Here is a 57,671-nt window from a genome sequence, read left to right on the forward strand (position 1 = left end):
CTACCAAAAAAACCAAGAAGTTAATAACCCTTGCGCATTATATGAGTTTGAAGTAACAGACGAAATGATTAGATGTAATAATGTAAATTAAAAAATCCGAGTCCCCGGCGATAACTTCAAAGGGGTTCGGATTTTTCAATTAATAACTCACTTAATTTAAACATTACGGAAACTATCACAATAAAATTTATCGAAGAAAAATGTTCGAAGAAGGAGAGTCTTTAAATAATCTAAACGAAGAAATTTTTAAATAATTGGATATTCACGAAAAAACCGTTAAAATTATAAAAGATTTCGGCTTTACTGGCCGTGGGAAAATCCCTGAAGTTTTGGGAATAAGCTATTCATTGTTCAATAATAAATTAAGCGATAAATCTAGAAATAAATTTTCTGAGAAAAATTATAAAGACCTTGTAAACTGGCTGAAAGATGAAGTAAAAAAACTTTAATAACTCTCCCATTCAATAATCCAACCGAATGTCGGCAACTCTTCATTGTGCAGTACTAAAATAGTTTCGTAATCTCTCTTATTATTCTGCACCGAATAGCTGTAATTTAAAAACGCCCGATTATGATACCAGGTAACTTTAAATCGTTCCATTCTCTTTGGCATTTCTAAACCTTTCATTTTACAGGCTTCCGCTAAGCGCACTTTACCGACCTTAATTAAAGTTTCTTTAATCGCTTCTGGGTGCGTATTTACGAAGGTTGGTTTTTTCAATTATTCCTGTCCTTTTTAAAAATTGAGTATTGCGCCAATTTAGCAATATGAAAATTAATATCAAACTACCGCAAACTTGGAACGAGCTTTCAGAAAAGCAATTGCAACATATTGCTGAAGGCTTAGAACATTATCGAAAACTACCCGAAGAAAAACAAGCCCATCCAAAATTTATCCAGAGGTTATACTTGCATCTCATCAAAAATTTACTGCGCGAGAATAGTTGGTTCAAAGTAAGAATTGCTTTACGACAAATACCGCCTTCGACCTATTTAGATCATTTTCAGTTTTTATTGAGTGAAAATAAACGGCATCAATTCCCGAAAGCTTTCAAACTCAAAGGTAAAACCTACTTCCCTCCTGCCGTTCGATTGCAGAATGTAAAAATGAAGGAGTTTTCATTTGCCGATACGCTTTTTTATCATTGGCGAGAAACCGTAAAGATCGATTACCTCAATTTACTTTGCGCTACCCTCTACCGCAAAAAAGGCGGTGAAAGTGAAATCGATAAACGTAAACCTTTTGAAAAACTTCTGGTCCAAAAAGAAGTCAGTTTGTTTGCAAAAATGCCTTACCGACAAAAGTTGGCCATCGCTTACGCTTACGAAGGCTCTCGAAATTACATCATCGGTTTATATCCACACGTATTCCCAAAACCAGTTGAAGCAGAACAGGATCCCGAGCAACCAAAAACCAAACCGGTTAAAGCCACTTACACGCCATTTGGTAAGTTGATCCATCATAAAGTTGGCTTCGATACTTCAAAAATTAAAGAGACCGAAGATCTTACGATCAATGAGTTCTTAAGTGTCTACGAAAATGAATTAGTCGAAATCGAAAAACAAAAACACTAATGGAAAACCAAGCCTTTACCCACAAACCTATTGTCGATTATTTTGAAAGTCTAAACGAAAAGTTGATTGATTTTAATGAAAATTCATTCTTCCGTATGGATCTAGACGAATTATTCGGGGCTTTTAGATCGGGCATAACATTCCCTTGTATGACCACAGAATCACCAGAAGGTGATGCTGGCGAAAGCACGCTTTCAAATTCTGTAATTGGTCGGTTTTGGGCGTTTACCATCTACCAAAACCCCGAACGTAGTAATGCTCAAGAGCAAAACCAAATGCTTGATGAGTGCGAGCGCATTGGTTTAAAAATAGTTTCTCGTATGCGTTTTGATGCTCGAAACCCGGAGCATCTTCTTTACAATAAATTTAAAGCTGCCTCGGTAAAGTGGGTTAAAGTAGGTCCCGTCTTTACAGAAAATTTGTACGGCTATCGTTTCTCTGGAGAGTTCAAAGATAACGAAGCGCTAAAGATAAAAGCAGAAGATTGGAGCGACCTCGATACCGTGTGTTAATTGAGTCTGCATCGAGCGTAGTTAAGATGTCCTTTTTTTAAATAGGAGTACTCGCCAAATTGCTTAAAAATTGAGCAATGGCCAGAAACGCTGAGCAACAAAAAATATTCAATAAAGAACGCTACATTGGGCGTAAAGCTGCAAAAATGGCTCAGGACTATGTCTTGCAGTTGCTCAAGCAAAAATTACATATTCGCAACCAAGGAGATCCCAAGAACGATATCAAACCCATTTTAGAGGCAACAAAAGTAAAAGCTAAAATGGGCGATTTCCGTTTGTTAGGCTTAAACTTTACTTCTTCTAAAATAGGTTTTATTCAGCATTTTGGTTTTACAGGAACTCGCGGAGCTTCAACCGTAATTTTAGAAGCCGAGCGATATCATAAAAATGCCACGCAGCGTGATTCCTCGAGTGTTAATCTTCCTTCAAAAGATTTTTATGAAAACATCTACCAAAAAAGTGGCGCTATTGATTACCTGGTTAAAGCCTTGGCAGAAACAAGAATCGATGCCGTAAAAGCAACGGTTAATAGTCTGGTTGTTCAACTTAATACACAAGACGATGGCCGTAAATAATTCTCAATTCAATCTTACCATTCGTGTAAATGGTAAAGAGGTAAAAAACACCCTTAACGGAGTTGGTAAGGAACTTCGCTCACTACGTTCGCGTACCAAAAACTTAACCGAAGGCACAGAAGAATGGCATCGCGCGAATAAAGAACTCGCCAAGACAGAGAAGATTTACGATGATATGAAAAAAAATCAGCGTGAACTTCTTAATGAGACTAAAAAAAACATTACCGCTCAAGAAGATCACAATGCCACGCTTAACGAGTTTGGGGGTAATATCTCACAAGCTTTCCAAGCCTTAAAAGCAGGTGATCTCGTTGGTTTTCGTACAGCAATGTTTGGAGTAGCCGGTGGATTAAAAGCAGCTACAAGAGCCGGGCTTGCATTTTTAGCAACTCCTATCGGTATTGGAGCTGCTGCATTAACCTCAATAGTTTTAGGGGTTAAAAGATGGTTTGACTACAATAAAGAAATTGCAGAAACCATAAAGCTTACTGAGCAACTTACAGGTTTTGACGGTCGGCGTTTATCTCAATTTCGCGCTGCTGTTCAAGCAACTTCAGAAACTTTTGACAAGGAATATAACGAAGTTTTAAAAAGCGCTAATTCGCTCGCCAAACAAATGGGCATCACCCAAGAAGAAGCACTAGATTTAATTAATCAAGGCTTTGTAAGAGGCGCAGATGCTCAGGGAGATTTTTTAAGTAAGTTAGAAGAATATCCTGTGCAATTTAAAAATGCAGGTTATTCAGCACAAGACTTTATCGATATAGCTACTCAGGAAGCTACCGGTGGCATCTACAACGATAAGTTGATCGATGCTATCAAAGAAGCAGATCTTGCTTTAAAAGAAATGACCCAAACGCAAAAAGATGCTCTAGAAAACGCTTTCGGTAAAAAATTCGCAGAAGAATTAGCTAATGGATTACAAACAGGAAAATTAACTACTGAAGATGCTATTAATTCTATAATTTCTAAATCTAATGAACTCGGTTTAAATCTTCAGCAAAAACAACAACTGGTTGCAGATGTATTTAAAGGCGCAGGTGAAGATGCCGGTGGTTTTGAAGAAATTATTAAAAACATAAATGAAGCATTTGACGAAGAAAATAAAAAGCTTAATGAAAACGAAGAGGCTACTCAACGTTTAGTTGATGCTAATACAGAATACGAGCAGGCATTAGCAGATTTGTTTGATGCTTCGCAAAGTGGTTTTCCGGCAATGCTTTCAAACCTTGAAGCTATTACTACAGAAATAATGACTGGAGTTCTTGAAGGTTTTAGGTTGATGTTTACTTCAATTGAACAATTAAAAGAACAGGCAGGTTTAGACGGGCAAAGTGAAGCTGTAAAAAGAATCACAGAAAACGTAAAAGAGTTTGGCACTACTTACGATGAGGAGGCTAGAATTCAAATGGAAGCAACCGCTAAGAATATTGAGCGCTTAAAACAAAAAGTTACAGAAGAAGAAGATAAGTGGTTTGGCGATCCTGAAGAATACAAAGTGCAGCTTTCTAAAGCAGAAGCTTACTATGAAGAACTTAAAAAAATTGCACAAGGTACTAGTAAAGAGTTAGAAATATATTTAAAAGAAACAACTCCAGATAATTCTAACTCAAAAAATTTAGGTGCTAAAAAAACAGAAGATGAACTAAAAGCAGAAAAAGAACGAGCTAAGAAATTACTTGAGCTGAAGCTTGAGTATGATCAAATGGAAAAAGACCGGTTAGCGGTTCTCGAATCTGAAAAACTCAAATTAAAACGTGATGCCGCTCTAGCAGAAGCAAATGAATTACACGCTTCTAAAGAATTATTACAAAAAATTGAAGATGAATGGAAAGTCCGAATTGATGAAGCAGAAGAGAAAGAACGTGAAGAAAAACTTGAAAAAATTCGAGAATTTGAAGAGCGCAAACGTGAACTTTTAAACGAACTCGAATTAGCGAAAGCCGAAACAGATCAGGAAAAGGATGAGATAAAAAAAGAGCAAGAGCTTGAAAAAGAAGAACTAGCATACCAAAAAGCCGAAGAAGATTTTAAGGCAGAAATCGAACGGCTTCAGTTAAATGAAGAAGAGAAAAATGCAGTTTTGCAAGCCCTTAAAGAAAGTCACGAGGCAACCTTGGCAGGGATTCACGAAAAATGGAAAAATAAAGAAATCCAAAAAGAAGAAGAAATTCAGCAAGCTAAAAGAAAGCTTTGGAATGATTCTTTAAACGCAGCTATTTCTTTTGCAGGAGAAGAATCAAAAGTTGGGCAGATATTATTACTTGCTAAACAAGTAATGGCTGCTAGGGAGATGGTAATTGATTTTAATAAATTCAATCAAAAAATCGCTCTTCAAAAAGCAGAAGCAACAGGTAATATTGCCACAGGTTTTACCGAAACTGCTAAAGTTGGTTTTCCACAAAACATTCCATTAATTATTGGTTTTACAGCACAGGTTGCAGGTATTATTTCTACAATTAAACAAGCAGCATCTGCAGGAAAATCTGCAAAAAAAGGCTTTGCTAAAGGTGGCTTTACAGATATGTTCGGGCAGGGTTATAAAGACGGGTCCGGTCACGAAGTGGCGGGAGTGGTCCATACCAATGAATATGTGGTACCGGAGATTGTAAGAAGTGATCCCGAAGTTCCTCAAATTCTAGATTACCTGGAAACCAAACGTAAAAAGAAACTTGGTTTATATGCCACTGGTGGCGATACGGCAAACGAATATTCAAGTTCAGGATCTGCATCAGCTTCAAGTTCTTCATTTGGAAATTCGAAAATTGAAAGGTTGTTAGAAAATATTCTCTTAGCAACTTCAGAAAATAGAGATATTTTGTTTGGTTCCGAGGCTGAATTGAAACGCCAGGAGCTACAAAAGAAACTCGACAAATTAAAAGATAGCACTCAAATAAAAAATTAATATGGCTTTTAACCCTACCACTACTAATTTAAATTATCAAAAGTATTCAGGAGTTGTCCCTGTACAGCAGGTAGAACTCTCCTTTTCAAACCGTTTAAATTATTCTAATATAGCTAATTGGGAGTTTATTACCCCTAACTGGTTAACTGCTATTTTTCAAGATTCTGTTGTAGATGATGAGGGTGGTTTGGTTAGCTTTATTTTTACGCTTACTCTTAATTCTAATTTTGCTAATAATTTACCGATAGGTTTACACCAATCAAATTACAAGGTAAAATTTAATTTTTCAGGAATTGGTGCGGGTTTAAGTAATAGTGTTACCTATACAAGTTTAGTAACTGCTCAAATTACAACTTATATACCTTTAAGTATTTCTCAATCGGCATTTACTTTTCAGCATTACATAGATGAGCCTGTACCTGATGCAGAATATTTACAAATAACCACACAAAATAATTGGTCTTTGGTTACCAATAAGCCTTGGTTAGTTGTTAGTGAAACCACAGGTATTGGAAGCCAAATGATAAGCATAGGTGTTAATTCTGCAGGAATGTCTCCCGGTTTGTACACCGCTAATTTCTTAGTAGACGATGGTAACTCTTCAAAACAAGGTGCGGTAAACTATTTAATAAGGTCAGATGGTACAGAAGAAGATTATATATCTGTTACACCAGAGCAAATTTTATTTTCAGAAGCAGTTGGGGCTTCCTCTCAGAGTAATGCTAGCATTTCTGTAGATACAAGTGAAAATTTAACGCTAACTTCAACTGTTAATTGGTTGCAATTAGAAACTACCAATTTACCGTCAGGAGCCTCTACATTTCTTGTTCATGCTCAAAACACACAAATTTTACAAGCAGGAAGCTATCCTGCTGAAATAAATTTAGAAGGGCAAAATGTTAGTTTTTCAATTCAAGTTCTACTTTTAATTGTAGAAGAGAGTTCTTCTGGTTTATCTAATTTTAGCTTTTATTTTGCGCACGCCCGTAACCGATTAAATTTAACTAACGGCACACCTAATGCAGAAGTAATTTTAGATTTCACGACACAAGGCACTTTAAGCCAAAAAAAATACAAAAAGAAAATTCCTTATTTTCAAAACTCGCTTTCTACTGTAATTGGCTTAGAAACAGAAACATTATTAAAACCCCAAGAACTACCACCTCTTTTTACGCATTTTTTTAGACCCATAATACCTATACAAATGGATCTAAAGATTTACAATAAAACCATCGGGAGCCCCTCTAATAATTTGCTTGAAGAATATTTTGGTTTAAAATGGATTAACGGAAAGCATCCAAAAATTAGTCTATCTGAATTTTTTAATGAAAATGATATAGAACAAAATTCACCTAATGGCAATCATTTCTACAGATTAACATATTTGCCAAAAAAACAATATTTACCAAAAGATGCTGTCATCGCTTTTTCTGTATATAGCCAAGAGCCATTACCTAATGCAATTCTCTACGCTAATGGTATTAACTATGTGCTAAATGTAAATGTGCCACATACAAATATTTACACTTGTTTTGTGAATCTTTCAGATTACAATGTAAACGTAGGTGATAAGCTCTTTCTTAATTCCTGGGGCGTTTATTCTGACATTGTGATTAAAGAAGCCTCTTTACCTACAAATCAAATTATCTGGCTTAATGAGTGGGATTGTCCAGAAATATTTAACTGCACAGGTAAATTAGTTCTAACAACAGAAGATGGCAATGAAGAGGCTACTTTTCAACAAGAAGGTCGAGAATATACTAAAACTATAGGAGTAAAAGAACCACGTTCATTTAAAATTGATACCGGCGAGATTTACAACCAAGGAGAAATTAATTTTTTGTCTTCTATTATTCGCTCCAAAAAAATATGGCTTCAGCTAGAAGATAAACGCTATGAAGTAATTAAAAATTTTAGAAGTATAGACACGTTCGAGAGTAGAAAATTTGAAAATGACTTTAGTTTAAATTTTGATCTAGCAAAAAAATGATAGTATTTCAAACCAAAACTTTTCAATGGGATTTAAGTGCTTATGGTGTAAACTTAAAAGAAGAAAACTCATTATTTACAGACACTATTCATCAAAGCTATTCGCTTCCTTTTACGGCAAAAACAGACCAAGAGCTGAAAGAAAAATTAAATCTGGTTACCTCAGATAACATAATTAATCAGAAAACAAAAATTGAAGGAAAATTATTATTACACAATAAATATTTTGATGCAATTCTGTATTTAGAAGATTACAATGATGTAATGATAGAATGTGTTTTGAAATATGGTAGCGATATTCTGCCAATTTACGAAACACATCTTAAAAATTTAGGATGGCCAGTTATTATTGCTCAAAACCTTATCTATCATGCTAAAACTAAAGCTTCTCTAAATTGGCCGCAAACAGGTTATAACTTTCCTATGGTTTACCATCCAGAAATTACTAAAGGAGATAATTACGGTAGATATTTAGGTTTTGTAAATAATTTTAGCAACGGTAATTATTTATCTAACGAGGTGGTAACAGAAACTAATGATGACAATGAAAGCGAAGAGGTTTATGTAAATAGAAATGTCATGGTACCATTTCCTTACCTCTTAGAAATTCTAAAATTTGGTTATGCAAAAGCAGGAAAACAAGTAGTAGGAGAAATTTTCACCAATCAAGATTTAAGAAAAGCAATGTACATCCCTCAAAACTATTTAGAGCGTTTTGACAGCAATGAATATTTAAACTTTTCTTTTGGTCAAAGAACTTCTGCAGTACAACTTGAAGGACAGATGTACAACACTTATGAAACTATATTTAACCCTACCAAACCCGGGTCTTACAAACTTGATTTTAATATTAATCTGCCTCCAGGCTTAGCAGATGTTTTTGAATTAAAAATTTATAGAAAAGATATTCTTTCTCAAGAATTAACACTTTTAAATAGTTACATTTCTAATTATACGAGAGTACAATTAGAAGAGAAACTCACTATTAATGTAGATGCTGCAGATAATTACGACCCTATAGTTGTTCAGCTTCGTTTGCGTTATACACAACTCAATATTTCTGCTTACAACAATTTTGAATTTTCATTTAGTGGCGGCCAATTAAACGTATTCCCAAAAGTATTCTCTTTGTCAGATTTTATGCCCGACATGAAATTTGGTGAATATGTTAACCTTTTAAAAAATTGGCTAAATTTAGACATAAAGCCAAAAGGAAGATTAGTGCAAATTGATTTTGTAGAGAATAACATTCTTGAGAAACCAATAAAAGATCATGAACATTTAAAAACACCTGGTGCCAAATGGAGAAGCAATAATAATCGTTTTTATAAACTATCATACAAAAATGGAGAAACTATTTATTACGACAAGACTGGGCAGGTGTTTTCTGATCTTGAGCAAAATAAAGAAGATATTATCTCTCTAGAGATGGATTTACAGCCGGCTTTAGTAGAAAGTAATAGAAATGTAATCACCGCAGTCGCGCCTAAAGATAATGCTAAGTTAGATTTCTGTTTATACGGTGGTTTAGGTGTTAAGCCACTATGCGATGCTTCATTGTCACAAGCATTAAGTTTGCAGAATGTAAAAGATAATTTCTGGAATAAATGGCTCTATTTTAGAATAAACTCTAAAACATTAAAAGAAAACTTTAAATGTTCTGTGTTTGAAGATATTTCAATTAGTGAATATAGCAAGAAATACAATGAAATTCATATAATAAGAAAATTAAATAAAAAATTTATATCAGAAACATTGATGAAAGTAGATGTAGAGAGTGAAATTTTTTAAAGCTTTATTAAATATTACTAAATATCAATCGTATAAATATCTGAATGATCTGCAGGGATTGATTTTTTATGATGACGTAAATAATTCTTTATCCCGGCAACAGATTTATGGCCAGTAATTGGCATTAATTCAAATAGAATTTGTTGTTGGGGTAAACCGTCATCAACTTTAGAATTGTAAAGGTCTAATATTGCGGTATGCCGAAAAGAATACAACCCATATTCTCGACCAAAGCCTAGTTTGTCTTTTATTTTTCTGAAGCGTTTACCAAAATGATCAGTTCTACTTTTTAAAGTCGCATCGCTCCAATCTTTGGGTTGATCTAAATTTGTAAAAACGTGAAAATTTGGCGGTTCATTTTCAAGTTTCAATTCTTTTATAGAAGGCTCAAGCTTTTTGATGATCCTTCGGTAACTCAAAACTTCGGTTTTAGTTTTCACTTTCAACATCGAAAGTTCGCTATCAATATCTTTCACTTGTAAACGACAAATCTCTCTAACGCGAAGTAATGGGTACATCATAAACCGAATGATATGAATCAGGTAAGGATCCTCTTTGAGTACCGCTTTTTTGATTTGCTCTAATTCCTTTAATGTAAATGCTTTATTGTTGACTGGCTCCTGATCAACCTTCGGAATGTCTTTTACAAAGTTTTCAGCGATAATACGTTCTTTCTTTAAGGTCCCGAATAATGAAGAAAGCGATCGCTTGGTATTATTGATTGAAGTTCCGCTCAAACTGTCTCCTGTTTTCGGGTTTACATATTCAAATCTTAGGTAATCGAAAAACTGATAAAATTCATCGATCCCAAATTTTCGCACGTCCATTCCCAGGTAACCATTAATTTTGGCCCACTCCAAAAACTTATTCAAATGAAAATTATAACCGTTAAGTGTGGCGGTAGATTTGGAGCTTTCCAATATTTTATAAGAAAATTGGAGAGCTTCTTTCAATAACATCGAATCGCGAGAATTCCTTTCTTCGATGGTCGTATTTGTTAAGGGATTCCAACCCCGATCGAGTGCAACTTGCAAAGCTGATTGAAGTGACTTTGCTGCAGCATTTCTTTCTGCAGGAGTTTTTAAGCGGTTGATGTCTTTCCTAAAGGTAAATAATTTATCTAGCGGGCCATCTTTTTCGGTGCGCCAATAAAAATAAACGTGCCATCTGCTTTTTGCACTTACCGACGGCCTTCCATTCTTACGAGGAATATAAATTTTCGGATTAGAATATCGTTTTTTCTTCATAGAAAACTCAAAAAAACTATGGCCGTTTCTATTTCCATTTGTTTCGTTCTCGTCTTTTTTCATATTAAAAAAGTCGAGGCTAAAAACACGAAAACCCCTGTAAAAACAGAGGTTTTGCGCTTGGTACTCGGGACGGGACTTGAACCCGTACGAACTAATGTTCATTGGATTTTAAGTCCAACGTGTCTACCAATTCCACCACCCGAGCCTATATATTTTATATGATATTTAGACTTGTCTACTCAGAGCGAAAAACGGGATTCGAACCCGCGACCTCCACCTTGGCAAGGTGGCGCTCTACCAGCTGAGCTATTTTCGCGTTAAGCTATGTTTAAGAACGTTTGTCACTCAATTGCGGATGCAAATTTAATCTTTTTCTACATTCGCACAAACTTTTTCTAAAAAAAATTAAACTTTTTTTGCTGCTGGGTTTGCAGGCTTTAGCATTCGCTTAATTTCATTCAATTTCATCAGGGCCTCTACCGGTGTAAGTGTATCTATATCAACCCGTAAGATTTCTTCTTTAATTTCTTCTAATAAAGGATCGTCTAATTGAAAAAAACTGAGTTGTGGTTCTTGCTCTGCTGCTTCTTTTAAATTTCCGCTTAATTCTTCACTTCCGTGAGACTTTTCTAGCTTCTTTAAAATTTTATTTGCTCTGTATAAAACTTGCTGAGGCATTCCTGCCATTTTTGCTACGTGAATACCAAAGCTATGTTCACTTCCGCCAGGGATAAGTTTCCGTAGAAATAACACGTTATCTTTTAATTCTTTTACAGATACATTATAGTTCTTTATTCGCGGGAAGCTTTGCGTCATTTCATTCAATTCATGATAATGTGTTGCAAATAGAGTTTTTGGTTTTGCAGGGTGCTCATGCAAGTATTCACTAATTGCCCAAGCGATAGAAATACCATCGTAAGTACTGGTTCCTCGACCTATTTCGTCTAATAAAACTAAACTACGATCTGAGATGTTATTTAAGATATTAGCCGTTTCATTCATCTCTACCATAAAAGTAGATTCTCCCATACTAATATTATCACTCGCTCCTACTCGTGTAAATATTTTATCGACCAAACCAATTTCTGCGGCTTTGGCGGGAACAAAACTCCCCATTTGCGCTAATAATACGATTAAAGCAGTTTGGCGTAATATTGCAGACTTACCACTCATATTAGGGCCGGTAATCATAATCATTTGCTGCTCTTCTCGATCTAGCTGTACATCGTTGGTTACATAAGCTTCACCAACGGGTAATTGCTTTTCTATCACAGGGTGGCGACCTTCTTTAATTAGAAGACCGTAATTATCTGTGATCACTGGCATGCAATAATTGTCTTGTTGTGCTAATTGTGCAAAAGAGCATAAACAATCTAGTTTCCCTATTAAGATAGCATTTTGTTGAACGGCTTTGATGTAATCATTAATCCAACTAATTAATTTCTGAAAAATGTCTTGCTCTAGGGTATGTATTTTTTCTTCAGCTCCTAAAATTTTTGCTTCATATTCTTTTAATTCTTCCGTAATGTAACGTTCAGAACTCACTAAAGTTTGCTTTCTTACCCAAGATTCTGGTACTTTATCTTTATGTGTATTTCTTACTTCTATATAGTACCCAAAAACATTATTACTAGCTATTTTTAAGCTGGTAATCCCAGTAGCTTCTATTTCTCGAGCTACCATTTTATCTAAATAATCTTTACCTGAAAAAGCTATTTTTCTAAGTTCATCTAATTCTTCAGAAAATCCGTTAGCAATGGCATTTCCTTTTATAATATTTACAGGAGCTTCTTCGTGCAGACATTCTTCTATTTTTTGGCGAAGTAATTCGCACGACTGCAAATTCTCACCAATTACTTTTAGGGCTTCTTGGCTTGAAGTACTAGCTACTTCTTTTATAGGAACAATCGCGTCTAACGAATTTTTGAGTTGAACTACTTCTCGTGGATTAATTTTTTGTGTAGCAACTTTAGAAATTAAACGTTCTAAATCTCCAATTTTTTTAATTTGCTGTTGAATTTCTTGCTGTAATTCTGAATTTTGCAAGAAATGAGAAACCACCTGATGGCGTTGTTCTATTTTTTCGGTATTTTTTAAAGGAAGCGCTAACCAACGCTTTAACATTCTTCCTCCCATGGGAGAAATAGTTTTATCGATTACATCTAACAAAGTAACCGCATGTTGCGCATTAGCGTGATATAATTCTAGATTTCTGATGGTAAAACGATCCATCCAAACATATTCTTCTTCAGCAATTCTAACGACGGAAGTAATATGCTGAAGTCTATGATGCTGGGTTTCTCCCAAATAATACAACACTGCTCCAGAAGCAATTATACCTTCTTCTAAATGTTGAATCCCAAAACCTTTTAACGATTTGGTCTGAAAATGATTATGTAACGTTTCCTCTGCATAATCGGGTTTGAAAATCCAATCTTCTAGGTAAAAAGTATGAAAGTCATTTCCGAATTTTTCTGAAAATTCTTTTTTAAATTTCTTCGGAATTAAAACTTCACTAGGACTGAAATTCTGAAGTAATTTATCTACATATTCTGGTTGTCCTTGTGCGGTTAAGAATTCTCCCGTCGAAACATCTAAAAAAGAGACCCCCAAAGATTTTTTACCAAAATGAACGGCACACAAAAAATTATTGGTTTTGCTTTGTAAAACCTCATCGTTAAGTGCTACACCTGGAGTAACCAATTCTGTAACTCCACGTTTTACAATTTTTTTGGTTTGCTTAGGATCTTCTAATTGATCACAAATAGCTACTCGCTCTCCCGCTTTTACCAATTTTGGCAAATACGTATTTAATGAATGATGAGGAAAACCTGCTAACTCAGACCTTTCGCCTCCATTATTACGATTGGTGAGTACAATATTTAAAATTTTTGAAGCCTTGACGGCATCTTCTCCAAAGGTTTCGTAAAAATCTCCTACTCTAAATAACAATAAAGCATCAGGATACTTCGCTTTAATAGCGTTGTATTGCTTCATTAACGGGGTAACTTTAGTGACTTTTTTTGCAGACAAAATGCTTTCTTTTTAAGACCGCGATAAAAATAAGAATTCTGCCAACTTTTATAAACTTCCGCAGAAAATACTTATAGAAACTTCTTAACAACACTAGCCCGAAAGTTTCCTTTCGGACTAACATATAAACTAAGAAAAAATAAATTTAAATAACTGCAGCTTCTACAGCTTTTTCTAAAGCAGTTTCTTTTAATTCTGGGATAGCAACTCCCTCTACGCGATAGGTCGTAACATCTTCTATCCCTATAAAGTTAAATACTGTATTTAAATATGGCGCTACAAAATCTACTTCTTTCATCGCTCCTTCAGAATATACTCCTCCAGAACTCATAGCGATGTATGCCTTTTTCCCTTTCATTAAACCTTCAGGTCCATCTTCTGTGTATCTAAAAGTTACACCTGCTCTACACACATAATCTAACCAGTTTTTTTGTAAAGAATGAATTCCAAAATTATATAATGGAGCGCCAACAACAAGAATATCTGCTTCTTCTATTTTCTGAATAGCTTCTTGAGATAAAGCCAATGCCTTTTTTTGACGTTCATTTAACTCTTCTGGAGTAGCACTTGCAAAAGCTCCTAAAATCTCTCCGTCTAAGTGCTGAAATTCTTTTTGAATTAAGTTGTACTCCTCTACCTTTGCCTCTGGATATTTTGAAGTTAATTTCTCAACGATTTCATTTCCTAATTTTATGCTAAAAGAATTTTCTCCTAACGGACTTGCTAAAACGTGCAATATATTTTTCATAATTAACTATTTTATTTTCTTTATACAAAGTTAATTATCTTTACCGTCTAAACCTCGCTACTTTCAACAACAATAGCAGTATCATTAATGATAGTTTCCTAAAAAACAGCAAGATGAAAAAAGACCTCACTTCTAAAGTCTGTAAAAAAAATATACTAGCCGTTAGAGACAGCTTAGAAGTGTTGAACGGAAAATGGAAACTCCCCATCATAATTACCCTACAAGACGGCCCATTTGGTTTTAATGAATTAGAAAAAAGTATAGATGGTATTACTCCAAAACTACTTTCTAAAAGCCTAAAAGATTTAGAAATGAACGGATTTGTAAAACGAGAGGTGATAAAAGGCAGTCCTATTCAGGTTCATTACAGCTTAACAAATTACAGCGGTAGTTTAGATCAAATTATTGATGCATTAAGAGATTGGGGGTTGCAACATCGCAAACATATTATTGAACAATAAGACATTATGAAATATAATTTATTAGGAAAAACAGGTCTTTGGGTATCAGAAATTTGCTTAGGAACCATGACGTTTGGTGCCAAAGGGAAATTTGCTGCTGTTGGCGGCGTTAATCAAAAAGGCGCCGACGAATTGGTAACCCAAGCCATTGATGCTGGCGTAAATTTTATAGATACTGCCAATGTGTATTCAGAAGGAATTTCTGAAGAAATGACTGGTAAAGCCATTAAACATTTGGGAATTTCTCGAGATGAACTTATACTCGCAACTAAAGTACGTGGTACCATGGGCGACAAACCTAATCAAAAAGGATTGAGTCGTAAACACATTATCGATCAAGTAGAAGCTAGCTTAAAACGATTAGATACTGATTATATTGATTTATATCAAATTCACTCCAATGACCCTATTACTCCAATAGACGAAACACTGCGCGCATTAGATGATTTGGTAAGAAGCGGAAAAGTTAGGTATATTGGCGCTAGCAATGTAGCCGCTTGGCAACTTATGAAAGCATTAGATTACAGTTATTACAACAACCTAGAGCGTTTTAATTCTTTACAAGCTTATTACACTTTAGCAGGAAGAGATCTTGAACGCGAAATTATACCTTTATTAAACGATCAACAAGTAGGCTTAATGGTTTGGAGCCCGTTAGCAGGAGGTTTACTTAGCGGAAAATACGACCGAAACAATAAGAAAAAATCTGGCGGAAGAAGAGATAATTTTGATTTCCCTCCAGTAAACCAAGAACGAGCCTTTAATATCATAGATGTACTTAGACCAATGGCTAAAGAAAATGGCGTTTCTATGGCACAGCTTTCTATTGCTTGGTTATTAAAGCAAAAAAACGTTTCTACCGTAATTGTAGGCGCAAAAAAACCAGAACAATTAGAAGAGAATTTAAATGCTTCTAAAATTGAATTTTCAAAAGACGATCTTGAAAAACTAGAAAAAGTGAGTCAACTTGAACGTGAATACCCTGGCTGGATGTTAGATGCAACAAAACAAGACCGTGAATTGTAATTAATTATTCTATTTTATTAAAATAACAATTAAAATGCAGCTTCTATTTGGCTGCATTTACTTTTTTATATTTTTGCCATTATGGAAAACAGAAAATTAAAAAACAGCGAACTAGATCGTAAAAGTGTAGAAGAATTTAAAAATTCGACTAAAACTCCGCTTATTATTATTTTAGACAACATTAGAAGTTTAAATAATATTGGATCTGTATTTAGAACTGCCGATGCTTTTTTAATTGAAAAAATTTACCTCTGCGGTATAACTGCCACTCCACCCCATAAAGATATTCACAAAACCGCTTTAGGCGCTACCGAAACGGTGGAATGGGAATACGCAGAAAGCACCGTTGAAGTGATAGAAAAACTTCAACAAGAAGAAGTAGAAACACTCGCAATAGAACAAGCTGAAAATGCGGTGATGCTAGATGAATTTAACCCTATAAAAGGAAAAACTTATGCTGTAATTTTTGGGAACGAAGTGAAAGGCGTACAACAAGAAGTGGTTTCTAAAAGCGATCGAGTAATTGAAATTCCACAATTGGGCAGCAAACACTCGCTAAATATTTCTGTAAGTACAGGTGTTGTGGTTTGGGATTTGTTCGCGAAGATGAAAAAAATATAGATTTGACAACAATCTATAAGTTAGAATAGAGAAGATAAAATACCCTAAAACTTATCATCTATTTTCAGCCATTAATCTCTGTCAGCACTTTTAAATAATCTTCTCTAAAATTCACAAAATCAAGTTCAGAAATATCTATAATCTTTACATTTAAATGATGCTGAGTTTTGATAAAATCTAAATAACCTCGATTTATATTTTCTAAATAATCTGAAGGAATATCTTGCTCGTAGCTTCTACCGCGTTTTTTTATGTTTTGCAATAAACGATCGGTGTTTTGGTAAAGATAAACGTATAAATCTGGCTTCGCTAAATCTTTATACATAATATGAAATAGCTTTTTATACAAAGCATATTCTTCTTCTTGCAAAGTTACTTTCGCAAAAATGAGAGATTTATACACATCATAATCGGCCGTCACAAAATCGTTGAACAAATCAAATTGTGAGATATCATCTAACAACTGCTGATAACGATCTGCCAAAAAAGACATCTCTAACGGAAAAGCATAACGCGACTGATCTTTATAGAATTTAGGTAAAAACGGATTATCCTTAAAACGCTCGGTAATAATTTTAGCATTAAAATCTTGTGAAATCATCGTTGCCAAACTTGTTTTTCCCGCTCCAATATTTCCTTCAACAGCTAAATAATTAAAAGACTTTAGTTGAAATTGAGGCAATTTTAAAACTTCATTAACTTCTTCTATTTCAGAAACATCTTCAGTTTCATTTGCTAACTGCTGCACCGTTTTCTTTAAAACTGGGTGTATCATTTCTGCTGCGATATCTTGCAAAGGAAACAATACAAATTTGCGCTCTTGCATTCTAGGATGCGGAACCACCAATTTTTCTGAAGTAATAATTTTATCATCAAAAAAAAGAATATCCAAATCAATTACTCGATTCTCATAAACTTTGCTTTGAGTTCTCTTGCGACCTAAAATATCTTCTATCTCTAAAAGTTTCTCCAACGCCATTTCTACAGAAAAGCGGGTTTCTATTTTCACACAAGCATTAAAAAACTCTTCTCCTACAAAACCAAATGCAGGAGTTTTATAAATTGAAGAAACTGCAGTAACCTCACCAATTCTTTTAAAAATAGCGTTAATTGCATTCTGCAAAAATTCTAACTTATTGCCTTGATTACTTCCTAAAGCTAGGTATGCGGTGGTAGGTTTTTTCAAAAAAAAGAAATAAAATTATAATTTCAGGGCAAATTAACTAAAAGAAAATTATATAAAGTTATTTTTGAGAAAAAGAGTATTAACAAATCTGTTCATTTGGTTTTAGAGAAAAAATTTTCAGCTTACCGTGTTTATTTAATTTTTGCCGCCTTATTTATTACTTCGTTAGTAGTTTCTAACCTTATTTTTCAAAAATTTTTTTATTGGGATTTTTTTGGTTGGTATAGGTTTGAGATTTCTGTTGGCATTTTACCCTATCCGGTCACATTTTTAATCACCGATTTGATAAGTGAGATTTACGGAAAGAAAAAAGCAAATCAAGTTGTAACTACAGGTATTTTTGCCTCGGTATTTTCACTTTTAATTGTGTATGTTTCTAAAGCCGTTCCTGCAACTTCATGGTCGCCTATTAATGATAATCTTTTTTCAGAAGTTTTCGGAAATACTGCGATAGCTGTTTTCGCTTCAATGATGGCATATTTATTGGCACAATATATTGATATTCAGATTTATCATTTCTGGAAAAAGTTAACAAAAGGTAAACACCTATGGCTACGTAATAATTTTTCTACATTTTTATCTCAATTTGTAGACACTTGCAGTGTTCTGGTTTTACTTTGCAGTTTCAGACAAATAAAATGGGAGCTTTTTGGAGGGCTACTTTTAGGTGGTTTTTTATTTAAAATATTAATAGCCATTTGCGATACTCCCTTATTATACTTAGGAGTTTTTATAATGAGAAAGAAGTTTAAACTCAAAAAAAATGAAGAATTAATCATAGAAGAACAATGAAAAAAGCATTAAAAATAGTAGGGATTATTATTGGGTTACTGTTGGTTTTAATTATTCTAGCACCTATACTTTTTAAAGGTCCAATTGAAAAAGCCGTTAAAAATTCAATTAATAAAAGCATAAACGCTACTGTAGAGTGGGAAGAGTTAGACCTAAGTTTAATTAGTAGTTTCCCTAACGCCGAATTAAAACTTAAAAATTTAAGCGTTATTAACAAAGCACCTTTTAAAAATGACACTTTAGCTACTAGTGAAGAATTAGGGTTAAGTTTAGGTATTCCGCAGCTATTTAAAGGCGGTCCTTACAGCATTAATGAGTTAACCTTAAATAATGCTTACGTTAATATTAAGGTAGATTCTTTAGGAAATGCAAATTATGATATTGCTAAAGAAACTACCACAGATACAACTACAACTCAAGCAAATAATGCTGGCAACGCACTTTCTTTAGACATACAGCATTATGAGGTTAATAACTCTCGAATTAATTACTTAGATGAAAGTTCAAAAACATTCTTAAGAATCACCAATTTTAACCATTACGGAAATGGAGATTTTACCGCTGAAAAGACAAACTTAGAAACAAAAACTGAAGCTATTGTTTCTTTTGAATTAGATAGCGTAAATTATTTAAATAAAAATAATCTAAAATTAGATGCCAATTTTGAAATGGACTTGGCTAACCAGAAATACACATTTTTAGAGAACAAAGCCTTAATTAATCAATTACCACTTACGTTTGATGGTTTTGTAAAGATTAATGAAAATAACCAAGAAATAGATCTTACGTTTAAAACTCCATCTTCAGACTTTAAAAACTTCTTAGCGGTAATTCCTGAAACCTACTCTAAAAACTTAGATGGTGTAGAAACTACAGGAGATTTTACAGTGAATGGTGAAATTAAAGGTATTGTAGATGAAAAACATATTCCTACAATGAATATTGCTATTAAAAGTGATAATGCCTCTTTTAAATATCCAGACCTTCCTAAAAAGGTAGAAGACATTAGTATTGACGCAGTTTTAAAAAATAAAACCGGAATTTTAGAAGATACGTATGTAAACTTAGAAAAGCTAAACTTTAAAATAGATCAAGATCGTTTTACAGCAAAAGGGAATTTTAAAAATTTAATGGATAATCCATTAATTAACCTAACCGCTAACGGGACGTTAAACTTAGCCAACTTAGAAAAGGCCTATCCTTTAGAATTAGATATGGATCTAAACGGAATTTTAAATGCAAATTTAACTGCCAATTTTGATATGAATTCTATAGAGAAAGAACAATATCAAAATGTAAAAAGCAGTGGTCACGCAAGCATTAGCAATTTTAAATATTCCTCACCAGAAATACCAAATGAAGTAAATATCGCTAAAGCAAGTTTAAATTTTAACAACGCTAAGGTTACCTTAGAAGAAATGGATATTAAATCTGGACAGACCGATGCAAAGATTACTGGTACACTAGATAATTTCATGGGGTATTTATTTTCTGACCAAGTATTAAAAGGAAGATTTAAAGTACAATCAAACACATTCTCTGTTAATGATTTTATGGTTGCAGAAACTAAAGAAAATCAACCTCTAGAAAATAATAAAGATAAAACTTCAACTCCAACCAAAGAAGATGCTATTAAAATACCATCATTCTTAGATGCAAAGTTAGATTTCAGTGCAAATACTGTAATTTACGACAATCTAACGCTTAAAAACACTAAAGGCGCTCTAAGTATAAAAGATGAAACCGCTTCTTTAGAAAATGTTTCTGCAGATATTTTTGGAGGAAATATTGGCATTAACGGAAATGTTTCAACCAAAACAGAAACACCAGTTTTTGATATGCAACTTAGCTTAAACCGAATAGATATTGTAGAATCTTTTCAAAAGTTAGAGCTTATTCAAAATATAGCACCACTTGCTAACGCGCTGCAAGGATTACTAACTACCAAAATTAAGTTAAATGGAAATTTAACTAATGAGTTAACACCAATACTTACCTCCCTAGCTGGTTCAGCATTTGCAGAAGTATTAAACGCAAAAGTAAATACAGAAAAAACACCATTATTATCTAAGTTAAATGGTGAATTAAACTTTTTAAACTTAAATAAGTTAGTTTTAAAAGATTTATCGACTAACTTAACATTCAATAATGGTCAAATTCAAGTAGATCCTTTCAACTTTAACATTGAAGATATAAATATTACTGCCGGAGGCTCACATAGCTTTGATAATCAGATGAATTACTCGCTTAAATTAGACATTCCTGCTAAATATTTAGGAGATAAAATAGGTAGCGGATTAGCAAATTTAACTAAAACTGATATTCAAAGCACAAAAGTTGAGCTTCCTATTGGATTAAGCGGTACATTTGCAAGCCCAAAAATACAGTTAAATATGAAACAAGCCGTTTCAGACTTAACTCAACAAATTGTAGAAAAGCAAAAAGATGAGCTTAAAGACAAAGCCAAAGAAGAAGTTGGCAAAAAGCTAAAAGACTTATTAGGAGGAAAAGGTAAAGAAAATGCAAAAGACTCTACCGCAACCAAAGAAAATAAAAGTGACGAAGATAAAATCAAAGAAGCTGCAGGAGATATTCTTAACGGCTTATTTGGTAAGAAGAAAAAGAAGTAATAATGAAAAAAAAAGTAAATGAGACAGCTTAAAATAACCAAACAAGTTACCAATAGAGAATCTGTCTCTTTAGACAAGTATCTACAAGATATTAGTAAAGAAGAACTAATTACTGCAGATGAAGAAGTAGAACTTGCGCAACGCATACGACAAGGAGACCAGATTGCGCTAGAAAAACTAACTAAAGCGAACTTACGTTTTGTAGTTTCTGTAGCAAAGCAATACCAAAATCAAGGATTAAAACTACCAGATTTAATTAATGAAGGTAATGTTGGTCTCGTAAAAGCAGCTAAACGTTTTGACGAAACTCGTGGTTTTAAATTTATCTCTTATGCCGTTTGGTGGATTAGACAATCTATTTTACAAGCACTAGCTGAACAATCTAGAATTGTAAGATTACCTCTTAACAAAATTGGAAGTATTAGCAAGATTAATAAAGCTTTTGCAACCTTAGAACAAGCTAACCAAAGACCTCCTACCCCAGAAGAAATTTCTGCCGAGTTAGATATGACGGTTTCAGAGGTAAAGCAATCCTTAAAAAATTCTGGAAAGCATTTATCTATGGATGCACCATTAAAAGAAGGCGAAAACAGCTCTAATTTATATGATGTTGTAAAATCTGGCGAATCACCTAATCCTGATGATAATTTAATTTTAGAGTCTTTAAATACTGAAATTAACAGAGCCTTAGATACACTAAATACTAGAGAGGCAGATGTACTTAAACTTTTTTACGGTCTTAATGGAGAACGCCCAATGAGTTTAGAAGAGATAGGTAGCACCTTTGGTCTTACTAGAGAAAGAGTTAGACAAATAAGAGAAAAAGGAATAAGAAAACTAAGAAGTAGCTCAAAAAATAAGGTCCTAAAAAATTATTTAGGTTAATTTTTTTTGAAAAACTTTCAAATTAACTTATTTTCTTTCCATAATTTAATAAGTTTGCAATCTGAATTTATAAAAGTTTTTGAGCTTACACTCAAAACTGCTTTAATAAGGTTGTAATATTCAGTTTTTTTCAGAAAAGTTCTGGAGAAAAATAATCATTTAAATGCGTATTAATGCTTATAGTAAAAGTAAAAGACGGAGAAAAAATTGAACGTGCTCTAAAAAGATTAAAAAGAAAATATAGAGACACTAAAACTTTACAGAAGTTAAGAGACAACAAACATTTCACTAAGCCATCTGTAGCAAGAAGAAAACAAGTTCAGAAAGCGGCTTATATTCAGTCTCTTCGCGATAAAGAAGAAATATAGATAGCTATACATTTTATTCTAAATGATCCTACAATAAAGTTTCATGAAGAATTAAAATGGTCTGTTTTCTTTACGCAAATTTAGGTGAACTATAGAAATTAAATATATTCTAAAGTTTCAATTTTTGGTTAAATTTCAACTATGTTTTATAGTTTTAAGTTAGCCTTTAATAAAGTGAAATTTAGAAATTAGTATTATAAATAAAACCGGAATGTTTAAACACATAGTTAAACATTCCGGTTTACCTTTTTATATATTTTTGAGCTTCTGCATATAAACTATGCGAAAGCTTATAGGTTTTAATTACTGCCTAAAATTTCTAAATTCACTTTATACCCCTCATTGCTTCGCACATTAAAGACGGTATTATCTTCAAAAATTAAATACTGTCCTTTAATGCCTTTTAGCTTACCTTGAAAATCTGGGTTTTTATCTAAATTTAAACTTTTCAGTTTTTTTGGATACTCTAAGACAGGAAATTCTATTTCGGTTTCTTTATTAGAAGCCAAATAATACTCCTGTACCTCGTCTGGTAAATACTGTTTCAAATTTTCACGTGTTTCTTTTAAATCTACATCTTCAATTTCATTTTTCAGCATTGTTCTCCAGTTGGTTTTATCGGCTACATGAGGTTTTAAAGCTACTTCTGCAATACCCGCTAAATACCTGTTAGGCACTTCAACTATTTCAATCGCTTCATGCGCACCCTGATCTATCCACCGCGTAGGTATTTGTGATTTTCGAGTTACTCCTACTTTTACATTACTAGAATTTGCTAGGTAAACAATATGTGGCTGTAATTGTGATTTTTTTTCATATTCTAAATCGCGATCTTCTTCCCCTAAATGAGCTTTACTAAGTTCTGGTTTCATAATCCAATCTCCTGCTCGCGGGGTTTCATAAAAACAATCATAACAAAAACCTTGACGATAAATCTTCTTATCTTGCTCACAATTTAAACATTGATAACCAGTAAAGGTTATGCTGAGTTCTTTATCCAAAAGCTGATTTACATGAACAAAGTCTCCCTCAAAATCCATAAAATACTGAACTTGAGTTGTTAATTCTGTCTTCATTTTTCTTAACACACCTTTAAACTGCATAATTGTATATTTTTTTATTGAAAGCTTTTGATGAGCCTAAAATAATCTTATTTTTATACTTAGACAATTAGGTTTAACTATACTCGATTAAATGCCAATACCTATCGTAAATTCTATTGCTTCTTGGTTTTTAAAGAAGCGTATCCATCAAATGGAACTCTTTATGAAATACCCTCATGAGGTTCAAAATGAGCTTCTTCAGCATTTAATAAGTAAAGCTAAACAAACTGAAATAGGAAAAAAGTATGAATTTAGTTCTATAAAATCTTATCGAGATTTCGCAGAACGGTTGCCCATTCAAAATTATGAAGAAGTAGAACCCCTTGTAGAAAGAGCTCGTTTAGGCGAAGGAAATATATTTTGGCCCACTCCAATAAAATGGTTTGCAAAATCTAGCGGAACAACAAACGCTAAAAGTAAGTTTATACCAGTAAGCCCAGAATCACTAGAAGATTGTCACTATGCTGCCAGTAAAGATTTATTATGCCTATACTTAAATAACAACGAAAACTCACAACTTTTTACAGGAAAAAGTTTACGCTTAGGCGGAAGCAAAGACTTATACCGAGAAAACGGAACTGCTTTTGGTGATCTCTCTGCTATTCTAATAGACAATATGCCTTTTTGGGCAAGCTATAGCAGTACACCAAATAATGAAATTTCGCTAATGAGCGATTTTGAAAAGAAAATGCAAGCAGTCGTAAACTCTACCATTAAAGAAAATGTAACAAGTATAGCCGGAGTACCGTCTTGGATGTTGGTGCTACTCAACAATGTTATGGAGAGTACACAAAAAAGAAGCCTCATGGAAGTTTGGCCAGATTTAGAAGTGTATTTTCATGGCGGTGTGAGTTTTGAGCCTTATCAAGAACAGTATAAAAAAATAATACCTTGTCCTAGTTTTAAGTATTATGAAATTTATAATGCTTCGGAAGGATTTTTTGCTGTTCAAGATCAAAACTACAGCAACGAGTTATTACTAATGTTAGACTACGGAATTTTTTATGAATTTATTCCGATGGATTCTTACGGAAGTCACGAAGAAAAAATTGTTCCGTTAAGTGAAGTAGAAATGGGTAAAAATTATGCCGTGGTCATTACTACAAATGCGGGATTATGGCGTTATAAAATTGGAGACACCATTCGCTTTACTTCCTTGGCACCTTACCGCATTAAAGTTACTGGGCGCACGAGACACCACATTAATGTTTTTGGAGAAGAACTTATTATTGAAAATGCTGAAAATGCTTTAAAAAAAGTTTCCAAACTCACCGATTGTGAAATCGTAGATTATACTGCTGGACCTATTTTTATGGAAGGAAATAAAAAAGGGGCTCACGAATGGATTATAGAATTTAAAACACCACCAGAAGATTTAGCTCATTTTCAAAAATCCTTAGATCAAACGCTTCAAACTCTAAATAGTGATTATGAAGCAAAACGACATAATAACACTACTCTAAATTTACTTCAGGTGCATCAAGCTCAACGAGGTTTATTTTATGAATGGTCTAAGAGACATCAGAAATTAGGAGGACAGCATAAAATACCTCGTCTTTCTAATAAAAGAGATTATTTAGAAGAATTATTAGAAATCAATAAAAGTTTAAAGTAATAGATCTAAAATCACTTTAAAAACTTACAAAAGTGAAAGCCTAAGATAGAAAAACCGTTTTGATGGTAAAACTTATGAGATCTTCTATTTTCCAAATAAGTATTTAATTCAACAGAATTACAGCCTTGCTCTTTTGCCCAATTTTCTATATGCTGAAATAAAATCTTGCCGTAACCATTAGATTGATTTTCTTGATCGACAATTACATTATCTACCTCTAACTGTTTCCCGGAGTAAAATCTAACCGTCATCCATCCACTTGAAAGTGCAATTAGCTTTTTATTTAACATCAAACCAAAGCAATAATAATTTGAAAACTCAAACATCTGAGAAAGAAAAGCTTCTAGTTCTTTCTCAGATAATTTAGGATTCAATTGATGAGCTAACGGAATTAATTCTGAAATTTCATTTCTTGAGAAAAAACTAAATTCTATAGCTTCATTCATATTACTTAAAAGTTTTTATAAGTCACCTTATCTACCGCTTTAATCGTAGCATCTAAATCTGCAGTTGAAAGTGCTTCAGAAATAAACCAAGTCTCAAAAGAACTAGGTGCAATATAGACACCGTTTTCCATCATTCCGTGGAAAAACTTATTAAAACGTTCATTATTTCCTAAGGCTGCCGACTCAAAATCGATCACTGGTTCTTTTGCAAAATGAATAGAAATCATTGATCCTATTTGGTTTATAGTATGATCAATTTTATTTCGGTTAAGCACATTTTTAATTCCGTCTCTTAGGTAAGTCGTCTTTTCATTAATGCTATTAAAAATTTCGCGCTTTTCATTTAATTCAGAAAGCATCGCTAAACCTGCAGCCATCGCCAAAGGGTTTCCACTTAAGGTACCTGCTTGATAAACTGGACCGTTTGGAGCTAAATAATCCATAATCTCATCACGTGCCGCAAAAGCCCCTACGGGTAAACCGCCGCCAATCACTTTACCGAAAGTAACGATATCTGCATTTACATTTAAAAGCTCTTGTGCTCCGCCTGGTGCTAGACGAAAACCAGTCATTACCTCATCAAAAACGAGTAATATATCATTTTCATCACAAAGCTTACGTAAACCTTCTAAAAAACCTTTTTGCGGTGGGATGCATCCCATATTTCCTGCTACTGGCTCTAAAATAATACAAGCAATTTCACCTTGGTTGGCTGACACTAGTTCTTCTACAGAAAGTAAATTATTATATTGAGCTAATAATGTATCTTGAGCAGTTCCTTTGGTAACACCAGGACTGTTAGGGGTTCCAAATGTTACCGCTCCACTACCAGCTTGTATTAAAAATGAATCACTATGCCCGTGATAACAGCCTGCAAATTTGATGATTTTATCTCTTTTCGTAAATCCTCTAGCTAGCCGTACAGCGCTCATACAAGCTTCTGTCCCGCTGTTCACCATTCTAATCTTATCGATATTGGGAACCATAGAAACTGCTAGTTTAGCAATTTCAGTTTCAATTTCGGTTGGAGTTCCAAAAGAAGTTCCTTTTCTAGTTTTTTCAATCACCGCGTTAATTACTGGCTCATGTGCGTGACCTAAAATCATAGGCCCCCAAGAGTTAATGTAATCAATCAGTTGATTCCCGTCTTCATCATATAAATACGCTCCTTTGGCTTCTTTAATAAAAATAGGGTCTCCACCTACCGCACTAAAGGCCCGAACAGGAGAATTTACCCCACCAGGAATGTATTTTTTTGCTTCTTGAAAAAGTTGACTGCTTCTTTGGTATATCATAATGGTATTTTTGTTATAAAGACTTCACGTAAAGTTTCTGTCCTACAGCAAGATTATTAGATTTTAAATTGTTCATTTTTTTTAGTTCTTCTACGGTCAATCCAAATTGCCTAGAAATACTATATAAAGTATCACCTCTTTTCACGTTGTAGCGAATACTGGTATAATCTTTTTTCACCTCTGCATTCTTTTTTCCTCTTCGACTTGCATTACCTAATACTTCGTCGTCATATTTATGGAGCTCATAGCGCTCAATAATGCTAATTAATTTTGCAGGGTATTTGGGATCTGTTGCATAACCTGCAGATTTTAATCCACGAGCCCAAGCTTTGTAATCGTCTTTATCTAATTGAAATAAAGAGGCGTATCTTCGGCGATCGGTAAGAAAAAGTGAATGATCTCTAAACGAATATTTAGGATCATTATATTTTCTAAAACATTCATCTAACGCATCATCATCATGGTAAACTTTATCGCCCTGCCAACCATTACATTTAATTCCAAAATGATTGTTAGATTTCACAGTTAATTCACCTTGTCCCGCACTTGACTCTAGCACGCCTTGCGCCAAAGTTATACTAGCAGGAATCCCATAAAGCTTCATTTCTTCTTTAGCAATAGCCGCAAAATTATAAATGTAACGCTCTGTATTATTTTTAAAAGTTGGCTTGTTAGTTTCAGTTTCATTAATTTCTTCCAATTTACTTTCGGTTACTTTTTTAGGAAGATTTTCTTTTGATGATTTTGGAGGTTCAACTTTTTCTCTACGTACTTCTCCTTTTCGTTTATTGTACCCGTTTACCTTTTTCTTTGAACCACAGGCTGAAAGAATTAAAGTGATAATGACTAAACTTAGTATTAATCTAATTTTCATAATTTAATAAGTGGTAAATTTTTCTTTGCTAATTTTTGATTCATTCCTTCGATACCTTGCAAACCACCGGTATGAATGAGCAGCACTTTTTTATTAGTGAATTGTTCTTTTTTTAATAGATCGAAAACTCCAAACATCATTTTACCCGTATAAATTGGATCTAGAGGAATGTTGTTTTCTGTGGTAAACGTATTCATAAATTCAACTAACGCTGTATCTACTTTAGCATAACCGCCAAAATGATAATCTATTATTAACTGATAGTTCTTTTTTTTAGCAAATTTATCAATTTCTTTGGTTAAAAAATCACCTTTCAACGCTGGAAAACCTAAAATTTTTTGATGCTTTTGAGAAGAATTAATGATCCCAGCAATAGTGCCTCCCGTTCCCACAGCACAGCAAATCACATCAAACTGATTATCTTCTTTAGTTAAAATCTCTTCACAGCCTTTTATTGCTAGTTGATTGGTTCCTCCTTCTGGAACTATAAAGCTATCAGGAAATTCTTCTTGTAAAGAGTCTAAAAAATACTCATTCTCTTTTTCTCTGTATTGATTTCTAGTAATAAATTTAAAAGTCATTCCGCATTTTGAGGCAAATTGCAAAGTCGGATTTCCTGCAAGAGTTTTTTCGAAATCTTGACCCAATTCTTCCCCACGAATCACACCTACACTTTTTAAGCCTCGTTCTTTGCAGGCTGCGGCTGTTGCTGCTATGTGATTAGAATAAGCGCCTCCAAAAGTCACAATCGTAGACTTGTTCTGATGTTTTGCTTCTTGTAGATTATATTTTAATTTTCTAAACTTATTTCCAGAAACAAAGGGATGAAGCAAATCTTCACGCTTTATAAAAAGTTGCGTGGTGGAGTTTGCTATTGGGTTTTTAATTTTTTCAATTTTACTGAAGCTCATTCTTCTTTAGATAAAACACAAAATTATAATTTAAACAATGATAGTCGTCGTTAATTTTAAAATTTCCAATATTTAATCCTTATTTTTGAAGAGATATGAATAAACGCATCCCTATAGAAGAAGGAGATTATTATCTAACTCCCGAAGGTTACCGCTGTTTTACCAAACAATATCATTTAAAACGTGGCTATTGTTGCAAAAGCGGTTGTAGGCATTGCCCTTACGGATTTGATAAAAATAGAGATTGATAAATAAAAGATCAAAAAGACGAAGAACTTATGACCTTTCAGCAAAAAATAGTACAAGGAATTCCAAACGAATTACCTCCTAAAAAAGAATACGATTCTAACATAAATCACGCGCCGAAGCGAAAAGAAATTTTAGCTGAAGATGAGAAAAAATTAGCCTTGCAAAATGCCTTGCGTTATTTTGAACCTCAACATCACGCTGTCTTAATTCCTGAATTTAAAGAAGAATTAGAAACCTACGGCAGAATTTATATGCATCGTTTTCGTCCCGATTATAAAATCTACGCACGTCCAATTGATGAGTATCCCGGAAAAAGTGAGCAAGCAAAAGCGATTATGCTTATGATTCAAAATAATTTGGATCACGCTGTAGCGCAACATCCGCACGAATTAATTACCTATGGCGGTAACGGAGCGGTTTTCCAAAACTGGGCGCAGTATTTATTAACGATGAAATATTTAGCCGAAATGACCGATGAGCAAACGCTTGCGATGTATAGCGGTCATCCTATGGGTTTATTCCCTTCACACAAAGATGCGCCAAGAGTTGTTGTGACCAACGGAATGATGATTCCCAATTACTCCAAACCTGACGATTGGGAAAAATTTAATGCGCTGGGAGTAACCCAATACGGACAAATGACTGCGGGTAGTTATATGTATATTGGCCCGCAAGGTATTGTACACGGCACAACTATTACCGTTCTTAACGGATTCAGAAAAATAAAAAAGGAACCTAAAGGCGGTCTTTTTGTAACTTCTGGTCTTGGCGGAATGAGTGGTGCTCAACCTAAAGCAGGTGACATCGCTGGTTGTATTACAGTCTGTGCAGAAGTAAACCCTAAAGCGACAAAAACTCGTCACTCCCAAGGTTGGGTAAAAGAAGTAATTGAAGATACTGCAGAGTTGGTGAACCGTGTAAGAAAAGCACAAAAAGAAAAAGAAACTATTTCTATTGCCTATGCCGGAAATATCGTAGACGTTTGGGAAAAATTTGATGAAGAAAACTTACATATTGATTTAGGAAGCGATCAAACCTCCCTTCACAATCCTTGGGCGGGTGGTTACTATCCTGTAGGACTTTCTTACGAAGAGTCTAACAAAATGATGGCTAATCACCCAGAACAGTTTAAAAAAGAAGTTCAACGTAGTTTAAAGCGTCAAGCTAAAGCCATTAACAAACATACCGCCAAAGGAACTTATTTCTTTGATTACGGGAATGCTTTTTTATTGGAAGCTTCTCGTGCCGGTGCAGATATTATGCGTGAAGATGGGAAAGATTTTAAATACCCAAGCTACGTGCAAGACATTATGGGACCTATGTGTTTTGATTATGGCTTTGGCCCATTTAGATGGGTTTGTGCTTCTGGTAAAGCTGAAGATTTACTAAAAACAGATAAAATAGCAACTTCAGTTTTAGAAGAATTAAAAAAAGAAGCTCCAGAAGAAATTCAGCAGCAAATGCAAGATAATATTACTTGGATTAAAGGAGCACAAGAAAATAAACTCGTCGTGGGTTCTCAAGCCCGAATATTATACGCTGATGCTGAAGGAAGAATAAAAATTGCCAAAGCTTTTAATGAAGCGATTGAAGCCGAAAAAATTGGTCCTATAGTTTTAGGGAGAGATCATCACGATGTTTCTGGTACAGATTCTCCTTACAGAGAGACTTCTAATATTTATGATGGTAGCCGATATACTGCAGATATGGCTATACAAAATGTAATTGGTGATAGTTTTAGAGGTGCTACTTGGGTAAGCATTCACAACGGTGGCGGCGTTGGTTGGGGTGAAGTGATTAATGGTGGATTTGGTATGCTTCTTGATGGAAGTAAAGAAGCTGCAAAACGCTTAGAGTCAATGCTTTTTTGGGATGTAAACAACGGAATTTCTAGAAGATCTTGGGCAAGAAATGATGAAGCCATTTTTGCTATTAAAAGAGCGATGGAAAAAGAACCTAATTTAAGAGTTACTTTACCTAATAAAGTAGATCCAAGCTTGCTAAATTAACCCGCGTTAGGGATGGAGCGATTTGTTGAAGCTCTTTTAAAATTCTTTACTGAAAAAGAATTTTAAAAAGCGACTCGCGAGAGCCCGCCAGAACGCCCTAAAATAAAATTGCTATGAAAATAAAAAACTTTTTTGCGCCTTTAGCTTTCTTCTTGATTCTTACTTCGTGTAGTTCTGTAAAAGTAGCCACAGATTACGACCGTGAAGCCGATTTTAATCAGTACCAAAGTTTTGCATTTTATAAACCAGGAATTGATAAAGCTGATGTATCTGACTTAGATAAAAAAAGAATCTTACGTGCCATAGAAGCTGAAATGACAGCTAAAGGATTTACTAAATCTGAAAACCCAGATTTATTGGTGAGCATCTTCACCAAAACACAAGAAAACGTAAACATCTATCAAAATAATTTTGGTTACGGTTACGGTTGGGGCTGGAATCCTTGGTTTTGGGGCAACGGTTACAACACAGTTTCTAGAACTACCGAAGGAACTTTGTATATAGACTTGATTGATGCGAAATCTATGGAATTAGTTTGGCAAGGAATGGGAACTGGCGCTCTAACAATGGATATGAAAAATAAAATTGAACGCATTAATGAAATGGTTCAAAAAATTATAGAACGCTATCCGCCAGGAAGCAAAATGAAATAAAAATTGAATAAATTAAAATAGCTTTGGATTTTCTGAGGCTATTTTTTTTATATTATTTTAGCTTTCTAGATTATATACAAATGAATAAAATGTTTGACGTTGCGGTGATAGGAAGTGGTCCTTCTGGAGCAATTGCTGCCTATGAATCTGCTAAAAATGGCTTAAAAACTATACTAATTGAAAAAGAAACTTTGCCGCGCTACAAGACTTGCGGAGGTGGCTTTGTGTATCGTGGACTTAAAAATATGCCATTTTCAGTAGATAAAGCGATCGACATTAAATTTAATGAAGTAACTATTCTATTTGGCGCCAAAAATCTTTCCTTTAAAACAAAAAGAGAAAAGCCTATTATTAGCATGGTAATGCGTGATCAATTTGATCATCTTATCGTGAAAAAATCACAAGCTGAAGGTGTTGAATTGTTTGAAAATGCTAAAGTTCAAAATTTAGTATTTCATGATAATTATACACAAATAGAAACTTCGCAAGGAAATATTGCAGCTAAATTTATTATTGCTGCCGATGGCGCCCTGAGCCCCACAGCTAAACTTGCGGGATGGGAAGAAACCCGAAGAATGTCTCCAGCATTAGAATATGAAATTACGGTAAGTGACGAAACTTTTAAAAAATTGGCAGGATCGGCCAGATTTGATATTGATGCTGCTCCTCAAGGTTATGGATGGTGTTTTCCTAAAGCAAATCATTTATCGGTTGGTGTAGGTAATTTTAAGAAGTCTAGCAAAAAAGTTAATTTAAAAAAAGCATATCAGGAGTATCTCAAATTGTTAGGCATAGATAAAGTTTTAAGTGAGGAAGCTCACGGTTTTATAATCCCTACTTCTCCGCGCACTGATGGGTTCGTTAAAAAGAATGTTTTTCTTACTGGTGATGCTGCAGGTTTTGCAGACCCTATTACCGCTGAAGGAATTTCAAACGCCATTGCCAGTGGTGTAATGGCAGCTCAAGCTATTGTCGAAAGTCAATTAAATATAGAGCAAGCCAAAGCTTTATACTTAGATAAAGTAAATAAAAAGTTACTCCCTGAACTAGAAACAGGCATAAAATTGGCTAAGTTTTTCTACGGTCAAAAAAAATTACGCAATATTCTATTAAAGAAACACGGACAGAGAGCTGCAGAATACATGACTAATATTTTTATGGGAGATAGCACTTATCCACAAAATTTCTATGCAAAAGTTAAGCAAAAATTAAAAATTACTTTTTAAACATAAAAAAACCTCTCCAAATGAAGAGGTTCTTTTATTAAAATTTATTCGTTTTTAAGAAATCACTTTAAAATTTTTCGCACTTTGCTGCGCTTCGACAATCTGATTTTTTTGATTGGTTAAAATAGTTTTTACAGATGGTGGCAAACTTGTTTCTGAAATTACTTCATTGTATTCATCTAAAGATGCTTGTTCTCCACGCTTCACTTCTTCCATAACTTGTTCTTCACTACTTGAAGAAACTGCTGCTTTTAAATCCATCCATGCACGGTGTACTGTTCCTGATGCACTTCCGCCTTTATCTGGCTCCTGACCATAATTTTTGATTTCAGTTTTAATCTCATGTCCAAAATCGTAACGCTTTTGAGCTTGTTTCTGAAGAAAATCTTTCATTGTTGGATTTTCTACTTTTTCAGCAGCATCTTTATAACCTCTTTCTGCGTCATAATTCTTTTATAAAAGGTTATTCAATTTTTTAGCAACTTCTTTTGTAAATTCCATAGTTTTTTATTTAAAGATAACTATGTTCTTTATTATTAATCAAACCATTAACTAAGCTTAAGAATAGAATTAACGAAGATTAACTTAAAAAGAACTATAACGATTTATCATTGAAATTTTCAACATAATTAAAACTTGTTAGTTAACACATAAGTTTAATAAATGACAAATTTTATTAAGACCTAGATTAATTAATAAGCTAATAGTTTTTCAATCTTCTTTTTTACTTTTTCTGCAGAAGGAATCATGGTTTCTTCTAACGTTGAATTTAAAGGGATTGCGGGCATATTTTCTGAACCAATCGTCATCACTGGAGCGTCTAAATATTTAAAACACTCTTCCTGTATTTTACCTGAAAGTGCTCTAGCAAAAGTGTTATTAGAAGGCTCTTCAGTAACCACCAAACATTTACCGCATTTCTTAACCGATTTCATAATAGTTTCTTCATCTAACGGAGAAAGCGTTCGCAAATCTATCACTTCAATTTGATCTTGCATTCCTAATTCTTCGGAAGCATTCATTGCCCAATGCACTCCCATTCCATAAGTTACAATAGAAATGGTTTCTTTTCCTTCTTGCTTCCAGATTTCTTGTAACACCCAAGCTTTTCCAAAAGGCAATACGTAATCTGCTGCAGGTTCTATAGAAGTGGCACCTTTAGTACCAGGAACTTTACTCCAATACAAGCCTTTATGTTCAAAAATCACTACTGGATTAGGATCGTGATAAGCTGCTTTCAATAAACCTTTAAGATCAGCTCCATTACTTGGGTAGGCGATTTTGAGTCCGCGAATATTGGTCACCACACTTTCTACAGAGGAAGAATGATAAGGACCGCCGCTGCCGTAAGCTCCAATAGGAACACGCAATACCATCGATACCGGCCATTTTCCGTTAGACAAATAACAGCTTCTACTTACTTCTGTAAATAATTGATTTAGCCCCGGCCAAATATAATCTGCAAACTGAACTTCAACAATTGGTTTTAAGCCAACCGCAGACATTCCAACCGTAGAACCTACAATAAAGGCTTCTTGAATAGGAGTGTTAAACACGCGATTATCACCAAATTTTTGCGCCAAAGTTGCTGCCTCCCGAAAAACACCTCCTAGTCTACCGCCAACATCTTGACCGTAAAGCAAACACGTTTTATCGTGCTGCATAATTTCTTCTATAGCGTGCAAAGCGCAATCTACCATAACCACTTTTTCGCCGTTCTCAGGAGAACGTTCTCCCTTTTCTTCGGTAATTGTAGTGGGCGCAAAATCGTGGGTGAATAAATCTTCTTGTGAAGGATCGTCTGCTTGTTGAGCTTCTAGATAATCTTCTTTAACTTTTACACGCGCCAACGCATCTATCGCTTCAATTTCGTCTGCGGTAAAACCATGTTCCGATAAATACTTTTTCATCTTCGGAAAAGGATCTCTTGTTTTCGCTTCCTCTAAATCGTCACGATAAAACTCCATTCGTACGCCAGAAGTATGGTGATTTAATAACGGAACTTTCGCGTGAATAAGCATCGGTCTTCTTTCTTCCCGAATCGTTTCTATCGCATTTTTAACCGTGGTATAACTTTCTTCAAAATTAGTACCGTCAATAGAAATGGCTTCTAAGCCGTTAAACCCTCTTGCATATTCTGCGGCGTTTTGCGCTCGAGTTTCTTTTTCGTTAGCAGAAATATCCCAGCCATTATCTTGAACTACGTAAAGTATTGGTAATTTCTTTAAGACTGCCATTTGAAAAGCCTCGGCTATTTCTCCTTCGGTCACGCAGGCATCTCCTAACGAACATACGACGATGGGCATATTCCCGTGTAGACGGGAATCTTTATCCTTATTGTTTGATGGATTTACTAAAAACCCATATTTCTCATCTTCCTCAAATAGATTACCGCTTTCGCGGTAATGCATTCCCATCGCTACACCAGTTGCGGGAATGGCTTGCATTCCTGTCGCCGAGCTTTGATGCGGAATTTTAGGTTTATCTTCGTCTCGTAAACTTGGATGTGAATAATACGTTCTTCCACCAGAAAAAGGATCGCTTTTTTTAGCCAATAATTGCAGCATTAAATCTTTAGGCTCCATCCCAATAGACAATAAAATAGAATCGTCTCTATAGTAAGGAAATACATAATCTTGCGGTAATAACTGCATCCCCACCGCGGTTTGAATGACTTCATGTCCGCGAGAAGTAGCGTGTACATATTTTGAAACTACCTTAAAATTTTCTTCATACAACTCGGTCATCGCTTTAGCGGTACAGAGGTTACGAAAGGCTTTTTTTAGTATATCTTTTGAAATTTTCATTAATTTTAAATTTTGAATGAAGCCTTAAAATTCCGACTTCAATTATCGCGTCATGCTGAACTTGATTCAGCATCACATCCTAATTCATTTTCAACCTATGACGATACCCTGAATCAAGTTCAGGGTGACAATTTTATTTATATTTTTCGATCTGCTTTAAAATCTTCAAAATAATCAGCTACTCTTTTTAAGAAGCTTCCTCCTAAAAAGCCATCGACCACGCGATGATCAAATGAAAGTGATAAATACATCATGTGTCTAATTTCTATTTTATCGCCTTCTTCATATTCCATTACCTCAGCTCGTTTTTTGATAATTCCCGTAGCAAGAATACCAACTTCAGGCTGATTGATAATTGGTGTCCCCATTAAACTACCAAAAGTTCCTACGTTAGAAATGGTAAACGTACTTCCGCTGGTTTCATCGTGTTTCAGTTTGTTATTTCTTGCTTTTTCAGCTAGCGCATTTACTTCCGCAGCAATTGTTTCTAACTCTTTTTGATCGGCATTTTTTACCACCGGAACAATTAAATTTCCACTTGGTAATGCTGTTGCCATTCCTATATTGATATCTTCTTTAACAATAATTTGTTTTCCATCTACCGAAACATTGATCATCGGAAAATCCTTAACTGCTTTTGCCACGGCTTCTACAAAAAGTGGCGTGAATGTGAGTCGCTCTCCATATTTTTCTTGAAAAGCCTTTTTATTACTATTTCTCCAATTTACCATATCGGTCAAATCAGCTTCTACATAAGCAGTAACGTGTGGCGAGGTATGTTTAGAATACACCATATGATCGGCAATCATTTGGCGCATACGGTCCATCTCTACAATCTTGCCTTTGCCTTTATCTAATTTTAAATCGGGAACCTGAAATCCTGATGCTTCTGGGACTGGTTGTGCAAACTGTGCAGGACGACCTTCTTCTATATAATTAAAAATATCGCTTTTTCGTAATCGCCCATCGTTTCCTGTTGCTGGAATTCTTGCTAGTTCTTCAAAACTAATATGGTGCTGCTTAGCGATACTCACCACTAAAGGTGAAAAAAATGTATTTTGATTTGAATTGACTTGATAACTTGAAGATGAACTTAATCCTGAAGATGCCGTTTGTTTTTTTGCAGCTTTTGGGGCGGTTTTCTTCGGGGCTTCTTTTTTAGCTGTTTTTGCAGGTACTGCTTTTTTCGGAGACTGCGTTGCTCCCACAGTCATTTTTGCAATTACTTGCCCCACTTTCACTACCTCATCGGATTGCACCAATAGCTCTGTGATTGTTCCATCTGCTGTAGCAGGCACTTCAGAATCTACTTTATCGGTAGCGATTTCAAGAATAGTTTGGTCTTGCTCTACTTCATCTCCAACAGCAACCGACCAGCTAATTATTGTTCCTTCTGCAATACTTTCTCCCATTTTAGGGAGCTTTATTTCAATTTCTTTCATCTTTGGATATTCCTTTTTTTGAAATTGCTCTTTAAATTTAACCTTATTTTTCCCTAAACTCATTTAAGGTATTGTAAAAGTTCTCTTGTTGGGGACGATCTTTTGGGATTTCTCGTAGAGGCTCTACTGCTCTTAAACTTTCGTGACAATCACTAGGTAAACGCTGGTAAAGTTTTGTTCCGGCAGTTTTCCAAGCGATCATTTCATCTGAAACTTGTTTTATCACTTTTGCAGGATTACCTACCACTAAACTTCGTTTCGAGATTTTAGTTGCTGCTTTTACAAAAGCCATTGCGCCTACAATACATTCATCACCAATTTCAGCATCATCCATAATTACGGAATTCATTCCAATCAAGCAATTTTCACCTAAATTGGCTCCGTGAATAATTGCTCCGTGACCAACGTGCGCTCCTTTTTTAAGGACAATACTTTTACCAGGAAACATATGTACGGTACAGTTTTCTTGCACATTTACGCCATCTTCTAAAATAATTTCTCCCCAGTCCCCACGAATAGCAGCTCCCGGACCTATGTAACAATCTTTACCAATAATTACATTACCCGTGACCGCAGCTAGTGGATGTACAAAACTGCTTTTGTGAACCACGGGAATATGTCCTTTAAATGAATAAATCATAAATTAGTATTTTAGTTTTTAGTGGTGAGTGTTGAGATTATTTATTTTTTATATGTCTGATTAAGAATGAAATCATTTTAGATATTTCTGTAATATATTTCCTATTCGTTTCCATCTTGTTCAAAGTCAATATAATTTCGAAGTCTAGCTTTAGTTGATGCCGCAACACATTCGTGACAACTACCCCAAGCTATTTTTAAATAGCGAATAAAATTTGCATCACTACTAACTGAGCCTTCTGCTATATTTAAAGCTACTCACCTCTCACGCCTAACCTCTCTCCTCTATTGATATTTCTCTAACTTCTTTTTGGTAAAATCGCTTAATACTAAGCGGCCGCTAATTTTTGCGCGTTCGTTGAGCAACTCATCCCAATCTTCGGTACCGCGCCAAAACATTTGCTTCATTTCTTTAACGGCTTCTGGATTATAATTACATAAATTTTGAGCAAATTCTTTAATAGCTTCATCTAATTCTTCTGTGCTTTCATAAACTTGTGCGAACAATCCTTTTTGTTTTGCCCACTCTGGTGAATAGAATGAATTGGCATCGATGGCGATTTGTGACATTCCGCTTACGCCTAATTTACGTTCTACGGCCGGACCAACGACAAACGGACCTATACCTATATTTAATTCACTTAGCTTAATGGCCGCAAATTTATTTGCCATACAATAATCCATTGCAGAGGCTAAACCTACTCCACCTCCAACAGTTTTACCTTGTACGCGACCAATTATAAATTTCGGACATTTACGCATCGCATTAATAACATTGGCAAAACCCATAAAAAATTGTTCGCCAGTTTGCTCATCGTTAATTGAAATGAGTTCCGTAAAACTTGCTCCCGCACAAAAGGTACGATCGCCGCCAGATTTTAATATAATGACTAATACCTCATCATTTTGTCCTACTTCGGTAATCGTATCGGCTAGTTCAGCTAAAATATTTCCTGGTAAACTATTATGTGCAGGATGAAAAAATTCTATCGTTGCTATTTTATTTTCTATATATTTCTTTACGTATGCTTCTTCTGTACTCATAAAATCGCTTTTTGTATTTATATTTTTTTGGTGTTTCCTTACGGGTCGGGCTATTCGCTTCAATTCCTCATCTCGCTAACGCGAGCTTGCGGGATTTCCACTGCTATCCCTAACACAATTTATCTTTCTAATAATCCAAACTGTTCAAAATGGTGATTTATATGCTTTCGGTGCATCAATTTCCATTCAAATTTGTTGAGCTCGCCAAAAACAGCATTTTTTGTAATTGCTTCCGGATTTTCTTGAAAGTAATTTTCGTATTGCTCTTTTGCTTCTTTTAATTTTTCTTTTGCCGTAGACAAATCTTTATGTTTCAACTCGAACAATTCTCCTTCTTTATAAAATGGGAAATTAAAATTTTTCGGCATTGGCTTATAGTTCCACAAGGTTTCTTGTACCATTTCTAATTTATCTTCTGGAGTGGCAATTTCAAAATCTTGAATTTCACCTGAAGCAATTCTATAACTATCTTCCAAATGTTCTAACATATGCTGTGGAGTCATAATTCCCCAAGCCGGCTGAGTTTCTTTTGTTAACTCATTTAAAGCTTTTTCAAATACCTTATCGGTAATTTCTATAAATGTGGTTTGCTTCTTTTGTACCATTGTTAAAATGGTGGCAATAGCCACAAGTTTTTCTTCGTCGTCAGTTGCATTTACATCAAAAACTTCCACATACCATTTTACAATTCCGCTCGGTAATTCTTTTCCTTTTTGGTCACGATCTACTTTTTGCTTACAAGTTAATCGCACATTAATGGTATCGTTATGATACATTGGACGCAAAAATCGAATCTCTTCTAATCCGTAATTTGCAGCGACCGGACCTTTATTTGGATAGACAAATAATCCTGCTGCGGCAGAAATAATAAAATACCCGTGAGCGGTTCGCTGTTCAAAAATACTTCCTTCTAGCGAGGTAATGTCGGTATGCGCATAAAAATGATCCCAAGTTATATTTCCGAAATTAACAATATCGGTATCGGTAATTGTTCGATTATGCGTTTGTAGCGACATTCCTAGCTTAATATCTTCCCAATGATATGCAAACGGATGTTTGTCTGCTTTTTTATAATCGGCATTAGGTTGATAAATACCCGTAATTTCAGTTAGCGTGGTTGGTGAACCTTGAATCGCACAACGCTGCATATAATGTTTGATTCCGCGTTTACCTCCCATTTCTTCTCCGCCTCCTGCTCGTCCAGGACCACCGTGAACAAGATTAGGCAGTGGCGAACCGTGACCTGTACTTTGCTTAGCGCTTTCTCTATTCAACACTAAAATACGACCGTGATGCGTAGCTGCTTGTACGGTATATTTTGTAGCAATTTTATTGTCATTTGTAGCAATTGAACTTACCAAAGAACCTTTTCCTTTTCGAGCAAGCTGAATCGCTTCATTTAAATCTTTATACGGCATTAGGGTACTTACCGGACCAAAAGCTTCAGTAATGTGTGATGCTTCATTTTTAAAAGGATGATCTTCTCGTAACAAAATAGGTTTCATAAAAGCTCCTTTTTCAAAATCGGCTCCCATCGCCTTTCCGTCTTCAAAATCACCATACACGATAGCTGCCGTTTTAGCAATTTCTTGCACTTGTTGCTTAACGCTTTCTACTTGTTTTTTATCGATTAAAGTTCCCATTCTCACCTCTTTTAAACGAGGATCGCCATAGACCACCTTACCAAGCGCTTGCCCTAACGCAATTTGTACATCTTCGACTAACTTTTCTGGAACGATAATTCTTCTAATGGCGGTACATTTTTGTCCACACTTCACCGTCATTTCATTGCGAACCTCTTTGATAAAGAGGTTGAATTCCGGCGTTCCGGGAACAGCATCTTCACCCAAAATACAAGCATTAAGAGAATCGGCTTCCATCGTAAACGGAACTGATTCTTCTATTAATCGAGGATGTGTTTTTAGTTGTCGCCCAGTCGCTGCAGAACCCGTAAAGGTGACTACATCTTGAGATTCAATGGTATCGAAGATATCTTTTTTAGTTCCGCTAATAAGCTGCAAAGCTCCTTCAGGTAAAATTCCTGACTCTATAATTACTTTCACGACGGCTTCGGTTAAATAGGCACTTTGTGGTGCTGGTAATACGACGGCCGGCATTCCTGCCATCCAATTGACAGCACATTTTTCTAGCATTCCCCAAACTGGGAAGTTAAATGCATTTATATGAACAGCAACTCCTGTTTTAGGCACCAAAATGTGATGCGCCATAAATTTACCTCCTCGCGATAAATCTATTGGTTCACCTTCTACATCAAAAGGCTGATTAGGAAACAATTTACGGAGGGAAGCATTGGCAAATAAATTACCAAAACCTCCTTCTATATCTATCCAGCTATCAACTTTAGTTGCTCCACTTCGAAAACTAATTTCGTAAAAAGAACGCTTGTGTTTCTGAAGATGAAATGCTAATTTCTTCAACATATTACCGCGTTCTTGAAAAGTCATTTTTCGAAGCGTTTCTCCTTTAAGTCTTGCGTATTGAAGTACTTCTGGAGCGTCGATCCCTTCTGTAGTGATGTTGGTAAAATGTTCTCCGGTTACAGCATCAAGAATTGGAGTTCCTTCCCCTTGACCATCGACCCATTGTCCTAAAATATAGTGTTGTGTTTTTTGCATTTTTATTTGTTTTGTGTTTGACTTCTCGACTCCGCTCGAGGTGAAATTCTGAACTTCAAATTTTCTACCTAAGCCGAAACATTTTCAATCACGGCAGCATAACCTTGACCAACACCTACACACATCGTGATTAAAGCGTATTTTTTACCAGTTAATTGCAATTCTAAGGCTGCGGAATATGCTAACCTTGCTCCTGTTACGCCTAGTGGATGTCCAATTGCTATGGCGCCTCCATTTGGATTTAATCGTGGATCATTATCTTTTAAACCCCATTCACGAATACAAGCTAAAGCTTGCGCTGCAAAAGCTTCATTTAGTTCAATTATATCCATATCATCCATCGTTAAGCCTGCTTTTTCTAGCGCTTTGTTGGAAGCTTGCACGGGACCAATCCCCATAATTCTTGGTTCTACCCCAACTACTGCTGAGCTTAAAATTTTCGCCATCGGTTTTAGACCGTATTTTTCTACAGCTTTTTCTGAAGCAATAATGGTGGCGGCAGCTCCATCATTTAATCCTGAAGAATTTCCTGCAGTAACGCTTCCGCCTTCTTTACGAAAAGCTGGACGTAATTTTGCCAAGATTTCTTTTGAAGTAGATGGCTTAATAAATTCATCGTTACTGAATTGAATAGGATCTTTTTTTCGCTGCGGAATTTCTACCGTCACTATTTCCTTTCCTAAACGACCATTTCCTTGGGCTTTACTCGCTTTCATCTGACTCCAATACGCAAAGGTATCTTGATCTTCTCTTGAAATTTTATATTTATCTACTAGATTTTCTGCCGTAACGCCCATCCCATCGGTACCATACATTTCGTGCATTTTTGGGTTGACGAATCGCCAACCGAAACTAGTATCATACATTTTAGCATCGTTACCAAAAGCACTTGAGGGTTTAGTAACAGCGTAAGGTCCGCGTGTCATATGCTCAACGCCACCAGAAATAAAAATGTCTCCGTCACCTGCTTTGATAGCACGGTTGGCGTGAATAATCGCTGAAAGTCCGCTACTACAAAGCCTATTTACTGTTTCTCCAGGAACAGAATAGGGTAATCCTGCCAATAAAGAACACATTCTAGCTACGTTTCTATTATCTTCTCCCGCTTGATTGGCACAACCTAAGATGACATCGTCGTAAGCTTCTTTAGGAATATTAGGGTTTCGTTTGACAATTTCTTTAATAACCAAAGCTCCTAAATCATCAGTTCTTACAGGAGATAATGTTCCTTTATAATTACCGATAGGTGTTCTAATTCCGTCTATGATGTATGCCTTCATTTTATTATAAATTTTGAATTTTGAATGAAAAATGTAATGTTTTTAGGTTCTGCTTTTTCATCTAAATTATATGTTTTGCTATTTTTTATTTTACGCCAAGGATTACTCTTGAGTTCAGTTTTGATTGCGTTCATGAATATATTTGAAACTTTTCCTTTTTTATTTCTCCACCCCATTCGAAATGGCAAAACAAAAAACGACTCACAAAAGCCTGACGTTTTACTTCCATTTTTCATTGGTTTTATAAGTAACGCCTTTAAACAGCGCCACCAACAGATCTCCTTTTTTAATTTCTACTATATAAAAACCGAGCTTATTTTTTTGACTTTTCACATCAGATTCTGCAATAATGACATCTCCTTCTTCTAGAGGTTCTATATGATTAATCGAGGTTTCTATTGAAACCGCTTTATTGCCATAGGTATTCGTAGCAAAACCAAAAGCGGTGTCTGCCAGTGAGTACGTGATGCCGCCGTGAGCTTTTCTCATGCTGTTAAGCATCTCTTTTCTCACCTTCATTTTTACTTTGCAATAACCCTCACGAACCTCAACAATCTCAATACCCAGCCATTGACTAAAAGGATCGAGCGAGAGCATATGTTGAGGAATAGTTTCTGAGTTTAAAAGTTTCTTAGTTTTTGAGTTATTTTTCATTTATCTTCTTTTTAAGATAATTTTTATAAGAGGTGATCATTTTTGACAATTCCATTATTCTCTGTCTATTATCTTCATCAGTTTCTTTAGAAATAAAATCTCTTCTTACTGCTTTCGAACTACATACTACACATTCGTGAGCACTATCCCAAGCTATTTGTAAATACCTATTAAAATTAGGGTGTGTGCTTGACGAACCCTCAGCAATATTTAAAGCTATAGAATCTGCTGCTCTAATAAACTGGGAACCTAAACGGTAAGTTTCTTCTTTAGGAAATTCTTTAATCTGACTATAAACCATATCTCCAAATTCTAATGCTTTTTGATACATTATTAATTCTTCGAATTTGAAATATTGCTTACTCATAATTATAAATTTATTCTCAATTACTCATCAACTACACAACTCGCCAACCCCTAAAACCTATCGCCTTCTTTATCCATTTTTCTTAATAGTGGACTGCAACGATAACGATCTTCATGGTATTCGTTGTAAAGCGAATCCATTTTTTTAACGCACCAATCCATTCCTTTTTCATTAGCCCAAGTTAAAAGTCCTTTAGGGTAATTTACGCCTTTAGTCATGGCTAAATCGATATCTTTTGCGGTGGCGATGTTTAAAAACAGTGCGTCTGCTGCTTCATTGATGAGCATCACTAAAATACGGTCTAGGATTTGTTGAGAAAGATTATCTTGATGCGATCCTGAATCAAGTTCAGGATGACGGCTTTTATCAATCTTACCATCTTTATAGTCGTAAAAACCATTACCGGTTTTTCTGCCTAAGTAGCCTGCTTCTTTTAAGCGTTTTTGAGTAAAAGACGGCTTGTAACGCGGATCGTAATAAAATTCTTTAAAAACAGTTTCGGTAACTGTATAATTCACATCGTGCCCAATAAAATCCATGAGCTCAAAAGGCCCCATTCTGAAACCTCCTAGTTCTTTAAGTGCGTTATCGATGGTCGGAATATCGGCTTTCCCTTCTTCATAAATTCGAAGTGCTTCTCCATAAAACGGACGTGCAACGCGATTTACAATAAAACCAGGCGTATCTTTAGCTAAAACACCAACTTTCTTCCAGTCGGAGATAATTTTGACTACCTTTTCTTTTACTGTTGTTGAGGTTTGTACTGCTGGAATTATTTCTACCAATGGCATTAAAGGTGCTGGATTGAAAAAATGAATTCCAATGACGCGTTCTGGGTTTTCTAATGCTGAAGCAATCGAGGCTATAGATAGAGAAGATGTATTGGAAGCAATAATTGCATCTTTGGTTTGACAAGCTTCTAACTCTCGAAATACTTTCTGTTTAACTTCTAAGTTTTCGATAATTGCCTCAATGGTTAAATCTGCATCGGCTAAATCTTGAATAGAAGCTACGTAAGAAATATTGCCTTGAATTCTATTTTTTTCAGCATCATCGATACGCTCTTTTTCAATAAGGCGCAACAACACCTCATTCAGTTTATCTTCACTCGTAGTTAATGCTTCTTGGCTGGTATCGTAAACTTTTACGGAACAACCGGCTGTAGCTGCTACTTGTGCAATACCGCTTCCCATGGTTCCGCTACCTATAATTCCAACAGTCATATATTTTAATTTTTCAGGTTACATTTCAAAATTCAAATTTAGTTTTAGTTCCAAAATGAATTTTCGTCCCTTTTAATTATTTAATTTGTTTTAGATTCTCTTAATTCTTTCAAACAAATCTGCATCTTATGAATATAATCTCTTGCAGATTTTGCAGCAATAACTTCAGAATAATTTAGAGCAACACTTGTAGCTGACCGTATTAATTGACTACATAAATACTGAGATGCAAAACTTTGATCTGAATGCTTAGTTACTTTAATACAATTTACAGCAAAATGAATTAATCTATTTTCTAATTCTTCAGACGTCATATTTCTTTTAAATCTCAGTTATCTCCATAAAATATTTTTAACTTACAACACTATCACCCTAATAAATTTCTTAATTATGTTTTATTAAAAACTCATTCAAATTTTAAATATAAAATTTGCAATTTCTAAGTTTGAAATAGTTTACTCTCCTTTAAAATTGGGTTTTCTTTTTTCTACAAATGCAGTCACTCCTTCTTTATAATCTGCCGTAAAAGCAGCTTTTATCTGGTTTTTAGATTCTAAAGCCAATTGCTCTTCTAAGGTATTATTTAACGACTGATTTAAGGTTTCTTTGGTTAAGGCTAAAGCTTTTGTAGGCATTTTGGCTAGTTGAGTTGCCATTTGCCACGTTTCTTCTTCAAATGTTTCTGTAGAGAAATACTTGTAAATCATCCCTAGTCGCTCTGCTTCTTCTGCAGAAACTTTATCGCCCAACATCGCTAATGCTGATGCTTTTTGAAAACCTATTAATCGTGGTAGAAAGAAAGTACCTGCACTATCTGGAATTAAACCTATTTTACTAAATGCCTGAACAAATGCTGCACTTTCTACAGCTACAACAATATCACACGCTAAAGCTATGTTTGCTCCTGCACCAGCAGCTATTCCGTTTACCGCAGCAATAACAGGTTTTCCTATATTTCTAATAAGTTGAATGATGGGGTTGTAATGTTCATCTAAAATAGTTTTGAATCCTGGATTTAATGCTGGATCAATAACTTCATTTAAATCTTGGCCGGCACAAAAAGCTTTTCCGTTACCAGTTATTAAAATAGCTCTTACTTCAGGATCTGATTCACATTTCTTCAATTCTTCCTGTAAAGTAAGTGCCATTTCTCGATTGAAGCTATTAAAAACTTTTGGACGGTTTAGGCTAATTTTAGCTACGTTATATTTAATTTCAACTTGAATGCTTTTGCTCATATTTTTTAGAACTTGAAAATGAAATTGAAGCCGAAGGTTTTCTAACTCTTTTCAATTTCGAGTTAAGGTTCGATTTCAATTTCCTCAGATTAAACATTTAAAATAATCAAACGGTTCTTGGCAATCGTTACACTTAAAAAGTGCTTTGCAAGCGGTAGAACCAAACTGACTCACCATTTGTGTGTTTTTAGATTGGCAATTGGTACACTTTACTACATTTGTTTCTCCTAACAGTGCTTTTTTATCTGCTGAAGCTTCTAACGGAGCTGCAATCCCGTATTTTTCTAAAGCTATTTTTCCTTCTTCGGTAATCCAATCGGTTGACCAAGCCGGAGCTAAAATTAAATCTACTTTAGCCTGATAACCAGCTTCTAAAAGTGCTGTTTTAATATCATCACCAATTACATCCATTGCAGGACAACCGCTATAGGTTGGTGTTATTTTAACTTCAGCAACTCCATTTTTAATTTCTGCAGAACGAACTACACCCAAATCGATGATAGAAAGCACAGGAATTTCTGGATCTGAAACTTGTTTAAGAATCGGCGCCAACTTTTCTGAAATATGTACTTTTTCTTCTACCAATTGAGTGATTTTGAATTATAAATGATGAATTTTTAAATTGTAACGTAAATCATTTTCAATCTTCTCTAGTTAACTGAAAAATTTACTTACCACTTCATTCCTGGATACGTGCGCTGCATATATTGCATATCGTTCAGCAAATATCCCATATGTTCTGAATGTATTCCTTTTTTGCCGCCTTCTTGAAAAAACTTTAAATCTGGTTTTTCTAGCATTGCTTCAGCTAAAACTTCAGAAACGTTTTCTAAATACTTGGCTTTAATTTTATCTGTATCAATACCAATACCTTCTTTTATGGCTTCTACATCGGCATTTGTTTGATGAAAAAGTTCTTCTGTAAATCGCCACAAATCGTTAATAGCAATTTGTATTTTTCGTTTACTTTCTTCGGTTCCGTCTCCTAAACGTTTAATCCAATCTGAAGAAAATCTCCTGTGATAACTCACCTCTTTCAAACTTTTTTTAGCGATAGCAACCAAAGTTTTGTCTTTGCTATTCTGCAATTCATTTAAAAATAGGAAATGAAAATGATCGAATAAAAACTGACGAGCAATCGTATAACCAAAATCGCGATTAGGTTGTTCAACGAGTAAGACGTTTATATATTCACGTTCTTTACGCAAGAAGGCAAAATCGTCTTCGGTTTTATCTTCTTCAGAAAGTTGAGCTGTGTATTGAAAATAACTGCGCACCTGACCAAATAAATCTAGTGAAATATTTGTCATCGCAATATCTACTTCTAAAGTTGGGCCGTGCCCCGTTAATTCTCCCAAACGCTGACCTAAAATGAGTGAATTATCGGCAATACCGAGAATGTATTTTATTAAAATATCTTTTTGCATTGAATTTTATTTAAGTTGAAGTCATCTTACATAAGTTTAATTTCATAATTCTATTACATATGTTTTACCTCATCTGGTAAATCGTAAAATGTGGGATGACGATAAACTTTATCTGCTGCTGGCTCAAACATTTCTCCATTTTCTTCTGGATTAGATGCTGTGATATTTTTAGATTGTACTACCCAAATACTCACGCCTTCGCTTCTTCGCGTATATACGTCACGAGCATTTTCTAGCGCCATTTCTTCATCGGCAGCGTGTAAACTTCCAAAATGACGGTGTTCTAGTCCGTTTTTACTTCTTACGAAAACCTCCCAAAGTGGCCAGTTTTTTTTGTTGTCTGACATAATATTGTAATTAGTAGTGAGTAATTAGAAATGAGTCTATAAGATACCTCATTTAGTTTCTATCACTATATCAATTTAACTTGCTTTTTGTACTTTTTTAGCTGCTTTCTTTTCTGAATATGCCATGGCTGCATCTCGCACCCAGGCTCCGTTTTCCCAAGCATCAACGCGAGTTTGCAGGCGTTCTTTATTACAAGGTCCGTGACCTTTTACCACTTGCCAAAACTCATCCCAGTTGATTTCTCCAAAATCGTAGTGACCAGTTTCTTCATTCCACTTCAAATCTTTGTCTGGAATAGTAAGTCCTAAAATATCGGCTTGCGGAATGGTTTGATCAATGAATTGCTGACGCAATTCATCATTCGTTTTACGTTTTAGTTTCCATTTCATCGATTGCTCGGTATGCGTTGAAGCATCATCTGTTGGACCTAACATCATTAAGGATGGCCACCACCAGCGATTTAATGCATCTTGTGCCATTTGTTTTTGCTCTTCTGAACCTCGACAAAGCGTTAGCATAATTTCGTAACCTTGACGTTGGTGAAAACTTTCTTCTTTACAAACTCTCACCATCGCGCGAGCGTAAGGCCCAAATGAAGTACTACAAAGTGGTACTTGGTTAATAATAGCTGCTCCATCGACCAACCAACCAATAGCTCCCATATCTGCCCAAGTTACTGTTGGGTAATTAAAAATACTTGAATATTTAGCTTTTCCTGTATGCAATTGCTCGTACAATTCTTCACGAGAAATTCCTAAAGTTTCACAAGCACTATATAAATACAAACCGTGACCAGCTTCATCTTGAACTTTTGCCAACAGCGCTACTTTTCTTCGTAACGAAGGCGCTCTTGTAATCCAATTCCCTTCAGGCAACATGCCTATAATTTCAGAATGCGCATGTTGTGACATTTGCCTAATGTGAGTTTTACGATACTTTTCTGGCATCCAGTCTTTAGGCTCTATCTTCTCATCTCTAGCAATTTTTTGCTCGAAAATCTCTTCTAAATTTTTCACTTCTTGCTCACTCATAATTTTTGTTTTTAACTTTCAGCTATTAGCTACAAGTATTAAAGCACTCCAAATCAAGTCTCAATTTTTCAATTAAATTATCACCTCTTTAGAATAAAACCTGAAAATTCAGATTTTCACAGCTGTCTTAATTTTCTTAAAAGATAATGATTACAACTCTAAAAATGAAACTTAGTTTAAGTATTTCATAGCTTTAGTCATTACACATCAAAATCGACTACCAGTTTTTCTGAAGTAGGGACCGACTGACAACTCAATACAAATTTATTAGCCACCTCATCATCTTCTAGCGCATAATTAATTTTCATCTCTACGCTACCTTCAATCACTTTGCATTTACACGTACTACAAACTCCGCCTTTACAAGCAAAAGGCAAATCTGCGCCAGCTCCCAAAGCGGCATCGAGTACATTATCGTAGTCGTCTGTCATGCCGAAATGAAATTCTTTACCACCGTCTAAAATTGTAACCTGAGTTCCATCAAATTTATGCTCGATAGCTTGAGCTGCTTTTTTCTTATCATCTTCAGAAATTCCGGTGACAAATAATTCATAATGAATTTTATTTTCTGAAAGACCTGCTTTCCTCAATTCGTCTCTAAGTAAGAAGATCATTTTTTCTGGACCACAGATAAAACATTCATCTACCAATTCTACATCGATTAAACTTTTGGTAAGTTGCTGTATTTTTTCTTCATCAAACCTTCCGTTAAACATTGGAATATCACGCTGTTCTCGTGTTAGAAAATAGAAGATCTCTAATCTACCAAAATATTTATTCCGCAGTTGTTCTAGCTCTTCTTTAAAGATGATCGACTTTACATTTTTATTCAGATAGAAAAGCTGAAATTTACTTTCTGGCTCCATCTTTAAATGCGTCTTAATCATCGATATAATAGGAGTAATCCCACTACCCGCTGCGAAAACGATATAGTTCTTAGATTCATTAGAAGCTACTTCTACGCCAAACTTACCACTTGGCACCATTACCTCTAAATGATCTCCCGCTTTAAGCTCATCATTAACAAAAGTTGAAAATTTACCTGTAGGTATTTTTTTAACCGCGACTTGCCATTGTTGATCTACTGGACTTGAACATAAAGAATACGACCGCCTCACATCTTCTCCTTTAAAATCTTTTTTTAAGGTTAGGTGTTGCCCTTGACTATAATTAAAATCTTCCTGTAAATCTTCAGGAATATCAAATTCAATCACCGTGCAATCCTTGGTTTCTTTATAAACGTTTTTTACGGTAATGTTGTGAAATTTTGCCATTTCATCATATTGGTTACCTAACAAAACTAACGATTGTTAGTTTAACTTCCAAATCTCTGATGTTAAAGCTACTACTATAAGATAATACCAAGTAGTAAATTTTGTTTCATTTCATTAGTTAAAAGCTTAATAGACACTGTTCTGTTTTTAGCATACCACAAATAAAGTGTTCTTAATGTAGAGAGTAACGAAAACAAAACTAACTCTATGTTTGCCGTTTTTAATTCTTTTTCTTTTATACCTTGCTCAATAATACTTCTCATTTTAGCCTCATAAGTATTACGCATTTGTAGATAATTTTCTAATGCTAATTGCTCTAAATGCATCCAATCGTTATTCAAGCAGGCCAAAGCATCTGTTTTTTCTACTGTAATCTTAATATGATTCTCGATAACCGACTCTAATTTTTCTATAGAACTTGCCTCTTGCGGAAGTACCGAATCGATATGCTGGGTGAAATTTTCTGCCACCTCTAAAATGATAATCGATAAAATCTCTTGCTTTGAGTTAATATGATTATACAAACTTGCAGCTTTCATATCTAAAGCTTGAGCTAAATCTCTCATAGAAACGGCACTATAACCTTTTTTTCTAAAAAGTTTTGCAGCTGTAAAAATGATTTCTTTTTTTCGAGTCGTAAATTTCATAAAATAAAAAAGCCAATGTTGTTAACCTATAATTATAGTAGGTTATAAGTTTAAGTTTTTTAAATCTTCCGCGGTTAAAAAGTTTTCTTGATTGTACTGAAGCGTCCATCCCATAGAACTGGTGAGTACAAAAAGTTTCTGTAATTCAGCAATCAATCGGTTTTCAGCATTTTTCATCAAGACCGAATTTTTAATTTGATCTCTTAAATCTGAATTAATTTTCCCTTTAATCTTATTATAATCTTTCGCATCAAATTGATTAAGGTAATCTTGAGTAACATCGTAGTATTTAATATCTGGATTAATATGAAGCTCTGGATCTGGAATATGAGTAATTCTTAAAGTTTTTTGTTCTGCATCTACCTCATACTTCATCTTACGCAAATCGTAACTCACATTCGCTTTAGCATTCACCACGATTAGGGCTTTTTTACGTGCCAATAAAAATTTAAATACAAAACTTTCAGTATTTTCATAAGTATAGACTTTGGCATAACTTCCTTCAGAAACCACAAGTTTACTTACATTTTTAATTTCTTTCTCAATTAAATTAGAAGCCTGTAATAGATTTTCATTTTCTTGAAACTGATTTTTAAAATATTCATACCCAAAAAAGCATACGAGTGAAACCAAAATACCTAGTAAAAACTTTCTCATATATTGGAATTTGTTTCTAAATTACAAGAAACAATTTTAACCTCGCCGTTTTTTGAATTTACATTAACAATTTCAAAACTCCATAAATGGAAATGATTGCTGAATCTCTTTGGTTTGCTGCTGAAGTTTTTGCTGAAATTTTTGATGCGACTCGGATTTTGGATTGAAAGGTCGGTGCGATAAGCCTTGTCGTATCTGCTGTACTTTTTTCATCGTTGGTAAGCATTCTTCTGCCATCCAACTTGCTTGAAAACGTTCCCAAATATAATCGATAGCTGTGTTGTTAGGATGCAATAAATCTGAAGTGTAAAAACGGTAATCGCGCAACTCATCCATCATGATTTCATAAGAAGGAAAATAAGCAAGTCTTTTTTTGTTTTCTAAAACTTGATGAAGTGCTGCAATTAAATGCGATTTACTTCGCTGATTTTCTATAAAACCATCTTTTAAATGTCTTACCGGAGAAATTGTAAAAACAAATTGAGAGTCGGCATTTATCTCTTGAATATAAGCCACACTTTTTTGAAGACTTTTTTCCAGTTCAGTAACGGATGAAAGCTCTTTATTAAAATTTTTCTGTGGAATTTTATGACAATTCGCTACATATTTGTTCTGCTCAATATGTTTATAAATCCAAGAAGTTCCCAACGTAATAATTACGTGTGAAGTCGTTTTTAAAAAGTGAAAAGTTTCTTCTAGCGCTGTATTTAAGTCGTTTAGTAGTTCATTTTCAGACAAAGCATTCAGCCGAGAATGAGCCTCAAAACAACTATAAATTTCCTGATGCTGAAAAATAGCTTTTGCCGTAAATTTTTCTTGATTAGCAACACGCTTTAAAAAGTTCTCAATTGCAAACGGATGAAACAAAATACCCAACGGATTCTGTAGCTGCTGAAATTGATAATAAGCAAATTTCTCTCCTATATTTTCAGCAAAACAAGATCCCAACAGCAATACCCTAGACGTATAATCTATTTGGGGTTGCTGCTGAGGTACATTAAGTTGAGTTTGAAGTTGCATAATTTTCTAAATTGAAAATGAAGTTGATATTAAGGTTGAAATTGATTACCAATATGAGGTGCTGAAACAATTTCAGCATGACGCCGACTTAAATATTTAAAAGCGTCATCCCAGACTTGATACGGGATCAGATATTCTATTAAACCATCCTGCCAAGAACAAGTCTTAATATCCCTCCTTTAAAAGGAGGGGAGCTTTTAACCTTTTTAAACAAAACTTCGACAAGCTCGGTTTGACAAGTTGAAAAAATTAAAACCTCATCAACTCACCAACTCACCTCACTAACTAATATACTTTTTCCCTTCTTCTAACGCTTTTGCAATTCCATCAGGATTTTTCCCTCCGGCTGTAGCAAAAAATGCTTGTCCGCCGCCGCCGCCTTGAATATGTTTCCCAAGTTCTCGAACAATTTGACCTGCATTTAAACCTTTCGCTTCAGCTAAATCTTTAGAAATATAACAAGAAATAATCGCCTTACCGTTATGAGCAGATCCTAATAATAAAAATAAATTATCAACCTCACCCCCTAACTGAAAAGACAAATCTTTTAAAGCGCCACCATCTAGATCTACTTGTTTGGCTAAAAACTGAACCCCGTTAATTTCGGCTAATTCACTTTTTAAATCTCCTTTTACGTTTTTTGCTTTCTCTTTAAGCAACACTTCAATTTCTTTTTTTAATGCTGAATTTTCTTCCTGCAAATCGTTCACCGCTTTAATGGGATCTTTTACATTTTTAAATAGCGTTTTAATTTGGTTAAAGTTTTCACTTTGTTGCGTCAAGAAATCTTTTGCAGCATCGCCAGTTATCGCTTCTATTCTTCGTACTCCCGATGCAACAGCTCCTTCAGAAACAATTTTAAAATGCCAAATTTCAGAGGTATTGGGCACGTGCGTTCCTCCGCATAACTCCATCGACTCTCCAAAGCGAATCGTTCTTACAGCATCGCCATACTTTTCACCAAATAATGCTATGGCTCCTTGTTCGATAGCTTCAGCATAAGCTATTTTTCTATTTTCTTCTAGCGGAAGATTTTCGCGAATTCTCGCATTCACAAAAGCTTCAACTTGTTTTAATTCTTCTGGAGAAACTTTACTAAAATGTGAAAAGTCAAAACGCAAGTAACTGCTATGCACCATCGATCCTTTTTGCTCGACGTGCGTTCCTAAAATACTACGCAGTGCTTGATGTAACAAATGGGTTGCCGAGTGATTAGAAGCAGATCTTGAGCGCTGTTTGGCGTCTACCACCGCTTTAAAACTTCCTTCTAAATCTTCGGGAAGATTTTTTACAATATGTATAATTTGGTTATTCTCTTTTTTGGTATCTACAATGTAAGTTACATTTCCGTTAGTACTTTCTAAGTAACCTTTATCGCCTACTTGCCCACCACCTTCAGGATAAAATGGAGTTAGGTTAAATACCAATTGATATAAAGTACCGTCTTTTTTACTTTCTACTTTTCTAAATTTGGTGATTTTCACTTGCGCCTCAAGACTATCGTAACCAATAAACTCTTCTTCATCGTCTTCGCGTAAAATTTGCCAATCTTCCGCTTTGGTTTGCGCGGCAGAGCGTGAACGTTCTTTTTGTTGCTGAAGTTCTTTTTCAAACTCCGTTTCATTCAATTTAAAACCGCGTTCTTGTAAGATAAGTGCCGTTAAATCTATAGGAAAACCAAAGGTATCGTAAAGCTCAAAGGCTTTTTTACCAGAGATCTCTTTGCCATCGGCTTTTTCAATAATCTGATCTAATAAAACTAAACCTTGATCTAAGGTGTTTAAGAATGAATTTTCTTCTTCTCTAATCACATTTTCACAAAGATTTTTCTGCTTTTTTAGTTCTGGAAAAGCAGTGCCCATTTGCTGACTTAAAGTAGCCACCAATTTATAGATAAAAGGTTCTTTTTGATTTAAGAATGTAAAGCCGTAACGAATCGCACGGCGTAAAATTCTACGAATCACATAACCTGCTCCGTTATTGCTTGGCAACTGCCCATCTGCAATGGCAAAGGTTACAGCACGAACGTGATCTGCAATAACACGAATAGCAATATCTAGCTCTTCAGACTGCCCGTAGATAGTATTGGTTATGGTTTGTATTTCACGAATTAGCGGTGTAAACACATCGGTATCGTAATTAGACTTCACATCTTGCATCACCATACACAAGCGCTCAAAGCCCATTCCTGTATCAATATGTTTGTTAGGTAACTCTACTAAAGAAGCATCTGCTCTTCTGTTATATTGAATAAAAACCAAGTTCCAAATCTCTACCACTTGCGGGTGATCTTGATTCACCAACTCTTTACCTGAGATTTTGGCTTTTTCTTCTTCAGAACGAATATCGATATGAATTTCAGAGGCAGGCCCGCAAGGTCCCTGATCTCCCATTTCCCAAAAATTATCTTTTTTGTTTCCTAATAAAATACGCTCTTCAGGGACGATCGCTTTCCAAAAATTATAAGCTTCTTCATCTTTACCAATACCATCTTTTTCATCACCTTCAAATACAGTAACGTAAAGAATTTCAGGATTAATTTCAAAAACCTCGGTAAGTAATTCCCAAGCCCAAGCAATTGCTTCTTTTTTAAAATAATCGCCAAAACTCCAGTTGCCTAGCATTTCGAACATGGTATGGTGATAGGTATCTTTCCCTACCTCTTCTAAATCGTTATGCTTACCGCTAACGCGCAAACATTTTTGAGTATCTGTAGCTCTAGAATTTTTGGGAGTAGCATTTCCTAAGAAATATTCTTTAAACTGGTTCATCCCTGCATTGGTAAACATCAGGGTAGGATCATCTTTAATCACCATAGGTGCTGATGGTACAATCTGATGTTTTTTAGATTCAAAAAACTCTAAAAATTTGCTACGTATTTCGTTAGATTTCATACACGACTTTTTGCAACTTTAATGTTAAATTATGTTACTAGTGAAACAATTTTTATCTTTGTTCGTCTTCTTAAGCAGAACTGCTTAATTTTTGATGACAAAAATAGCATAAATTCAGACAATGTCGAAGGTTAAATATTATTACGATAGTGAAACCCTTTCTTACCGAAAAATAGAGCATAAAAAAGGTAGAAAATGGGGGTATGGATTGTTAGCGGTAACGGCTTCTTTCTTAGCAGGATTTTTATTATTACTGGTTTACTTAAACTTGCCACAAATTGAAACTCCAAAAGAAAAAGCACTAAAGCGAGAGTTGCAGCATATGCAATTACAATATGGAGTCTTAAATAAAAAAATGACTCACGCTCAACAAGTATTAGAAGAGGTGCAACATCGAGACGACAATATTTATCGCGTTTATTTTGAAGCCAATCCCATACCAGAAGAGCAAAGAAAAGCAGGTTTTGGTGGGGTTAACCGCTATAAAAACTTAGAGGGCTATGATAATTCTGAATTACTGATAGAAACCAACAAGCGTTTAGATATTTTACAAAAACAAATTGTCGTTCAGTCTAAATCATTAGATGAAATTGCGGCTTTAGCGAAAGAAAAAGAAAAGTTACTTACTGCTATACCCGCCATTCAACCCGTGAAAAATGAAAATCTAAGACGCATGGCTTCTGGCTACGGGATGCGAATGCACCCTATCTTAAAATACCGTAAAATGCATAATGGCATGGACTTTAGCGCGCCCACAGGTTCTTTGGTTTATGCTACTGGAGATGCAGTCGTAAAAAGGGCGCAACGTACTACTGGTTTTGGTAACTTAGTAATTTTAGATCATGGCTTTGGTTATGAAACTTATTATGCGCACCTTAGCAAATTCAAAGTAAAAAAAGGGCAAAAAGTTAAACGCGGAGAAATTATTGCCGAGGTAGGAAGTACCGGTTTATCTACCTCTCCTCACTTGCATTATGAAGTGCATAAAAACGGAAAAGTGGTGAACCCTATTAACTTTTATCACGGCGACCTAACAGCTGAAGAATATGACATTATGTTAAACCAGTCTAGTTTAGAAAATCAATCTTTAGATTAATGCACGTTAACCTTCCAGAAAAACTTTATTATGGTATTGGCGAAGTTGCCAAAGCCTTTAAGGTAAATACTTCGCTCATCCGGTTTTGGGAGAAAGAATTTGATGTAATTCAGCCTAAAAAAAATGCTAAGGGAAATCGAAAATTCACCAAAGAAGATATTAAAAATCTCGAATTAATTTACCACTTAGTTAAAGAACGAGGTTTTACCCTAGAAGGTGCAAAAACACATTTAAAAGAAGAAAAGACCGAAACGCTCAACAACTTCGAGATTATTCGTAAATTAGAACATATAAAATCTGAATTAAACAATATTAAAAATCAACTTTAAATAACAAAGAATGAAAAAGTGGTTAATCCCCGTAATTATAATTGTAGTCATTGGTATTATTGGTTACAGCCTTACTGCAGGCGTAAATAATACAGCCGTAGAATTAGAAGAAAATGTAAAAGCTTCTTGGGCTAATGTAGAAAGTGCCTACCAACGTAGAACAGATTTAATTCCGAATCTCGTTAATACTGTAAAAGGTGCTGCAGATTTTGAAAAAAGCACCCTAACAGATGTAATTGAAGCTAGAGCTAAAGCGACCTCTGTTAACATTAGTGCCGATAATTTAAATAATGAATCGCTACAACAATTTCAAAAAGCACAAAGCGGACTATCGTCTGCGCTTTCTAAATTAATGGTTAGTGTAGAGCGCTACCCACAATTAACGGCCACACAAAACTTCAGTAATTTACAATCGCAATTAGAAGGAACTGAAAATAGAATTAACGTAGAGCGTAACCGTTTTAATGGTTCTGTTCGTGAATACAACACCTATATTAGAAAGTTTCCTAACAATATTTTTGCAGGAATGTTTGGGTTTGAACGAATGACGCCTTTTGAAGCAGAGGCTGGCGCAGAGAAAGCTCCTGACGTAGAATTTTAAAAAACTAATGCTGAATTTTTTCAGCATTTTTTCATGAATAATCTTTTTCTAATTCAAGTTTAGCAAGAAGATTATCTCCTAAAAAAACTAAAGCAATGGCTAAAGAATTAATTTCAGCTGAAGAAGAAGAGCAAATTGTGGAAGCAATTAGAACTGCAGAAAAAAACACCTCTGGAGAAATTCGAGTTCATCTCGAAAAAAAATGTCCTATTAAAATTTTAGATCGTGCTAAAGCTGTTTTTCATGAATTAAAAATGGATAATACTAAACTTGAAAATGGTGTGCTTAT

The 57,671-nt window shown here is 34.8% G+C and carries 56 protein-coding genes, 2 tRNA genes and 1 pseudogene (2 of these 59 running past the window's edge); 24 read left to right on the forward strand and 35 right to left on the reverse strand.

The genetic code is table 11. From position 1 onward, the window contains the following. Both KW502_RS10975 and KW502_RS10980 read left to right on the forward strand, forming a co-directional pair. Positions 1 to 91: the 3' end of a hypothetical protein gene (locus tag KW502_RS10975; protein WP_219040606.1), read on the forward strand. Its footprint begins 500 nt before the window's first position; the window shows 91 of its 591 coding nt (coding positions 501–591); its start codon lies beyond the left edge, outside the window; the stop codon is at positions 89 to 91. A 163-nt stretch (positions 92 to 254) separates the two neighbouring features. After that, positions 255 to 449 (forward strand): hypothetical protein, encoded by a 195-nt coding sequence (locus KW502_RS10980; protein ID WP_219040607.1) that lies wholly within the window; start codon positions 255 to 257, stop codon positions 447 to 449. On the opposite strand, the gene KW502_RS10985 is transcribed toward KW502_RS10980, so the two are convergent. Then, positions 446 to 721 carry a hypothetical protein gene (locus KW502_RS10985; RefSeq protein WP_219040608.1) on the reverse strand — a complete coding sequence of 92 codons (276 nt, stop codon included), beginning with the start codon at positions 719 to 721 and terminating at the stop codon, positions 446 to 448. The genes KW502_RS10980 and KW502_RS10985 overlap by 4 nt on opposite strands. 47 nt (positions 722 to 768) lie before the next feature. On the opposite strand from KW502_RS10985, the gene KW502_RS10990 reads away from it, so the two are divergent. The 6 genes from KW502_RS10990 to KW502_RS11015 all read left to right on the forward strand — a co-directional run bounded on the left by KW502_RS10990 (position 769) and on the right by KW502_RS11015 (position 9,347). Beyond that, the gene (locus KW502_RS10990; protein ID WP_219040609.1) at positions 769 to 1,575 is read left to right on the forward strand and encodes a hypothetical protein; all 807 of its coding nucleotides are present in this window, start codon (positions 769 to 771) and stop codon (positions 1,573 to 1,575) included. After that, positions 1,575 to 2,087, forward strand: coding sequence for a hypothetical protein (locus KW502_RS10995; protein ID WP_219040610.1), 513 nt, complete (start codon positions 1,575 to 1,577; stop codon positions 2,085 to 2,087). The genes KW502_RS10990 and KW502_RS10995 overlap by 1 nt, the downstream gene beginning before the upstream one ends. A 77-nt stretch (positions 2,088 to 2,164) precedes the next feature. Beyond that, positions 2,165 to 2,662, forward strand: a complete 498-nt coding sequence (locus KW502_RS11000) for a hypothetical protein (RefSeq protein WP_219040611.1) — start codon at positions 2,165 to 2,167, stop codon at positions 2,660 to 2,662. After that, positions 2,649 to 5,567: a phage tail tape measure protein gene (locus KW502_RS11005; RefSeq protein WP_219040612.1), complete on the forward strand. Its 2,919-nt coding sequence runs from the start codon at positions 2,649 to 2,651 to the stop codon at positions 5,565 to 5,567. Before KW502_RS11000 ends, KW502_RS11005 begins: the two co-directional genes overlap by 14 nt. 1 nt (position 5,568) lies before the next feature. Further along, positions 5,569 to 7,557: a hypothetical protein gene (locus KW502_RS11010; protein ID WP_219040613.1), complete on the forward strand. Its 1,989-nt coding sequence runs from the start codon at positions 5,569 to 5,571 to the stop codon at positions 7,555 to 7,557. Beyond that, positions 7,554 to 9,347, forward strand: a complete 1,794-nt coding sequence (locus KW502_RS11015; RefSeq protein WP_219040614.1) for a hypothetical protein — start codon at positions 7,554 to 7,556, stop codon at positions 9,345 to 9,347. The genes KW502_RS11010 and KW502_RS11015 overlap by 4 nt, the downstream gene beginning before the upstream one ends. Before the next feature lie 17 nt (positions 9,348 to 9,364). Here the strand turns inward: KW502_RS11015 and KW502_RS11020 are convergent, their stop codons facing one another. From KW502_RS11020 to KW502_RS11040, 5 genes are all read right to left on the reverse strand, one after another. Next, a complete protein-coding gene (locus KW502_RS11020) occupies positions 9,365 to 10,657 on the reverse strand; it encodes a tyrosine-type recombinase/integrase (RefSeq protein ID WP_219040615.1) in 1,293 nt (430 codons plus the stop codon). Positions 10,658 to 10,715: 58 nt separating this feature from the next. Continuing rightward, positions 10,716 to 10,802, reverse strand: a tRNA-Leu gene (locus KW502_RS11025). A gap of 38 nt (positions 10,803 to 10,840) precedes the next feature. Next, positions 10,841 to 10,913 (reverse strand) — tRNA-Gly (locus KW502_RS11030). Between the two features lie 89 nt (positions 10,914 to 11,002). After that, a complete protein-coding gene (mutS, locus tag KW502_RS11035; RefSeq protein ID WP_219040666.1) occupies positions 11,003 to 13,594 on the reverse strand; it encodes a DNA mismatch repair protein MutS in 2,592 nt (863 codons plus the stop codon). Positions 13,595 to 13,775: 181 nt separating this feature from the next. Then, positions 13,776 to 14,378 (reverse strand): FMN-dependent NADH-azoreductase, encoded by a 603-nt coding sequence (locus tag KW502_RS11040; protein ID WP_219040616.1) that lies wholly within the window; start codon positions 14,376 to 14,378, stop codon positions 13,776 to 13,778. A gap of 113 nt (positions 14,379 to 14,491) precedes the next feature. On the opposite strand from KW502_RS11040, the gene KW502_RS11045 reads away from it, so the two are divergent. From KW502_RS11045 to KW502_RS11055, 3 genes are all read left to right on the forward strand, one after another. Next, positions 14,492 to 14,839, forward strand: a complete 348-nt coding sequence (locus KW502_RS11045; protein ID WP_219040617.1) for a winged helix-turn-helix transcriptional regulator — start codon at positions 14,492 to 14,494, stop codon at positions 14,837 to 14,839. Positions 14,840 to 14,845: 6 nt separating this feature from the next. After that, on the forward strand, positions 14,846 to 15,865 hold the full coding sequence (locus tag KW502_RS11050; RefSeq protein WP_219040618.1) for an aldo/keto reductase: 1,020 nt from the start codon (positions 14,846 to 14,848) through the stop codon (positions 15,863 to 15,865). A gap of 81 nt (positions 15,866 to 15,946) precedes the next feature. Beyond that, the gene (locus tag KW502_RS11055) at positions 15,947 to 16,486 is read left to right on the forward strand and encodes an RNA methyltransferase (protein ID WP_219040619.1); all 540 of its coding nucleotides are present in this window, start codon (positions 15,947 to 15,949) and stop codon (positions 16,484 to 16,486) included. Between the two features lie 64 nt (positions 16,487 to 16,550). Here the strand turns inward: KW502_RS11055 and folK are convergent, their stop codons facing one another. Beyond that, on the reverse strand, positions 16,551 to 17,672 hold the full coding sequence (folK, locus tag KW502_RS11060; protein ID WP_219040620.1) for a 2-amino-4-hydroxy-6-hydroxymethyldihydropteridine diphosphokinase: 1,122 nt from the start codon (positions 17,670 to 17,672) through the stop codon (positions 16,551 to 16,553). A 96-nt stretch (positions 17,673 to 17,768) separates the two neighbouring features. Between folK and KW502_RS11065 the strand changes: the two genes are divergently transcribed. The 4 genes from KW502_RS11065 to rpsU all read left to right on the forward strand — a co-directional run bounded on the left by KW502_RS11065 (position 17,769) and on the right by rpsU (position 22,347). After that, a complete protein-coding gene (locus tag KW502_RS11065) occupies positions 17,769 to 18,464 on the forward strand; it encodes a queuosine precursor transporter (RefSeq protein ID WP_219040621.1) in 696 nt (231 codons plus the stop codon). Beyond that, the gene (locus tag KW502_RS11070; RefSeq protein WP_219040622.1) at positions 18,461 to 21,094 is read left to right on the forward strand and encodes an AsmA-like C-terminal region-containing protein; all 2,634 of its coding nucleotides are present in this window, start codon (positions 18,461 to 18,463) and stop codon (positions 21,092 to 21,094) included. Before KW502_RS11065 ends, KW502_RS11070 begins: the two co-directional genes overlap by 4 nt. 18 nt (positions 21,095 to 21,112) lie before the next feature. Further along, entirely contained in the window at positions 21,113 to 21,979 is an 867-nt protein-coding gene (locus tag KW502_RS11075) for a sigma-70 family RNA polymerase sigma factor (RefSeq protein ID WP_219040623.1), read from the forward strand. A gap of 173 nt (positions 21,980 to 22,152) precedes the next feature. Next, on the forward strand, positions 22,153 to 22,347 hold the full coding sequence (gene rpsU / locus KW502_RS11080) for a 30S ribosomal protein S21 (RefSeq protein WP_219040624.1): 195 nt from the start codon (positions 22,153 to 22,155) through the stop codon (positions 22,345 to 22,347). 299 nt (positions 22,348 to 22,646) lie between these two features. Here the strand turns inward: rpsU and KW502_RS11085 are convergent, their stop codons facing one another. Next, positions 22,647 to 23,450, reverse strand: a complete 804-nt coding sequence (locus KW502_RS11085; protein WP_219040625.1) for a DUF2797 domain-containing protein — start codon at positions 23,448 to 23,450, stop codon at positions 22,647 to 22,649. A 91-nt stretch (positions 23,451 to 23,541) separates the two neighbouring features. Between KW502_RS11085 and KW502_RS11090 the strand changes: the two genes are divergently transcribed. After that, positions 23,542 to 25,065, forward strand: coding sequence for a GH3 auxin-responsive promoter family protein (locus tag KW502_RS11090; protein WP_219040626.1), 1,524 nt, complete (start codon positions 23,542 to 23,544; stop codon positions 25,063 to 25,065). Positions 25,066 to 25,076: 11 nt separating this feature from the next. Here the strand turns inward: KW502_RS11090 and KW502_RS11095 are convergent, their stop codons facing one another. From KW502_RS11095 to KW502_RS11110, 4 genes are read right to left on the reverse strand one after another with little or no spacing between them, the layout of a single operon-like run. Further along, on the reverse strand, positions 25,077 to 25,511 hold the full coding sequence (locus KW502_RS11095) for a GNAT family N-acetyltransferase (RefSeq protein WP_219040627.1): 435 nt from the start codon (positions 25,509 to 25,511) through the stop codon (positions 25,077 to 25,079). A gap of 5 nt (positions 25,512 to 25,516) precedes the next feature. Next, positions 25,517 to 26,806, reverse strand: coding sequence for a glutamate-1-semialdehyde 2,1-aminomutase (gene hemL / locus KW502_RS11100; RefSeq protein ID WP_219040628.1), 1,290 nt, complete (start codon positions 26,804 to 26,806; stop codon positions 25,517 to 25,519). A gap of 13 nt (positions 26,807 to 26,819) precedes the next feature. Continuing rightward, on the reverse strand, positions 26,820 to 27,680 hold the full coding sequence (locus KW502_RS11105; protein ID WP_219040629.1) for a glucosaminidase domain-containing protein: 861 nt from the start codon (positions 27,678 to 27,680) through the stop codon (positions 26,820 to 26,822). Beyond that, entirely contained in the window at positions 27,677 to 28,591 is a 915-nt protein-coding gene (locus KW502_RS11110) for a 1-aminocyclopropane-1-carboxylate deaminase/D-cysteine desulfhydrase (RefSeq protein WP_219040630.1), read from the reverse strand. The genes KW502_RS11105 and KW502_RS11110 overlap by 4 nt, the downstream gene beginning before the upstream one ends. Positions 28,592 to 28,686: 95 nt before the next feature. Here KW502_RS11110 and KW502_RS11115 point away from each other — a divergent pair, with 95 nt between their 5' ends. The 4 genes from KW502_RS11115 (at position 28,687) to KW502_RS11130 (ending at position 32,728) form a co-directional block, all read left to right on the forward strand. Then, positions 28,687 to 28,839 carry a C1orf53 family protein gene (locus tag KW502_RS11115; protein ID WP_219040631.1) on the forward strand — a complete coding sequence of 51 codons (153 nt, stop codon included), beginning with the start codon at positions 28,687 to 28,689 and terminating at the stop codon, positions 28,837 to 28,839. A 30-nt stretch (positions 28,840 to 28,869) separates the two neighbouring features. Beyond that, positions 28,870 to 30,849, forward strand: a complete 1,980-nt coding sequence (gene hutU, locus KW502_RS11120) for a urocanate hydratase (protein WP_219040632.1) — start codon at positions 28,870 to 28,872, stop codon at positions 30,847 to 30,849. Between the two features lie 113 nt (positions 30,850 to 30,962). Next, positions 30,963 to 31,502, forward strand: a complete 540-nt coding sequence (locus tag KW502_RS11125) for a DUF4136 domain-containing protein (RefSeq protein ID WP_219040633.1) — start codon at positions 30,963 to 30,965, stop codon at positions 31,500 to 31,502. A gap of 80 nt (positions 31,503 to 31,582) precedes the next feature. Then, positions 31,583 to 32,728, forward strand: coding sequence for a geranylgeranyl reductase family protein (locus KW502_RS11130; protein ID WP_219040634.1), 1,146 nt, complete (start codon positions 31,583 to 31,585; stop codon positions 32,726 to 32,728). Positions 32,729 to 32,782: 54 nt separating this feature from the next. On the opposite strand, the pseudogene KW502_RS11135 reads toward KW502_RS11130, so the two are convergent. From KW502_RS11135 to alaS, 23 genes and pseudogenes are all read right to left on the reverse strand, one after another. After that, positions 32,783 to 33,169: pseudogene (locus tag KW502_RS11135) on the reverse strand (ferritin-like domain-containing protein); the annotation flags it as partial. A 251-nt stretch (positions 33,170 to 33,420) separates the two neighbouring features. Then, positions 33,421 to 35,535, reverse strand: coding sequence for an alpha-ketoacid dehydrogenase subunit alpha/beta (locus tag KW502_RS11140; RefSeq protein ID WP_219040635.1), 2,115 nt, complete (start codon positions 35,533 to 35,535; stop codon positions 33,421 to 33,423). A gap of 137 nt (positions 35,536 to 35,672) precedes the next feature. Beyond that, positions 35,673 to 36,977, reverse strand: coding sequence for a dihydrolipoamide acetyltransferase family protein (locus KW502_RS11145; RefSeq protein WP_219040636.1), 1,305 nt, complete (start codon positions 36,975 to 36,977; stop codon positions 35,673 to 35,675). Between the two features lie 43 nt (positions 36,978 to 37,020). Next, positions 37,021 to 37,617, reverse strand: coding sequence for an acyltransferase (locus tag KW502_RS11150; RefSeq protein ID WP_219040637.1), 597 nt, complete (start codon positions 37,615 to 37,617; stop codon positions 37,021 to 37,023). 101 nt (positions 37,618 to 37,718) lie between these two features. Next, complete coding sequence (locus tag KW502_RS15410; protein WP_369412529.1) at positions 37,719 to 37,862, reverse strand: four helix bundle protein; 144 nt, start codon at positions 37,860 to 37,862, stop codon at positions 37,719 to 37,721. A gap of 39 nt (positions 37,863 to 37,901) precedes the next feature. Next, complete coding sequence (locus tag KW502_RS11160) at positions 37,902 to 38,660, reverse strand: enoyl-CoA hydratase/isomerase family protein (protein ID WP_219040638.1); 759 nt, start codon at positions 38,658 to 38,660, stop codon at positions 37,902 to 37,904. Positions 38,661 to 38,779: 119 nt separating this feature from the next. After that, complete coding sequence (paaZ, locus tag KW502_RS11165; RefSeq protein WP_219040639.1) at positions 38,780 to 41,296, reverse strand: phenylacetic acid degradation bifunctional protein PaaZ; 2,517 nt, start codon at positions 41,294 to 41,296, stop codon at positions 38,780 to 38,782. 68 nt (positions 41,297 to 41,364) lie between these two features. Next, positions 41,365 to 42,576: a 3-oxoadipyl-CoA thiolase gene (locus tag KW502_RS11170; protein WP_219040640.1), complete on the reverse strand. Its 1,212-nt coding sequence runs from the start codon at positions 42,574 to 42,576 to the stop codon at positions 41,365 to 41,367. Continuing rightward, a complete protein-coding gene (locus KW502_RS11175) occupies positions 42,573 to 42,812 on the reverse strand; it encodes a hypothetical protein (protein ID WP_219040641.1) in 240 nt (79 codons plus the stop codon). The genes KW502_RS11170 and KW502_RS11175 overlap by 4 nt, the downstream gene beginning before the upstream one ends. Further along, positions 42,796 to 43,230, reverse strand: a complete 435-nt coding sequence (locus KW502_RS11180) for a PaaI family thioesterase (RefSeq protein WP_219040642.1) — start codon at positions 43,228 to 43,230, stop codon at positions 42,796 to 42,798. Before KW502_RS11180 ends, KW502_RS11175 begins: the two co-directional genes overlap by 17 nt. Beyond that, positions 43,220 to 43,597, reverse strand: coding sequence for a four helix bundle protein (locus KW502_RS11185; RefSeq protein WP_219040643.1), 378 nt, complete (start codon positions 43,595 to 43,597; stop codon positions 43,220 to 43,222). The genes KW502_RS11180 and KW502_RS11185 overlap by 11 nt, the downstream gene beginning before the upstream one ends. Positions 43,598 to 43,647: 50 nt before the next feature. Further along, positions 43,648 to 44,820, reverse strand: coding sequence for a 3-hydroxyacyl-CoA dehydrogenase NAD-binding domain-containing protein (locus KW502_RS11190; protein ID WP_219040644.1), 1,173 nt, complete (start codon positions 44,818 to 44,820; stop codon positions 43,648 to 43,650). A gap of 80 nt (positions 44,821 to 44,900) precedes the next feature. Further along, positions 44,901 to 45,134, reverse strand: a complete 234-nt coding sequence (locus tag KW502_RS11195) for a four helix bundle protein (protein ID WP_219040645.1) — start codon at positions 45,132 to 45,134, stop codon at positions 44,901 to 44,903. A 141-nt stretch (positions 45,135 to 45,275) separates the two neighbouring features. Then, positions 45,276 to 46,058 carry an enoyl-CoA hydratase-related protein gene (locus KW502_RS11200; RefSeq protein ID WP_219040646.1) on the reverse strand — a complete coding sequence of 261 codons (783 nt, stop codon included), beginning with the start codon at positions 46,056 to 46,058 and terminating at the stop codon, positions 45,276 to 45,278. A gap of 84 nt (positions 46,059 to 46,142) precedes the next feature. Continuing rightward, positions 46,143 to 46,643 (reverse strand): 1,2-phenylacetyl-CoA epoxidase subunit PaaD, encoded by a 501-nt coding sequence (paaD, locus tag KW502_RS11205; protein ID WP_219040647.1) that lies wholly within the window; start codon positions 46,641 to 46,643, stop codon positions 46,143 to 46,145. 86 nt (positions 46,644 to 46,729) lie between these two features. After that, the gene (gene paaC / locus KW502_RS11210; RefSeq protein ID WP_219040648.1) at positions 46,730 to 47,485 is read right to left on the reverse strand and encodes a 1,2-phenylacetyl-CoA epoxidase subunit PaaC; all 756 of its coding nucleotides are present in this window, start codon (positions 47,483 to 47,485) and stop codon (positions 46,730 to 46,732) included. Positions 47,486 to 47,538: 53 nt separating this feature from the next. Continuing rightward, positions 47,539 to 47,832 carry a 1,2-phenylacetyl-CoA epoxidase subunit PaaB gene (paaB, locus tag KW502_RS11215; protein WP_219040649.1) on the reverse strand — a complete coding sequence of 98 codons (294 nt, stop codon included), beginning with the start codon at positions 47,830 to 47,832 and terminating at the stop codon, positions 47,539 to 47,541. 75 nt (positions 47,833 to 47,907) lie between these two features. Then, the gene (paaA, locus tag KW502_RS11220; protein WP_219040650.1) at positions 47,908 to 48,864 is read right to left on the reverse strand and encodes a 1,2-phenylacetyl-CoA epoxidase subunit PaaA; all 957 of its coding nucleotides are present in this window, start codon (positions 48,862 to 48,864) and stop codon (positions 47,908 to 47,910) included. Between the two features lie 200 nt (positions 48,865 to 49,064). After that, positions 49,065 to 50,138: a 1,2-phenylacetyl-CoA epoxidase subunit PaaE gene (paaE, locus tag KW502_RS11225; protein WP_219040651.1), complete on the reverse strand. Its 1,074-nt coding sequence runs from the start codon at positions 50,136 to 50,138 to the stop codon at positions 49,065 to 49,067. A 74-nt stretch (positions 50,139 to 50,212) separates the two neighbouring features. After that, positions 50,213 to 50,785: a TetR/AcrR family transcriptional regulator gene (locus KW502_RS11230; RefSeq protein ID WP_219040652.1), complete on the reverse strand. Its 573-nt coding sequence runs from the start codon at positions 50,783 to 50,785 to the stop codon at positions 50,213 to 50,215. Positions 50,786 to 50,827: 42 nt separating this feature from the next. After that, positions 50,828 to 51,442 (reverse strand): DUF4230 domain-containing protein, encoded by a 615-nt coding sequence (locus KW502_RS11235; RefSeq protein ID WP_219040653.1) that lies wholly within the window; start codon positions 51,440 to 51,442, stop codon positions 50,828 to 50,830. A gap of 72 nt (positions 51,443 to 51,514) precedes the next feature. Next, entirely contained in the window at positions 51,515 to 52,462 is a 948-nt protein-coding gene (locus tag KW502_RS11240; RefSeq protein WP_219040654.1) for a GSCFA domain-containing protein, read from the reverse strand. Between the two features lie 281 nt (positions 52,463 to 52,743). Further along, positions 52,744 to 55,356 (reverse strand): alanine--tRNA ligase, encoded by a 2,613-nt coding sequence (gene alaS / locus KW502_RS11245; RefSeq protein WP_219040655.1) that lies wholly within the window; start codon positions 55,354 to 55,356, stop codon positions 52,744 to 52,746. 121 nt (positions 55,357 to 55,477) lie between these two features. On the opposite strand from alaS, the gene KW502_RS11250 reads away from it, so the two are divergent. The 4 genes from KW502_RS11250 to KW502_RS11265 all read left to right on the forward strand — a co-directional run. Further along, a complete protein-coding gene (locus tag KW502_RS11250; RefSeq protein WP_219040656.1) occupies positions 55,478 to 56,452 on the forward strand; it encodes a M23 family metallopeptidase in 975 nt (324 codons plus the stop codon). Beyond that, the gene (locus KW502_RS11255) at positions 56,452 to 56,781 is read left to right on the forward strand and encodes a MerR family transcriptional regulator (RefSeq protein WP_219040657.1); all 330 of its coding nucleotides are present in this window, start codon (positions 56,452 to 56,454) and stop codon (positions 56,779 to 56,781) included. Before KW502_RS11250 ends, KW502_RS11255 begins: the two co-directional genes overlap by 1 nt. A gap of 10 nt (positions 56,782 to 56,791) precedes the next feature. Next, entirely contained in the window at positions 56,792 to 57,382 is a 591-nt protein-coding gene (locus tag KW502_RS11260; RefSeq protein WP_219040658.1) for a LemA family protein, read from the forward strand. Positions 57,383 to 57,477: 95 nt separating this feature from the next. Continuing rightward, positions 57,478 to 57,671 carry the beginning of a TPM domain-containing protein gene (locus KW502_RS11265; RefSeq protein WP_219040659.1) on the forward strand. The gene runs 238 nt beyond the window's last position, so 194 of the gene's 432 nt are visible here — the first part of the coding sequence; the start codon lies at positions 57,478 to 57,480; its stop codon lies off the right edge, out of view.

The sequence above is a fragment of the Mesonia aestuariivivens genome (assembly GCF_019311235.1).
GTDB lineage: Bacteria > Bacteroidota > Bacteroidia > Flavobacteriales > Flavobacteriaceae > Mesonia > Mesonia aestuariivivens.

Excerpts from the sequence above, each read along its gene's own strand:
- KW502_RS11200 (WP_219040646.1), bottom strand. The coding sequence starts at position 46,058 with ATGAGCAAAAGCATTCAAGTTGAAATTAAATATAACGTAGCTAAAATT.
- KW502_RS11110 (WP_219040630.1), bottom strand. The coding sequence starts at position 28,591 with ATGAGCTTCAGTAAAATTGAAAAAATTAAAAACCCAATAGCAAACTCC.
- KW502_RS11045 (WP_219040617.1), top strand. The coding sequence starts at position 14,492 with ATGAAAAAAGACCTCACTTCTAAAGTCTGTAAAAAAAATATACTAGCC.
- KW502_RS11180 (WP_219040642.1), bottom strand. The coding sequence starts at position 43,230 with ATGAAAAATAACTCAAAAACTAAGAAACTTTTAAACTCAGAAACTATT.
- KW502_RS11170 (WP_219040640.1), bottom strand. The coding sequence starts at position 42,576 with ATGAAGGCATACATCATAGACGGAATTAGAACACCTATCGGTAATTAT.
- KW502_RS11055 (WP_219040619.1), top strand. The coding sequence starts at position 15,947 with ATGGAAAACAGAAAATTAAAAAACAGCGAACTAGATCGTAAAAGTGTA.
- KW502_RS11005 (WP_219040612.1), top strand. The coding sequence starts at position 2,649 with ATGGCCGTAAATAATTCTCAATTCAATCTTACCATTCGTGTAAATGGT.
- KW502_RS11105 (WP_219040629.1), bottom strand. The coding sequence starts at position 27,680 with ATGAAAATTAGATTAATACTAAGTTTAGTCATTATCACTTTAATTCTT.
- KW502_RS11145 (WP_219040636.1), bottom strand. The coding sequence starts at position 36,977 with ATGAAAGAAATTGAAATAAAGCTCCCTAAAATGGGAGAAAGTATTGCA.
- KW502_RS11075 (WP_219040623.1), top strand. The coding sequence starts at position 21,113 with ATGAGACAGCTTAAAATAACCAAACAAGTTACCAATAGAGAATCTGTC.
- KW502_RS11255 (WP_219040657.1), top strand. The coding sequence starts at position 56,452 with ATGCACGTTAACCTTCCAGAAAAACTTTATTATGGTATTGGCGAAGTT.
- KW502_RS11050 (WP_219040618.1), top strand. The coding sequence starts at position 14,846 with ATGAAATATAATTTATTAGGAAAAACAGGTCTTTGGGTATCAGAAATT.
- mutS (WP_219040666.1), bottom strand. The coding sequence starts at position 13,594 with ATGAAGCAATACAACGCTATTAAAGCGAAGTATCCTGATGCTTTATTG.
- KW502_RS11095 (WP_219040627.1), bottom strand. The coding sequence starts at position 25,511 with ATGAATGAAGCTATAGAATTTAGTTTTTTCTCAAGAAATGAAATTTCA.
- KW502_RS11020 (WP_219040615.1), bottom strand. The coding sequence starts at position 10,657 with ATGAAAAAAGACGAGAACGAAACAAATGGAAATAGAAACGGCCATAGT.
- hemL (WP_219040628.1), bottom strand. The coding sequence starts at position 26,806 with ATGATATACCAAAGAAGCAGTCAACTTTTTCAAGAAGCAAAAAAATAC.
- KW502_RS11140 (WP_219040635.1), bottom strand. The coding sequence starts at position 35,535 with ATGAAAATTTCAAAAGATATACTAAAAAAAGCCTTTCGTAACCTCTGT.
- KW502_RS11040 (WP_219040616.1), bottom strand. The coding sequence starts at position 14,378 with ATGAAAAATATATTGCACGTTTTAGCAAGTCCGTTAGGAGAAAATTCT.
- KW502_RS11250 (WP_219040656.1), top strand. The coding sequence starts at position 55,478 with ATGTCGAAGGTTAAATATTATTACGATAGTGAAACCCTTTCTTACCGA.
- paaA (WP_219040650.1), bottom strand. The coding sequence starts at position 48,864 with ATGAGTGAGCAAGAAGTGAAAAATTTAGAAGAGATTTTCGAGCAAAAA.
- KW502_RS11070 (WP_219040622.1), top strand. The coding sequence starts at position 18,461 with ATGAAAAAAGCATTAAAAATAGTAGGGATTATTATTGGGTTACTGTTG.
- rpsU (WP_219040624.1), top strand. The coding sequence starts at position 22,153 with ATGCTTATAGTAAAAGTAAAAGACGGAGAAAAAATTGAACGTGCTCTA.
- alaS (WP_219040655.1), bottom strand. The coding sequence starts at position 55,356 with ATGAAATCTAACGAAATACGTAGCAAATTTTTAGAGTTTTTTGAATCT.
- KW502_RS11190 (WP_219040644.1), bottom strand. The coding sequence starts at position 44,820 with ATGACTGTTGGAATTATAGGTAGCGGAACCATGGGAAGCGGTATTGCA.
- KW502_RS11130 (WP_219040634.1), top strand. The coding sequence starts at position 31,583 with ATGAATAAAATGTTTGACGTTGCGGTGATAGGAAGTGGTCCTTCTGGA.
- paaZ (WP_219040639.1), bottom strand. The coding sequence starts at position 41,296 with ATGCAAAAAACACAACACTATATTTTAGGACAATGGGTCGATGGTCAA.
- hutU (WP_219040632.1), top strand. The coding sequence starts at position 28,870 with ATGACCTTTCAGCAAAAAATAGTACAAGGAATTCCAAACGAATTACCT.
- KW502_RS11115 (WP_219040631.1), top strand. The coding sequence starts at position 28,687 with ATGAATAAACGCATCCCTATAGAAGAAGGAGATTATTATCTAACTCCC.
- KW502_RS11125 (WP_219040633.1), top strand. The coding sequence starts at position 30,963 with ATGAAAATAAAAAACTTTTTTGCGCCTTTAGCTTTCTTCTTGATTCTT.
- KW502_RS11010 (WP_219040613.1), top strand. The coding sequence starts at position 5,569 with ATGGCTTTTAACCCTACCACTACTAATTTAAATTATCAAAAGTATTCA.
- KW502_RS11260 (WP_219040658.1), top strand. The coding sequence starts at position 56,792 with ATGAAAAAGTGGTTAATCCCCGTAATTATAATTGTAGTCATTGGTATT.
- KW502_RS11085 (WP_219040625.1), bottom strand. The coding sequence starts at position 23,450 with ATGCAGTTTAAAGGTGTGTTAAGAAAAATGAAGACAGAATTAACAACT.
- KW502_RS11230 (WP_219040652.1), bottom strand. The coding sequence starts at position 50,785 with ATGAAATTTACGACTCGAAAAAAAGAAATCATTTTTACAGCTGCAAAA.
- KW502_RS11175 (WP_219040641.1), bottom strand. The coding sequence starts at position 42,812 with ATGAAAAATGGAAGTAAAACGTCAGGCTTTTGTGAGTCGTTTTTTGTT.
- KW502_RS11000 (WP_219040611.1), top strand. The coding sequence starts at position 2,165 with ATGGCCAGAAACGCTGAGCAACAAAAAATATTCAATAAAGAACGCTAC.
- KW502_RS10990 (WP_219040609.1), top strand. The coding sequence starts at position 769 with ATGAAAATTAATATCAAACTACCGCAAACTTGGAACGAGCTTTCAGAA.
- KW502_RS11150 (WP_219040637.1), bottom strand. The coding sequence starts at position 37,617 with ATGATTTATTCATTTAAAGGACATATTCCCGTGGTTCACAAAAGCAGT.
- KW502_RS11235 (WP_219040653.1), bottom strand. The coding sequence starts at position 51,442 with ATGAGAAAGTTTTTACTAGGTATTTTGGTTTCACTCGTATGCTTTTTT.
- KW502_RS11185 (WP_219040643.1), bottom strand. The coding sequence starts at position 43,597 with ATGAGTAAGCAATATTTCAAATTCGAAGAATTAATAATGTATCAAAAA.
- KW502_RS11160 (WP_219040638.1), bottom strand. The coding sequence starts at position 38,660 with ATGAGTACAGAAGAAGCATACGTAAAGAAATATATAGAAAATAAAATA.
- paaB (WP_219040649.1), bottom strand. The coding sequence starts at position 47,832 with ATGTCAGACAACAAAAAAAACTGGCCACTTTGGGAGGTTTTCGTAAGA.
- KW502_RS11240 (WP_219040654.1), bottom strand. The coding sequence starts at position 52,462 with ATGCAACTTCAAACTCAACTTAATGTACCTCAGCAGCAACCCCAAATA.
- paaC (WP_219040648.1), bottom strand. The coding sequence starts at position 47,485 with ATGCAAAAAGATATTTTAATAAAATACATTCTCGGTATTGCCGATAAT.
- KW502_RS10995 (WP_219040610.1), top strand. The coding sequence starts at position 1,575 with ATGGAAAACCAAGCCTTTACCCACAAACCTATTGTCGATTATTTTGAA.
- KW502_RS11195 (WP_219040645.1), bottom strand. The coding sequence starts at position 45,134 with ATGACGTCTGAAGAATTAGAAAATAGATTAATTCATTTTGCTGTAAAT.
- paaE (WP_219040651.1), bottom strand. The coding sequence starts at position 50,138 with ATGGCAAAATTTCACAACATTACCGTAAAAAACGTTTATAAAGAAACC.
- KW502_RS11015 (WP_219040614.1), top strand. The coding sequence starts at position 7,554 with ATGATAGTATTTCAAACCAAAACTTTTCAATGGGATTTAAGTGCTTAT.
- KW502_RS11090 (WP_219040626.1), top strand. The coding sequence starts at position 23,542 with ATGCCAATACCTATCGTAAATTCTATTGCTTCTTGGTTTTTAAAGAAG.